51 protein-coding genes and 14 pseudogenes (1 of these 65 running past the window's edge) are annotated in these 55868 nt (G+C 67.3%); 25 read left to right on the top strand and 40 right to left on the bottom strand.

Annotation, left to right across the window (positions count from 1 at the left end; genetic code table 11):
• From ACZ7HQ_RS39380 to ACZ7HQ_RS39360, 5 genes are all read left to right on the top strand, one after another.
• A protein-coding gene (locus ACZ7HQ_RS39380) for an IS6 family transposase (protein WP_471000591.1) crosses the window boundary here: on the top strand, positions 1–212 show its final stretch. The gene continues 508 nt to the left of window position 1, outside the view; only the last 212 of its 720 coding nucleotides appear in the window; its start codon lies beyond the left edge, outside the window; it ends in the stop codon at positions 210–212.
• A gap of 385 nt (positions 213–597) precedes the next feature.
• Entirely contained in the window at positions 598–1245 is a 648-nt protein-coding gene (locus ACZ7HQ_RS39375; RefSeq protein WP_471000587.1) for a response regulator, read from the top strand.
• A gap of 496 nt (positions 1246–1741) precedes the next feature.
• A complete protein-coding gene (locus tag ACZ7HQ_RS39370; RefSeq protein WP_471000584.1) occupies positions 1742–2272 on the top strand; it encodes a hypothetical protein in 531 nt (176 codons plus the stop codon).
• 143 nt (positions 2273–2415) lie between these two features.
• Entirely contained in the window at positions 2416–2664 is a 249-nt protein-coding gene (locus ACZ7HQ_RS39365; protein WP_471000608.1) for a transposase, read from the top strand.
• 777 nt (positions 2665–3441) lie between these two features.
• Complete coding sequence (locus ACZ7HQ_RS39360) at positions 3442–3696, top strand: hypothetical protein (RefSeq protein ID WP_471000581.1); 255 nt, start codon at positions 3442–3444, stop codon at positions 3694–3696.
• Between the two features lie 424 nt (positions 3697–4120).
• On the opposite strand, the gene ACZ7HQ_RS39355 is transcribed toward ACZ7HQ_RS39360, so the two are convergent.
• From ACZ7HQ_RS39355 to ACZ7HQ_RS39335, 5 genes and pseudogenes are all read right to left on the bottom strand, one after another.
• Positions 4121–4603, bottom strand: a complete 483-nt coding sequence (locus ACZ7HQ_RS39355) for a MoaF-related domain-containing protein (protein ID WP_471000578.1) — start codon at positions 4601–4603, stop codon at positions 4121–4123.
• 209 nt (positions 4604–4812) lie between these two features.
• The gene (locus tag ACZ7HQ_RS39350) at positions 4813–5016 is read right to left on the bottom strand and encodes a hypothetical protein (protein WP_471000576.1); all 204 of its coding nucleotides are present in this window, start codon (positions 5014–5016) and stop codon (positions 4813–4815) included.
• A gap of 410 nt (positions 5017–5426) precedes the next feature.
• A complete protein-coding gene (locus ACZ7HQ_RS39345; RefSeq protein ID WP_471000573.1) occupies positions 5427–6233 on the bottom strand; it encodes a transposase in 807 nt (268 codons plus the stop codon).
• Positions 6234–6300: 67 nt separating this feature from the next.
• On the bottom strand, positions 6301–6876 hold the full coding sequence (locus tag ACZ7HQ_RS39340) for an IS110 family transposase (protein ID WP_471000571.1): 576 nt from the start codon (positions 6874–6876) through the stop codon (positions 6301–6303).
• Positions 6877–7208: 332 nt separating this feature from the next.
• Positions 7209–7637, bottom strand: a pseudogene (locus tag ACZ7HQ_RS39335) (transposase); the annotation flags it as partial.
• On the opposite strand from ACZ7HQ_RS39335, the pseudogene ACZ7HQ_RS39330 reads away from it, so the two are divergent.
• From ACZ7HQ_RS39330 to ACZ7HQ_RS39320, 3 genes and pseudogenes are all read left to right on the top strand, one after another.
• A pseudogene (locus tag ACZ7HQ_RS39330) lies at positions 7585–8175 on the top strand (IS6 family transposase); the annotation flags it as partial. The pseudogenes ACZ7HQ_RS39335 and ACZ7HQ_RS39330 sit on opposite strands and share 53 nt — an antisense overlap.
• Before the next feature lie 156 nt (positions 8176–8331).
• Positions 8332–8607: pseudogene (locus ACZ7HQ_RS39325) on the top strand (transposase family protein); the annotation flags it as partial.
• The gene (locus ACZ7HQ_RS39320) at positions 8573–9100 is read left to right on the top strand and encodes an ISAs1 family transposase (RefSeq protein ID WP_471000605.1); all 528 of its coding nucleotides are present in this window, start codon (positions 8573–8575) and stop codon (positions 9098–9100) included. The pseudogene ACZ7HQ_RS39325 and the gene ACZ7HQ_RS39320, both read left to right, overlap by 35 nt.
• Here ACZ7HQ_RS39320 and ACZ7HQ_RS39315 read toward each other — a convergent pair.
• Positions 8997–10133: pseudogene (locus ACZ7HQ_RS39315) on the bottom strand (ISAzo13 family transposase); the annotation flags it as partial. The gene ACZ7HQ_RS39320 and the pseudogene ACZ7HQ_RS39315 overlap by 104 nt on opposite strands.
• Positions 10134–10189: 56 nt before the next feature.
• On the opposite strand from ACZ7HQ_RS39315, the pseudogene ACZ7HQ_RS39310 reads away from it, so the two are divergent.
• Positions 10190–11045: pseudogene (locus ACZ7HQ_RS39310) on the top strand (IS701 family transposase); the annotation flags it as partial.
• Positions 11046–11339: 294 nt separating this feature from the next.
• Here ACZ7HQ_RS39310 and ACZ7HQ_RS39305 read toward each other — a convergent pair.
• The 7 genes and pseudogenes from ACZ7HQ_RS39305 to ACZ7HQ_RS39275 all read right to left on the bottom strand — a co-directional run.
• Positions 11340–12023: pseudogene (locus ACZ7HQ_RS39305) on the bottom strand (ISL3 family transposase); the annotation flags it as partial.
• Between the two features lie 104 nt (positions 12024–12127).
• Positions 12128–12958, bottom strand: a complete 831-nt coding sequence (locus ACZ7HQ_RS39300) for an alpha/beta fold hydrolase (protein WP_471000568.1) — start codon at positions 12956–12958, stop codon at positions 12128–12130.
• Positions 12955–13413, bottom strand: coding sequence for a lipocalin-like domain-containing protein (locus tag ACZ7HQ_RS39295; protein WP_471000602.1), 459 nt, complete (start codon positions 13411–13413; stop codon positions 12955–12957). Before ACZ7HQ_RS39295 ends, ACZ7HQ_RS39300 begins: the two co-directional genes overlap by 4 nt.
• 65 nt (positions 13414–13478) lie before the next feature.
• Positions 13479–16517, bottom strand: a complete 3039-nt coding sequence (locus ACZ7HQ_RS39290) for a type I polyketide synthase (protein ID WP_471000565.1) — start codon at positions 16515–16517, stop codon at positions 13479–13481.
• 63 nt (positions 16518–16580) lie between these two features.
• Positions 16581–16781, bottom strand: coding sequence for a DUF5988 family protein (locus ACZ7HQ_RS39285; RefSeq protein WP_471000562.1), 201 nt, complete (start codon positions 16779–16781; stop codon positions 16581–16583).
• 350 nt (positions 16782–17131) lie between these two features.
• Positions 17132–17434 (bottom strand): annotated as a pseudogene (locus ACZ7HQ_RS39280) (transposase); the annotation flags it as partial.
• Positions 17429–17521 (bottom strand): annotated as a pseudogene (locus ACZ7HQ_RS39275) (IS5 family transposase); the annotation flags it as partial. The pseudogenes ACZ7HQ_RS39275 and ACZ7HQ_RS39280, both read right to left, overlap by 6 nt.
• 100 nt (positions 17522–17621) lie before the next feature.
• On the opposite strand from ACZ7HQ_RS39275, the pseudogene ACZ7HQ_RS39270 reads away from it, so the two are divergent.
• Positions 17622–18811 (top strand): annotated as a pseudogene (locus tag ACZ7HQ_RS39270) (IS701 family transposase).
• Between the two features lie 472 nt (positions 18812–19283).
• On the opposite strand, the gene ACZ7HQ_RS39265 reads toward ACZ7HQ_RS39270, so the two are convergent.
• From ACZ7HQ_RS39265 to ACZ7HQ_RS39255, 3 genes are all read right to left on the bottom strand, one after another.
• Positions 19284–20063 carry a VOC family protein gene (locus ACZ7HQ_RS39265; protein ID WP_471000558.1) on the bottom strand — a complete coding sequence of 260 codons (780 nt, stop codon included), beginning with the start codon at positions 20061–20063 and terminating at the stop codon, positions 19284–19286.
• Between the two features lie 123 nt (positions 20064–20186).
• Positions 20187–20351: a hypothetical protein gene (locus ACZ7HQ_RS39260; protein ID WP_471000555.1), complete on the bottom strand. Its 165-nt coding sequence runs from the start codon at positions 20349–20351 to the stop codon at positions 20187–20189.
• A gap of 54 nt (positions 20352–20405) precedes the next feature.
• On the bottom strand, positions 20406–20726 hold the full coding sequence (locus ACZ7HQ_RS39255) for a hypothetical protein (RefSeq protein ID WP_471000552.1): 321 nt from the start codon (positions 20724–20726) through the stop codon (positions 20406–20408).
• Positions 20727–20821: 95 nt separating this feature from the next.
• Between ACZ7HQ_RS39255 and ACZ7HQ_RS39250 the strand changes: the two genes are divergently transcribed.
• Positions 20822–22402 carry an ISL3 family transposase gene (locus ACZ7HQ_RS39250; RefSeq protein WP_471000549.1) on the top strand — a complete coding sequence of 527 codons (1581 nt, stop codon included), beginning with the start codon at positions 20822–20824 and terminating at the stop codon, positions 22400–22402.
• Positions 22403–22834: 432 nt separating this feature from the next.
• Positions 22835–23038, top strand: coding sequence for a cold-shock protein (locus ACZ7HQ_RS39245; RefSeq protein ID WP_471000546.1), 204 nt, complete (start codon positions 22835–22837; stop codon positions 23036–23038).
• A 1178-nt stretch (positions 23039–24216) separates the two neighbouring features.
• Here ACZ7HQ_RS39245 and ACZ7HQ_RS39240 read toward each other — a convergent pair.
• The gene (locus ACZ7HQ_RS39240; RefSeq protein ID WP_471000543.1) at positions 24217–24546 is read right to left on the bottom strand and encodes a hypothetical protein; all 330 of its coding nucleotides are present in this window, start codon (positions 24544–24546) and stop codon (positions 24217–24219) included.
• Between the two features lie 419 nt (positions 24547–24965).
• On the opposite strand from ACZ7HQ_RS39240, the gene ACZ7HQ_RS39235 reads away from it, so the two are divergent.
• Positions 24966–26207, top strand: a complete 1242-nt coding sequence (locus ACZ7HQ_RS39235) for a tetratricopeptide repeat protein (RefSeq protein ID WP_471000540.1) — start codon at positions 24966–24968, stop codon at positions 26205–26207.
• 1 nt (position 26208) lies between these two features.
• On the opposite strand, the gene cutA is transcribed toward ACZ7HQ_RS39235, so the two are convergent.
• Positions 26209–26535, bottom strand: a complete 327-nt coding sequence (gene cutA, locus ACZ7HQ_RS39230) for a divalent-cation tolerance protein CutA (protein WP_471000537.1) — start codon at positions 26533–26535, stop codon at positions 26209–26211.
• Positions 26536–26986: 451 nt separating this feature from the next.
• Here cutA and ACZ7HQ_RS39225 point away from each other — a divergent pair, with 451 nt between their 5' ends.
• From ACZ7HQ_RS39225 to ACZ7HQ_RS39215, 3 genes are all read left to right on the top strand, one after another.
• On the top strand, positions 26987–27226 hold the full coding sequence (locus tag ACZ7HQ_RS39225) for a hypothetical protein (RefSeq protein WP_471000534.1): 240 nt from the start codon (positions 26987–26989) through the stop codon (positions 27224–27226).
• Positions 27227–28180: 954 nt separating this feature from the next.
• Positions 28181–28489 (top strand): hypothetical protein, encoded by a 309-nt coding sequence (locus ACZ7HQ_RS39220; protein ID WP_471000531.1) that lies wholly within the window; start codon positions 28181–28183, stop codon positions 28487–28489.
• Positions 28486–28653: a hypothetical protein gene (locus ACZ7HQ_RS39215; protein WP_471000614.1), complete on the top strand. Its 168-nt coding sequence runs from the start codon at positions 28486–28488 to the stop codon at positions 28651–28653. The genes ACZ7HQ_RS39220 and ACZ7HQ_RS39215 overlap by 4 nt, the downstream gene beginning before the upstream one ends.
• A 140-nt stretch (positions 28654–28793) precedes the next feature.
• On the opposite strand, the pseudogene ACZ7HQ_RS39210 reads toward ACZ7HQ_RS39215, so the two are convergent.
• The 3 genes and pseudogenes from ACZ7HQ_RS39210 to ACZ7HQ_RS39200 all read right to left on the bottom strand — a co-directional run.
• A pseudogene (locus tag ACZ7HQ_RS39210) lies at positions 28794–29012 on the bottom strand (Tn3 family transposase); the annotation flags it as partial.
• Between the two features lie 55 nt (positions 29013–29067).
• On the bottom strand, positions 29068–29550 hold the full coding sequence (locus ACZ7HQ_RS39205; RefSeq protein ID WP_471000528.1) for a hypothetical protein: 483 nt from the start codon (positions 29548–29550) through the stop codon (positions 29068–29070).
• 321 nt (positions 29551–29871) lie between these two features.
• Positions 29872–30096, bottom strand: coding sequence for a hypothetical protein (locus tag ACZ7HQ_RS39200; RefSeq protein ID WP_471000525.1), 225 nt, complete (start codon positions 30094–30096; stop codon positions 29872–29874).
• A 150-nt stretch (positions 30097–30246) separates the two neighbouring features.
• Here ACZ7HQ_RS39200 and ACZ7HQ_RS39195 point away from each other — a divergent pair.
• Together ACZ7HQ_RS39195 and ACZ7HQ_RS39190 are read left to right on the top strand one after the other, a co-directional pair.
• Positions 30247–31315: pseudogene (locus ACZ7HQ_RS39195) on the top strand (IS1380 family transposase); the annotation flags it as partial.
• A gap of 368 nt (positions 31316–31683) precedes the next feature.
• Positions 31684–33402, top strand: coding sequence for an MSCRAMM family protein (locus ACZ7HQ_RS39190; RefSeq protein WP_471000522.1), 1719 nt, complete (start codon positions 31684–31686; stop codon positions 33400–33402).
• A 398-nt stretch (positions 33403–33800) separates the two neighbouring features.
• Here the strand turns inward: ACZ7HQ_RS39190 and ACZ7HQ_RS39185 are convergent, their stop codons facing one another.
• The 3 genes and pseudogenes from ACZ7HQ_RS39185 to ACZ7HQ_RS39175 all read right to left on the bottom strand — a co-directional run bounded on the left by ACZ7HQ_RS39185 (position 33801) and on the right by ACZ7HQ_RS39175 (position 35015).
• Complete coding sequence (locus ACZ7HQ_RS39185) at positions 33801–34139, bottom strand: hypothetical protein (protein WP_471000519.1); 339 nt, start codon at positions 34137–34139, stop codon at positions 33801–33803.
• A 174-nt stretch (positions 34140–34313) separates the two neighbouring features.
• Positions 34314–34548, bottom strand: a pseudogene (locus tag ACZ7HQ_RS39180) (spermine synthase); the annotation flags it as partial.
• A gap of 77 nt (positions 34549–34625) precedes the next feature.
• On the bottom strand, positions 34626–35015 hold the full coding sequence (locus ACZ7HQ_RS39175; protein ID WP_471000516.1) for a hypothetical protein: 390 nt from the start codon (positions 35013–35015) through the stop codon (positions 34626–34628).
• Positions 35016–35125: 110 nt separating this feature from the next.
• Here ACZ7HQ_RS39175 and ACZ7HQ_RS39170 point away from each other — a divergent pair, with 110 nt between their 5' ends.
• Positions 35126–35368 carry a DUF3761 domain-containing protein gene (locus tag ACZ7HQ_RS39170; RefSeq protein ID WP_471000513.1) on the top strand — a complete coding sequence of 81 codons (243 nt, stop codon included), beginning with the start codon at positions 35126–35128 and terminating at the stop codon, positions 35366–35368.
• Between the two features lie 115 nt (positions 35369–35483).
• On the opposite strand, the gene ACZ7HQ_RS39165 is transcribed toward ACZ7HQ_RS39170, so the two are convergent.
• Positions 35484–35690 carry a lamin tail domain-containing protein gene (locus ACZ7HQ_RS39165; RefSeq protein ID WP_471000508.1) on the bottom strand — a complete coding sequence of 69 codons (207 nt, stop codon included), beginning with the start codon at positions 35688–35690 and terminating at the stop codon, positions 35484–35486.
• A 755-nt stretch (positions 35691–36445) separates the two neighbouring features.
• Here ACZ7HQ_RS39165 and ACZ7HQ_RS39160 point away from each other — a divergent pair.
• Together ACZ7HQ_RS39160 and ACZ7HQ_RS39155 are read left to right on the top strand one after the other, a co-directional pair.
• Positions 36446–36676 (top strand): DUF6207 family protein, encoded by a 231-nt coding sequence (locus tag ACZ7HQ_RS39160; protein ID WP_471000505.1) that lies wholly within the window; start codon positions 36446–36448, stop codon positions 36674–36676.
• A gap of 150 nt (positions 36677–36826) precedes the next feature.
• The gene (locus ACZ7HQ_RS39155; RefSeq protein WP_471000502.1) at positions 36827–37147 is read left to right on the top strand and encodes a hypothetical protein; all 321 of its coding nucleotides are present in this window, start codon (positions 36827–36829) and stop codon (positions 37145–37147) included.
• A gap of 142 nt (positions 37148–37289) precedes the next feature.
• Here the strand turns inward: ACZ7HQ_RS39155 and ACZ7HQ_RS39150 are convergent, their stop codons facing one another.
• From ACZ7HQ_RS39150 to ACZ7HQ_RS39120, 7 genes are all read right to left on the bottom strand, one after another.
• Positions 37290–38771 carry a hydrogenase large subunit gene (locus ACZ7HQ_RS39150; RefSeq protein ID WP_471000499.1) on the bottom strand — a complete coding sequence of 494 codons (1482 nt, stop codon included), beginning with the start codon at positions 38769–38771 and terminating at the stop codon, positions 37290–37292.
• 4 nt (positions 38772–38775) lie between these two features.
• On the bottom strand, positions 38776–40341 hold the full coding sequence (locus ACZ7HQ_RS39145) for a proton-conducting transporter transmembrane domain-containing protein (RefSeq protein WP_471000496.1): 1566 nt from the start codon (positions 40339–40341) through the stop codon (positions 38776–38778).
• 35 nt (positions 40342–40376) lie between these two features.
• On the bottom strand, positions 40377–41069 hold the full coding sequence (locus ACZ7HQ_RS39140; protein WP_471000493.1) for a hypothetical protein: 693 nt from the start codon (positions 41067–41069) through the stop codon (positions 40377–40379).
• Entirely contained in the window at positions 41066–42022 is a 957-nt protein-coding gene (locus ACZ7HQ_RS39135) for a respiratory chain complex I subunit 1 family protein (RefSeq protein WP_471000490.1), read from the bottom strand. Before ACZ7HQ_RS39135 ends, ACZ7HQ_RS39140 begins: the two co-directional genes overlap by 4 nt.
• Entirely contained in the window at positions 42022–44055 is a 2034-nt protein-coding gene (locus ACZ7HQ_RS39130; RefSeq protein WP_471000488.1) for a proton-conducting transporter transmembrane domain-containing protein, read from the bottom strand. Before ACZ7HQ_RS39130 ends, ACZ7HQ_RS39135 begins: the two co-directional genes overlap by 1 nt.
• Entirely contained in the window at positions 44052–44534 is a 483-nt protein-coding gene (locus tag ACZ7HQ_RS39125; RefSeq protein ID WP_471000485.1) for an NADH-quinone oxidoreductase subunit B family protein, read from the bottom strand. The genes ACZ7HQ_RS39130 and ACZ7HQ_RS39125 overlap by 4 nt, the downstream gene beginning before the upstream one ends.
• A 335-nt stretch (positions 44535–44869) precedes the next feature.
• The gene (locus tag ACZ7HQ_RS39120; RefSeq protein ID WP_471000482.1) at positions 44870–45220 is read right to left on the bottom strand and encodes an ArsR/SmtB family transcription factor; all 351 of its coding nucleotides are present in this window, start codon (positions 45218–45220) and stop codon (positions 44870–44872) included.
• 211 nt (positions 45221–45431) lie between these two features.
• Here ACZ7HQ_RS39120 and ACZ7HQ_RS39115 point away from each other — a divergent pair, with 211 nt between their 5' ends.
• Positions 45432–45638 (top strand): hypothetical protein, encoded by a 207-nt coding sequence (locus ACZ7HQ_RS39115; RefSeq protein WP_471000479.1) that lies wholly within the window; start codon positions 45432–45434, stop codon positions 45636–45638.
• Between the two features lie 34 nt (positions 45639–45672).
• Here ACZ7HQ_RS39115 and ACZ7HQ_RS39110 read toward each other — a convergent pair whose 3' ends face one another.
• From ACZ7HQ_RS39110 to ACZ7HQ_RS39085, 6 genes are read right to left on the bottom strand one after another with little or no spacing between them, the layout of a single operon-like run.
• Positions 45673–46026, bottom strand: a complete 354-nt coding sequence (locus tag ACZ7HQ_RS39110; protein ID WP_471000476.1) for a zinc ribbon domain-containing protein YjdM — start codon at positions 46024–46026, stop codon at positions 45673–45675.
• A gap of 49 nt (positions 46027–46075) precedes the next feature.
• Complete coding sequence (locus tag ACZ7HQ_RS39105; RefSeq protein ID WP_471000473.1) at positions 46076–46471, bottom strand: STAS domain-containing protein; 396 nt, start codon at positions 46469–46471, stop codon at positions 46076–46078.
• A gap of 45 nt (positions 46472–46516) precedes the next feature.
• Complete coding sequence (locus ACZ7HQ_RS39100; RefSeq protein WP_471000470.1) at positions 46517–46942, bottom strand: ATP-binding protein; 426 nt, start codon at positions 46940–46942, stop codon at positions 46517–46519.
• On the bottom strand, positions 46939–47352 hold the full coding sequence (locus ACZ7HQ_RS39095; RefSeq protein WP_471000467.1) for a pyridoxamine 5'-phosphate oxidase family protein: 414 nt from the start codon (positions 47350–47352) through the stop codon (positions 46939–46941). The genes ACZ7HQ_RS39100 and ACZ7HQ_RS39095 overlap by 4 nt, the downstream gene beginning before the upstream one ends.
• On the bottom strand, positions 47349–49085 hold the full coding sequence (locus tag ACZ7HQ_RS39090; RefSeq protein ID WP_471000464.1) for a SulP family inorganic anion transporter: 1737 nt from the start codon (positions 49083–49085) through the stop codon (positions 47349–47351). The genes ACZ7HQ_RS39095 and ACZ7HQ_RS39090 overlap by 4 nt, the downstream gene beginning before the upstream one ends.
• The gene (locus ACZ7HQ_RS39085) at positions 49082–49423 is read right to left on the bottom strand and encodes an ArsR/SmtB family transcription factor (protein WP_471000461.1); all 342 of its coding nucleotides are present in this window, start codon (positions 49421–49423) and stop codon (positions 49082–49084) included. Before ACZ7HQ_RS39085 ends, ACZ7HQ_RS39090 begins: the two co-directional genes overlap by 4 nt.
• Before the next feature lie 754 nt (positions 49424–50177).
• On the opposite strand from ACZ7HQ_RS39085, the gene ACZ7HQ_RS39080 reads away from it, so the two are divergent.
• Together ACZ7HQ_RS39080 and ACZ7HQ_RS39075 are read left to right on the top strand one after the other, a co-directional pair.
• Positions 50178–50540: an STAS domain-containing protein gene (locus ACZ7HQ_RS39080; RefSeq protein WP_471000458.1), complete on the top strand. Its 363-nt coding sequence runs from the start codon at positions 50178–50180 to the stop codon at positions 50538–50540.
• Between the two features lie 191 nt (positions 50541–50731).
• Positions 50732–52459, top strand: a complete 1728-nt coding sequence (locus ACZ7HQ_RS39075) for a PP2C family protein-serine/threonine phosphatase (protein WP_471000456.1) — start codon at positions 50732–50734, stop codon at positions 52457–52459.
• Positions 52460–53339: 880 nt separating this feature from the next.
• Here the strand turns inward: ACZ7HQ_RS39075 and ACZ7HQ_RS39070 are convergent.
• A complete protein-coding gene (locus tag ACZ7HQ_RS39070; RefSeq protein ID WP_471000454.1) occupies positions 53340–54128 on the bottom strand; it encodes an IS6 family transposase in 789 nt (262 codons plus the stop codon).
• 680 nt (positions 54129–54808) lie between these two features.
• Here ACZ7HQ_RS39070 and ACZ7HQ_RS39065 point away from each other — a divergent pair.
• Positions 54809–55568, top strand: a pseudogene (locus ACZ7HQ_RS39065) (transposase family protein).
• A gap of 151 nt (positions 55569–55719) precedes the next feature.
• Here ACZ7HQ_RS39065 and ACZ7HQ_RS39060 read toward each other — a convergent pair.
• Positions 55720–55868 (bottom strand): annotated as a pseudogene (locus tag ACZ7HQ_RS39060) (IS30 family transposase); the annotation flags it as partial.

Below are 55868 nucleotides of genomic sequence, written 5' to 3'. Positions count from 1 at the left end.
ATATACCCACAGGCGAGCGCGAACACGGCATGAAGGGCTTCCGCAGTGTCGGCACTGCCCAGAGATTCCTCACCTCCTTCTCCCGGATCTCACCGTACTTCCCTCCCCGCCGACACCTGATGACCGCCCCCGACTACCGCACCGAGATGACCAACCGCTTCACCATCTGGCACCAGATCACCGGCACCACACTCATGGCCACGACCGCCTGAACCAGACACCGCCCGCACACCGGTGTACCCCAAGTGGCCTACACCAACAGCAACTTGACAAGCCCTACCGGCTACTGCTGGCCTGGGCTTCAGCTTGGGGCCCCTGCCAGCCTCGGCCAGCCGGAGCAGCTCGCGGACTTCCGCGATCCCGCTCTCGCTTGCGAGCCTGTGCCTCGTGCAGATGGTGCCGGGCTTGCGGCCGACCGAGCCCGCAACGAGATCCCCGCTACATTTTCCCACGTAATATGCCAACTCCATCGGCCCCTGGCAAACTCCCCTCCACGTCGACGGGCGGATTCTAGCAAGAGCCACCGCCCGGATACGAAGAAAAGCCGGAACACTCCGCGCTCGGAGCCACCTAGCGCCTACTGTGCCTTCGTCTGCCATGGCCACGGACGCGATGGGCAGGACAATGAATGCCCCAGACAAAATCCTTCTTATCGATGACGAACCCGCAAGCCTATGCGCCATACAGCATGCCCTGGCGCCCCTCCAGCGCGACATCATCACCGCAGCCTGCGGAGAACACGCCCTCAAAACCGTGCTACGAGAAGACTTCGCCCTGGTGATCCTCGACATGGTCATACCCGGCGGCATGGACGGCCTGCAGACGATGACCTACCTCAAAGGGCTCCACCGCACACAAGACGTACCGATCATCATGCTCACAGCAGCGCCACGCGACGTCGACTGCGCATACGCAGCATTCAAGAAAGGCGCAGCCGACTACCTGGCCAAACCCATCGACCCCTGGGAACTGAGAGCCAAGGCCCGGCAACTCATCAGCCTCTACAGCGAGAACAAACGGCTACGCAGGGAACTTGAACGGTCGCGAGCGCAGGAAGCCGAACTGCGCCAGGCCCTCGACAAGGCCACAGTCCACCGAACAGAACCTGACCAGCCCCAACACCCCCCTACACACACTTGGTATACGCCGGCCCAGCATCCCGAAGGGACGATTTCGGACCAGGCAGAAACCCAGGAATGCTCACTGCTGCACACCGGCGACCCGTACCCCAGCGGCAAAGCATGAATACGGGCCCCGCCTGGGACAGCGACTGTGACCAGAACGCCCAACTGTGCAGTCACCAGCCGGAAATCCCAACACCCAGGAAGAAGGGGAGAACCTGCGCAGGATCTGAAAGAAGAACGAGGGAAACCATCGTTACGACACCACGGCCGGATCATCCGTTTCGATTCTCCCCGGAACAGGAGACAGAAGAACAGCGCGGACTACACCCGCATCATGATCCACCTCTTAACACCCACTCAATCCGGAACTCCAGTCGCTCCGGTCACTGCCACAGAGCCCGGCTCACGAAGCCCAGGAAAACGGTGAGACGGAACCCACAAAACTTGACATGCTTCATTCCGCCCAGTTCATAGGGCACGAACACCTACTCACACACGCCAACGGCCCGTACGTCAGGCCCGAAAGAAAGCCAAGGCACGGGGCCATCAGCGACACAGACGGCGCCCACAAACGCCCCAAACGTACAGCCGCCGACCGGAGATACCCCACGCAGCGAATGAACCACAGCCACGAGGACATAGCCCTCTACACCGCGCACCTACCCGCCATCAACGCCGCCTGGGCATTCACCCACGCTTACTGGATCGACCACGACATGCGGGCCACCTGGCGAGCCACACACCCCACACTGCGCCACTGCTGGACCCAAGCCTGGCTCACCCCCCGTCACGAACACACGCGCGCCAGCGAGCACAGACCCGACGACATCGTCGAAGCGTTCACCCACGACCACGTCGACCACGAACTGTGGCACCCCTTCGCCCACACCCAGATCAAAAACGCCACACTGCCCGTCACCCCGGACACCTGGGGCCTCGGGATCAACCCGGCCTTCATCGCCCCCAACATGATGCTGGTCCGTCTCATACCGACCCCGCCCCAGGGCGCCGGCAACCCTAGTCAGCCCCACCCCACGGTGCCGCTGCTCATGCAATACGACCACCCCACCGGATGGCGACTGCTGAACTTCTTCAGCGAGCAGATACCCGACCCCGGCTGGCCCCCCCCACACTTCACCAACCCATAGTGCCCAGCTGAGCAACCCACCCCCGCACTGAACCGTTCCGACTTCTCTGCCGCTCCGTTGTGAGCTGTCAGAGAGGATGGGACACGTGCCCAAGAAGATTGACGCAGCCCTTCGTAGCCAGGCCGTGAGGCTGGTGACAGAGCATCGCGCGGAGTACTCCTCCGAGCGCGCACTGCCAGGTCGCTGATTCCCTTGGCGTCTCCCGGGAGTCCGTGCGGCGCTGGGTCACCCAACACGAGATCGACAGCGGCTGGGCAGCGGGCGTGAGCACGGACGAGCGCGAGGAACTGCGCAGGCTGCGGGCGGAGAACAAACGGCTGCGCGAGGTCAACGAGGTACTGAAGTCCGCGACGATTTTCTTCGCCCGGGAGCTCGACCCCCGGAACCGCTGATCGTGGCGATCGCCGATCAGATGCGGGCCACGGGGTATGCCGTCGAGTCGATCCTCACCACCCTGCACCAGGGAGGAAGGAGCACCAGGTAGGAAGCAAGTACACGAAGCGGTAGGCCGAGGAGTTCAAGCGGGACGCGATCGCGCTTGTCGATTCCTCGGGCAAGGGCGCCCTTGCGGGCCGTCGTCTCGCTGACCTGGGCCGCCTGCGTGACCGGATACCACCGTGTCCCAGGATCCGGGCCTCGGCCCCCATCATCAGCGGCCGCTGCCACTCGTCCAAATGTGGAAACAACACCCCGAACTTCACCGCGAGTTGACCACGAATCCGTCGGAGACGCTCCTACCACAACAACGAGCCGCATCAGGGGAAGCAAAACCTTGATTCTCTGCGAGCCCTTACATCGCTCGGCGGGACACGATCGTGACTCGCTCTTGGCCACATGAGTGATGTGAACGCGTCACGATGGTGGCTTTCCGGGGCTCGTGCGGTTGTGCGATGTCAGACTCTGGCTGCCGTGTTCCCGTCCGGGACCGGCGCACGACCGACTTGGTGAAAGGGGCTCCTTCCTTGAGGAAGAGGATCAGTACGCTGCTGGCAGCCGCTGCGCTCGCCACTGTGGCACTTGCTGGCCAGGCTAGTGCCGCCCTGCCCGTACACACCTCAGCGCACGTGCAAGCAACGGCAGGTGTGGTCAGACGTGCCCCCCAGGTGTTGTACGCGCCTGCCTCGCTTGAGCGGGGGTATTCCTGGAGTTCCGGTGCTGCCACGCTGGTGATGCAGACCGACGGCAACCTGGTCATCTACGACGAGTTCGGCCGCGCCCGATGGGCCTCCAATACTGTGGGCAGCGGCTGGCGTGCCGTCCTGCAGACGGACGGCAACTTCGTCGTCTACACCCTCTCCGGACGTGCGGTGTGGGCCTCCAACACCGCTGGGCATCCTGGCTCCCGGCTCGCCGTCCAGGACGACGGCAACGTCGTGATCTACGACGGCAGCCAGGCCGTCTGGGCCTCCGGTACCAACCACTGACCCAGGCCGCTGGTCTGAGCTGCGAGCGCCAGGGCCCGTGATGGCCGTGTGCGGTAAGTGGTGTGCCGGTCTCTTCGGGGCTTCGGCTCCGGCCCGCTGGCGTGGTCAGGCTGGTACGCGCCGTGGTGGATCTGCTGGGGTCGTTGCGGTGCCCACAGGCCCGTGCTGTGGGCACCCGTCCGGCGCAGGAGGGATGCGGTTGCCGACTGCACAGGTCGGTGTCGGTCGGGGGAACCGGCCCGTGCCGCCGCGCCGCGTCCCTTTCCGATCCAAGCTCACGAGATAAGCGCGTTACTGATCCGGCAGAGTGTAGAGCTGCCGTGACACATCGGTCCGGAAGACCAGCGGACGGTGGCGGCCGAATTTTGTACAGAGGAACATCGCCGCCGATACCGGACTCGTTGACAGCCTGTGCGGCTGTGGATCAGGCAAGGCGGTCGAACGAGGCAGTGTGCGGCTCGCCGACCCGGTCGCCATCGGCGGTGACGTACGTCCAGTAGATCGAGACGGTCTTGGTGTTGAGGTCCATGACATGGGAAACCGTCATCCCTGACGACTCAACCCAGTTGATGTGGTAAATGCCGTCCCTGATCCTGCGCACGGACAGTTTCTCGTCGCCGCTGCTGCCCCTGAACGGACCTTCCAGCGCTTCCCAGTGGAGTCTGGTGCCGTCAGCGGAGTAGCTGTTCCGGAACACGACGCCATTGTCGACCTTCAGCTGGTAGGCGTGCCCGGCAAAGGTAGGCACCTTGGCGCTGGCATTCGTGTCACCAGTCGGGGAGACGCCGGCTGCGGAATGGGCGGCGGAATGAGCCGCGGCGGGTGCCGCAGCGGCGGCGGAGGTGGTCACCATGATGGCGGTGACTGTGGTCAGCACGGCCCGGGCTGCCTTGGCTGGGGTTCGCATGAGTGATTAGCTCCTTGTTGAAGGGGGGCTTGGTGAACAGTGATAGCGCGCACACCGCGGCGGAAAGCGCCTGGCGAGGGTGAGATCAGTGAGCCTCTTCAGCGGACACGTCCTGGAGTGAACAGCCGCCAGACGTTGACTTGGGCCCCTACCTGCGGAGGCCAACTTAGCGGAACAGCCGTCACCCGATCGGTGGCCACTGAAGAAACTCAGTAAGCTGCCGTCACCGCGCGCCGGAGGCCGATGAAGCAGTGGTGAAGCCAGAACACTTGCTCGTCCGGCGAGCTGTCCCGTTCATCTGGCTGGGTGCGCCTAGACATGGACACGGTCATGCAGCATCCGCTCCCTGCACTCCGTAGTTCGGGGATCGGCTTCTCCTGAGAAATCACGACGCCACTCTCGAGGTCGTTCATGGGCATTCTTTGGAAAGTAGGTCAGCTGGGGAAAGTCTGACCTGCCCTCGCGGGGTCTCCACGAGGGCAGACGCCACTCTGTCGTGACGAACGTGTGACCAGACAAATCCGATGGGGTGTACGGATTGGCCGCCTCCGCAGCCTCAGGCGGCGCGCAGCAGGAAAAAAGAAATCACGCTGAGAAAGGTCGGGGCAAGATGGTCCAGAAACTGTGTGGTCTCCAAGAAATGCAGGTTCGGTGTGCCGAACAATGACAGGCCCGTCCACGCGTCGTCCGCGCGGTGATCGCAGTCACAGTGATTCCCTATGAAGCTTCTATGTCCCGTCAACCCCCAATTCAGCCGCGGCGGCGTTGTTGAGATGACGGTAGAGGCGTCGGGCGAGGTAGCGCTTGAGTCCGCTGAGTCAAGTCAGGGGGCTGTGAGGCGTTGGGCAGCGGGGTGGCTGTAGGGGTCGTAAGGGGTGGCGTTGTGCCAGCAAGCCCATATGACACGGAGCCATGCGCGGGCGACGATCCGCGTGGCGTGAGGGTTGCGTTTTCCGCGTGCGCGGGCGTTGGCATAGAGGGTGGCGGCCCACGGCGACTGCATGCGGGAGTCGTGAGCGAAGGCAGTGATGGCCTTGCGGGCGCGTGTGTTGGCGGCCCACCGGAAGTAGACGCCGTGTGTCTTCCCGGATGCCTTGGTCACCGGTGCGGCTCCGCACTCGGCGGCGGCTTGTTCGGCGGACTCGACGCGGTCAAGGACTGGGCCAACCTCGGCGAGCAGCTGCGCAAGGTTGATGGTGCCCACGCCCGGCAGCTCGGCGAGGAGGAGGGCCCGAGGGTGCTTGGCAAGACGGTTTTTGATGGTCGTCTCGAGCTGGGCGATGGTGGCCTGCAGACTGCGCAGGAGCTGGACTTGCGCGGTGATGAGCGCGGTGAGGACGTCCGCGGGGAGGCTGACAGGGGCGATGGGAGCGGAGCGGAGTCGGGCCAGCAGTGCGGATGCCGGCTTGCCGCCGCGGTAGGCATGACGCTTGCAGAAGGCGGCCATGCGGGCTTCGCCGAGTCGGGCGGCTGACTGCGGCGTGGGGTAGTCCGTCAGGAAGTCCAGGGCAATGTCGGAGACGAGCGAGCAGAACAGGTTCTTGGGTCCGGGCCAGTGCTGCTCGAGCAGAGCACCGAGCTGGTTGCCGGCGGCCGTGCGTGCACGAACGTGGTCATCGCGCAGGCGCACGAGGGCTTGGAGTTCTCGTAGGCCACTGTCGACAGGCACGAGGCGGCGCAGGCGGTGCCATCGGTGCCTAGATAGTCCGCGAGTTTGTAGCTGTCACCGGGATCGGATTTGGCACCGGAGGCGCCCCATCGAGGTCGGGCGGCGTGAAAGGCAGTTGGGTGGACAGGCACGACCGGGTATCCGGCCTCGAGCAAGCGGTCGACGACCAGCCCACTGGAACGTTCGATAATGACGGGCAGTTCAGCGCTGCCCGAACCTCCTCGTCCATTTGTGGAGTGCGCAGCTGTGGAAGCACGGCAGCGGCTATCCGCCGGGCGTCGATCGGGTCGAATTTGCCGATGCCGCGGCGGCCAGCGCGGCCCATTCTGGCGGCTTCAACCACCTGGTAGCCGGCGCGTGCCGTCTGGCGGGCGATCTGGGCTCCGTAACTGCCCGCCCCCTCGATCACCCACAGAGCAGCGAGGTCTCCACCGGTGCGACATCCAGCCCAGTTGATGGCTCGTGCCCTGCCAGCGTGGGTGTTGGGGAATGCCTCCGTGCCCAGGTGCTCACCACTGGAGGCGAGCACGGCGTAAGTGTGCGTTTTGGCGTGGGTGTCGACGCCGATGACGAATGAATGCGCGTGGGCGACAATGGTGTTCACGCGATCAGGGTTCCTCTCCGTGAGGCGGTGGTCCCGGTCGCTGCGGACCGGCGCCGTGCCCGGGAGAGGTCACTTCGAGGCAGAACTGTGACGGGCCACGGCCCTTTGGGGCCGGGCAGGCTTCTTATCAGGCCACCGAGGTGGGCCGGGTCGGCGCCGACCGCCCGCCATAGTCGGACAGTTCATAGGCAAGGCACCCGTGGGGGCCACTTTTGTCACGAGTCACGACTACGACGAGGCGACCGACGCCAACCCTGCCAGCCGGTCCCGGGCCAGCCAGATGAAGACTCACAGTGGTTTGTCAAGACAGTGCCTGACGCTGTGTGATGGTGTTACGTCGCTGCGTGGTGGCGTTTCGACGGCTCGACGGTGAAGGTCTTTTGGTCGCGGACGAGTGCCCAAAAGACGTCGAGGCGGCGTCGGGCAAGGGCGAGGAAGGCTTGCTTGTGTGTCTTGCCTTCGCTGCGTTTGCGCTGGTAGAAGGCTTGCGAGGTGGGGCAGCAGCGGGCGGCGACCTGGGCGGAGAGGTAGAAGACCCGCAGCAGGCGCCGGTGGTAGCCGTGCGGGCGGCGCATGTTGCCGCTGAACCGGCCCGAGTCCTTGGGCACTGGAGCGAGACCGGCGACACCGGCCAGGCGGCCAGGGCTGCCGAACGCGGCCAGGTCGCCGCCGGTGCAGGCGACGAGTTCGGCGCCGAGCAGGGTGCCGATGCCGGGCATGCTGACGATGGCCTCGGCGTGCTGGTGCTGGCCGAACCGGTCCGCGGTCTGGCTGTACCACCGGTTCCGGCTGTCCTTGCGTGATGTGGAGGAGCTCCTCTTCGAGCGTGGCATCCAGGTGTCGTACGAGGCGGCCCGGCTGTGGTGCGAGCGGTTCGGTCCCGCCTACGCCGCCAGGCTGCGCCGCCGGCAGCCCCGGCCCGGGGACCGGTGGCACCTGGACGAAGTCTTCATCAAGGTCAACGGGCGGAAGCGCTACCTATGGCGCGCGGTGAACCAGGACGGCCACGTCCTCGACATCCTCGTGACCAACCCCCGCGACACCGCCGCGGCCAGGCGGTTCTTCCGCAAGCTCCTCAAAGGCACCGAGATCCTGCCGAGAGTGATCGTCACGGACAGACTCCGCTCCTACGGGGCTGCCCACCGCGACGTGATGCCGTCCGTAGACCACCGCTCCTCAAAATATCTCAACAACCGGGCGGAAAACTCCCATATACCCACACCGGAGCGCGAACGGGCCAGGAAGGGCTTCCGCAGCATCGGATCAGCCCAGAGATTCCTCGCCTCCTTCTCCCGCATCTCACCCCACTTCCCAGGGCGATTGCAAAGTCGCGGTGATGTTGTGAGTGTGCAGGTCACGGCGGTGTGACGATGCCGGGATGGTGTGCGACCGGACGCAAAGAAGCTCCGTTGTGAAGGTGACCTTGCCAAGTCGCCTGCGCCCAACGGAGCTTCTATGTGCCGCCAGTCTGCCACCGTCTGTCTGGTCAAGTCGCCCACCCGTCAGCACCGCGCGACGGGTCCGCTGACCGAACGGCTGGCCACGCTGGCCGATCCGCGGTGCCGGCGCGGGAAGCGTCACCCCTTCGTGGCAGTACTGCTGATCGCCTGCTCCGCCGTGGTGAGCGGGGCGAGGAGTTTCACGGCGATCGACGAGTGGGCGGCTGACGCCCCGCAGGACGTCCTGGCCCGGCTCGGTGCCCGCACCGCAACCGCCCTGGCCGTACGCATCCCGCCCAGCGGCGCGACGATCCGCCGGATCATCAAGGACACCTGCCCCGGCGGCCTGGCCGACCTCCTCGGCCACGACCCGGGCCGGCACCGACACCCTCGCCGTAGACGGCAAGAGCGCCCGCGGCTCGCGCCTCGGCACCACCCCAGCCGCGCACCTGCTGGCCGCGATGACCGGCACCGGCATGACCATCACCCAGCTCAGGGTCCCCGCGAAGACGAACGAGATCACGTGCTTCACAGCCCTCCTAAACCCCTATGACCTGCACGGAGTCACCGTGACCGGCGACGCTCTCCACACCCAGCGCGACCACGCCCGCTTCCTCGCCGAGACGAAGAAGGCCCACTACGCCTTCACCGTGAAGCGGAACCAGAAGAACCTCTACGAACCTCGGCAGCGGTCACCGTTGAGCCCAGGCGGTAGCTGCCGGTGTCCAGCTCGGCGCCGATGGTCAGCCCGGTCTGAGTGGTCGTCGCGGCGATGGTCTCGATGACGACCTCGTAGCTGGTCAGTGGGCGGCCGCGCCAGTTCGCGGTGATGTGGCAGAACATCCGGTGTTCGATCTTGTTCCACTTCGACGTGCCGGGCGGGAAGTGGCAGACCGTGATCTCCAGGCCGCTCTGCAGGGCGAAGGCGGCCAGGTACTTCTTCCAGGTCCAGCGGCGGGGATCGTTGGAGCCGCCAGCGTCGGCGGTGATCAGCAGCCGGGTGGCGTCCGGGTGGTGCAGCCGTCCGCGGCGCTGCCACCAGCGGCGTATGGACTCGACCGCGAACTCGGCGGTGTCGTGGTCGGTCCCGACGTTGACCCAGCCGGTGTTGGTGGCGATGTCGTAGATCCCGTAGGGGATGGCGACGGGCTGGTCGCTGGTGGTGAAGGTGTGGCAGTCAACTTTGATCGGTTCCTTACCCGGCCGCCAGGTGCGGCCGGGCCGGTCGCGGTTGCCGAGCCATTCCTTGGCCTTGGTGTCGACGCTGATCACCGGCTGCCGGGCGTCGAGAAAAGCGGTGGCCGTGGCGTTCAGGTGAGCGAACTGGGCGTCGCGGTCCGGGTGGCTGGCGCCTTCGGTGGTTTTGACGGTTCCCTGCAGGCTGTAGCCCAGGCCGTGTAGCAGGCGCCCGACGGTTGCGGCGCTGACGCGATGGCCCTGCGATGTGAGGGTCGAGGCCAGAGCGCGCAGCGACAGGGTGGTCCATCGCAGTGGGGAAACTGGATCGACCCGGGTGTGCGGCTCGATCAGCGCCTCGAGCGCCGGCACCAGGCCGGGATCAGTGGCCGTCAACGGCTTGCGGCCGGCTCCCGGAGCCCGGACCCTCTGCACGGGCACCGGATCCCCGGCCAGCTCTGTGACACCGCGCGAGACGGTGGAGGCACTGGTCCCGGAGGCTGCAGCCACCAGAGCGATCCCGCCGTGGCCGATTGCTGCGGCCTCGCTGCCCAAGTAGAGCCGCCGACGACGCTCATCAAGATGAGGCAGGATCCGATCGAACTTGGCCCGCAAGGCGGTGACCGGAGGACGCACAGACATGGTCCACCATCCCACCAACTCCACCAGAACAAGCGGTAATTGAAATACAAGCCCCCGGCCGGACCGAGAACTGCCAGATCGGCGTCTTCGCCGCCTACGCCACCACCCGCGGCAGGGCTCTGGTCGACCGCGAGCTCTACCTCCCCGAAGTCCTGGACCGAGGACCGGGAACGCTGCCGCACCGCAAGGGTCCCCGACGAGCGGGAGTTCGCCACCAAGGGCGGACTGGCCCGGCACATGGTGCTGCGGGCCCTCGCCTCGCCGCTGCCCATTACCTGGGTCACCGCGGATTCCGCCTACGGCCAGGACAACCGATTCCGCCGGCTGCTGGAACAGTCGGGTGTCGGCTACGTGCTGGCCGTGCCCAAGTCCCAGTTCAGCGTGGGCTGTTCACGGATCGAGGGCCTGTTCGCTCAAGCCCCGGGCGAGGCACGGGAGAAGATCTCGTGCGGCGACGGCGCGAAGGGGCCCCGCGCCTATCACTGGGCAGCGGTGCGGCTGCCGGCCGTCGCCGAATTCGACTATCAGGGCGAGGCCCCTCACCGGATGCGGTGGGCACTGGCCCGGCGCAGCATCAGCAAGCCCGACGAGATCGCCTACTACCTCGCCTACGCACCCCTGCAGGCCACCGTCCAGGAGCTGGTGCGGGTCGCCGGGACACGCTGGGCGATCGAGGAGTGCTTCCAGGCCGCGAAGAACGAGTGCGGCCTAGATCAGTACGAGGTCCGCCGCTACGTGGGCTGGTATCGACACCTCACCCTGGCCATGCTCGCTCACGCCTTCCTGGCCGCCACGGCACACCAGCGCTGGGAAAAGGGGGCGGAACAGGTGAGACACCCGGGCTCATCGGGCTCACAGTGGCGGAGGTTCGGCGACTCCTGGCAGCTTGTCGTGCCCGGCCCCCGCACCTGAGCGGACACCGCGGACGACACCACGCGCTGAGCTGGTCGAACTGGCGCCGCCAACGCCAAGCAGTCGCCCGCCGCTGTCACTACCTGCGGCGTTGTCGCACGATCGAAGGGCGGTCTCCGTGAGACCGCCCCCGCACGATCGAAGTCCCGCTACACTCCCGCCACCCGGCGAAAACACCAGGTCAGACAGCGAAATCCTGCTGGAGTACTAGCCGTGACGGAGCGTCACCGGCGCACGGTGGCACACTCCGGCTTCACGGAAATCTTGCCAGGGCCAGAGAAGGCCGTACGCCGACACATGCCAGCGGTCTCCGAGCTGGACCGCGTCGGGCAGGGCGCGGCGGATAGCCTCGGCATAGGTCGCCGAGCCGTCGCGGCACACGACCTCGATGTCGGGATGCTCGCGCAGCCACGCTTCCAGGGTGTCGGCGGTGCGGTCGGGCAGCACATCGATCCGCTCATGGGTCTCGGCGTCGATCACGATCGTGGCATAGCGGTGTCGTCGGCGCAAAGCGAAGTCGTCGACACCGATCACGCGGGGTGTCCGCCCTGTGGTCACCGGGATGCGTAACAGAGTGCGCAAGGCCGCGTGGCGCGACAGGCGCACCGCGAGTATCACCAGCAAACGTGCACCCGCCCGACCCGCTAATTCCTTGACCACAGCCTTGATTTGCCTGGTCAGCCGGGCGGTGCGGCGCTGGTATCGCTCCAGGACTCCGGGCACCTGCTCGCGGAAGGTATGGCAGCAACCGCGCGTGGGGCACACCAGACGCCGCACCCGCACAAGGACCACCACCCGCAGTCCGTCGACGGGAACGTCGGCCACCGTCCGCAGCTGATAGCCGTGCACCCGCCCAGACGGCTCCCCGCACACCGAACAGACCGCGGCTTCCCTCGGCGTCCGAGCTTGCACCGCGATCCGCTCACCCTCGTCGGTCACATCCTCTATGACCAGCGGAAACAGCCCCGAAAACACCATCTGCGTAGGCCGTTGACATCCTTCACTCGAATGTCAACGACCCTCACAACTCTCCGTCACCACCGAATGTGAGACAGGGCCGAGTCACTGACCCTCCCCCAGCTTCAGTCGCGGTTTGCCGCGAATCTGCGAATACTGCTGATGAAGAGGGCGAATTGGCTGCGGTGGATCTCGTGGGAGGCGTCGGGGAGCAGCAATGCCGTGCTTTGCGGGGGGAGTTGCCGACGGGCCTGAGTCCAATCTGCGGAGTTCAGGGAGCCGCCGCGTGCCGGGTCTGCTCGGATCAGCAGGGTGGGCGTGGTAAGGCGGGCGAGTAGGGCCAGGAGCGGTCCGGATCGTTCTCCGTCGCTGACCAGGCTCCTTGCGATGTCCGGATCCGCATTGTGGAGTCCGTCGACCAGGGTGTCTATGTCAATGTCCTCCCAGTCGGGGTGGACGACGGTGAGCAGTTCCCGGAGTTCTGTGGCGGGTAGTCTGATGGCTTGGGTCAGGTCGTTCAGCTCTTTGCTTTGTCGTGTGGGTGACATAGCAGGGGGAGGGTCTTCGAGGACGAGGCCTGAAAGGGCGGGGGCAGGCGTGTTCGACTCGGCGCCCGTGGCCAGCACGAGGGCGACGGCCGCGCCCCAGGAGTGTCCGACGAGGAGCGGCGCGGTCAGCTCCAGTGCCTCGAGGAAGTCACGGATGTCATCGGCTGCCCCGCGCAGGCTGTAGGAGCCGATCGGCGGTTTGACGCTGTGCCCATGGCCTCGGAGGTCGGGGGCGAAGACACGGAAGCGGTCGGCAAGCGCGGGACCCACGCGTGACCAGCTTGCGGCCGAGCCCGCGTTTGCATGGAGGAGGACAGCGGGAGGAGCGCCGGGCTGATCCGCTCCCCACGCAAGATAGTGAAACTGACCTATGGGGAGGTCAATGAATCGGGATTGGTCGGTGGTCATGATGGGCGTCCAGGAATGCGGCGCCAGGTGAGGTGCGGCGTTCGCTCGTGCCCAGCGGCATGTGTCGTCGGTGAGCACAATGTCAGCACGTCGCCGTCCAGATGTAGACGGCGCACTTGCTGCGTGGCGATCCATTGCGGGACGGAGGCAATGTGTACGTGATGTGTGACGATGTCTTCCCGGCACTCGTACGTTCCGCCGTATCCGATATACGCATTGGCTTCGGCAACGGATTCCACACTGCTCGGGTCAAGAGTCTGAGTAGCAGAGCATGTGTCAAGTCGGCCACCGCCTCGACCGGGATCCAGGAGATGGGCTGACATGCAGCCATCTGCCGTGTAGACGAGCATGCCGCTGGGCTGTGGCCCCATGGGCTGCAGGAGAGTGTGTCCGTCCACGTCAATGATGGAGAACGAGACCAGACACCAGACACCGACCAGGTCGTCTGGACACATGGCACCGTCATCGGACTGCTCTGGTTGCCTATGGCGAACGGGGCCGCGGGTTGGGGACACGACCGTCATGCCTCCTTCTGTTCGGGGCATACCCCTGGGCCGAGCACGTCCTCCAGGTGCGTGCTGAAGGAGTGGATGGTGGGGTGGGACCAGAGGGCAGCTACGGGGATGGCGATCTGCAGGGCGCTCTGAAGCCGGCCACGGAGTTCGAGGGCCCGCAGGGAGTCCAGGCCCAGGTTGGAGAATTCCGTGTGGGGATCGATGTGCCGGGAGCGAAGCTGTAGCAGAGCCTGCAATTGTGCTGTCACGTGGCGTTCGAGAAGCAGCTGGCGGCCCCGTCCGGGCGCGACGGCCTTCAGCTCAGCCAGTATGTCGTCGAAGGTGACCCGGGACTCGGGGCTGCTGCCCCGGCCCGACTCGAGGCTCCTGTCCCGACCTATGCTTACGGTGGCAGGGGATTCCCCGTGCAGATTGATCATGTGATGGCTCCGATCCCAGGTGGTCACTGGAGCGTCGACAAGTGCTCCGCCGGAATACCAGCGGCTCCACTCCACCGGGTAGCCGGCACAGTGCAGGGCGGCCACACAAGTATGCAGAGCGAGTTGCTGGTCTTGCCCCGAGCGGAGTGTGGCAAGGACGACGGGGTCGGCAACGGCGCTGAGCGTCTGGGTCAGGGGGCGGACGGCCACGGGATGCGGGGAGACCTCCTGGAACAGTCGGTAGCCGTCCTCGGCCAGGGCTATGGCCGCACTCACCGCTCTGACAGGACAGCGCATGTTGGCTGCCCAGTACGCCGCGTCGAATACAGGCTCGGCGCGCGGATCCTCAAGGACGGTGGTATAGAAGGGTACGTCGGGCCGCCCGGGCCGCAGGTCGTGCAGTGAAGCAGCGAGAGCGTCCGCAAGCGGGCGGGTCAGCCCACAGTGCGAGGCGAAGTCCACAGCGATCATGCGTGCGGGTATGCCACGGGCCTCCCACGAGCTGACCAGACGCCGTACCGTGGCTCTGCTTCCGCCAATGACGGTGGATTGCGGGGCGGCGAGTACGGAGACGTCCACGTCGGGGACGTAAGCGATCTCGTCCATGACCTGGGTGTGTTCGAGTTCCACAGCGGCCATCGCCCCAGTGCCCGCCTCGGCGTCGGCGACACACAGCAGTGAGCGGCGGCAGATCACACGGGCGCCGTCCAAGGGGCTGATTGCCCCGGCGACCACGGCAGCGGCCACTTCTCCCATGGAATGGCCCACGACCGCCGCGGGCTCGACTCCGTAGGAGCGCAACGCCTGTGCGAGCCCGACCTGCATAGCGAAGATCATCGGCTGCACTTGGTCAACACGGCTGACCTCAGCGCGTGATCGCATCAGGGACAGCGGAGAGAAGCCGGATTCTGCGGCGATAAGAGGGTCGATCTCGGCAATGGCGCGAGTGAATTCAGGCTCCGTCTCGAGTAGTTCCCGCCCCATGCCGGGCCACTGCGAACCGTGCCCGCTGAACACCCACACTGGTGCCCCGCTGCTAGGCCCACGGGTGAAGTCACTGACCAGGCCGGGGACTGCCTTGCCGTCGGCATACGCGCGCAGTCGGCCCACCAATTCCTCATGGGAATGGGCTATCACGGCCATCCGCTCAATGGCGTGAGAACGCCGTAGCGCCAGCGTGTGCGCGACGTCAGTCAGGGGGGCTGCTGCACCAGCACCTGCCAGCCAGTCGGCCAACCGTGCGGAACCGACCTCCAAAGCGGGGATGGACCTCGCGGAGAGTAGAAAGCTGTGCAGCGGTGAGGCCCGCACACCCGAGGAGGATGCAGTGGACGCGGGAGGCGGCTCCTCGACCAGAACGTGGGCGTTGGTGCCACCCACCCCGTAGGAGCACACTGCCGCAAAACGCGGCCCTGCCACTGGCCAGGGCTCAGCAGCAGCCGGCACGAACAGTCTGGTCCCCGACGCATCGATTTCCGGGTGCCAAGAGCGGAAATGCAAAGACGCGGGGACGGTACCGTGCTTGACGGCCAGGACGGCCTTGAGCAAGCCCACCATGCCCGCTGCCGCCTCGGTGTGGCCGAGATTCGTTTTTACCGATCCCAACGCGCAACGCCCTGACCCGACCCCATACACCGCAGACAGCGAGCTGAACTCGATCGAGTCTCCGGTAGGGGTGCCCGTGCCGTGAGCCTCGACCATACCTACCTGCGCGGCATCAATTCCGGCCCGGGCGAGGGCTAATTGGAACACTTCTTGCTGAGCCTTGACCGAAGGCTTAGTGAAACGGGAAGTCTTTCCATCGTGATTCACCGCCGAGCCGCGCAGCACTGCGAGCACTCGGTCACCGTCACGGTGCGCATCCTCAAGGCGCTTGAGCACCAACACCACACAGCCCTCGGCGCGGACATATCCGTCAGCCGCCTCATCGAAGGTGTGACACCGACCTGTCGACGAGAGCACCCCCAACTCATTATATGCCGCGAAGACCCGCGGGCTGAGAAGCAGATTCACCGCTCCGGCGATGGCAAGGTCGCACTCTCTGGCCTGTAAACTCTGACAAGCAAGATGCCCGACGACCAGACCGGACGAACACGATGTGTCCACCGTCAGGCTGGGCCCCCGCAAGCCCAGCAGGTGGGACAACCTGCCAGAGGCAGGGCCGAACTGGTTTCCGGTCACGAAATATGGTCCACCGCCAGCAGGCAGCCAGTGAGAGTACGCGGAATAGTCTGGATTGCATAATCCGGTGAATACACCCGCAGACGTTCCCGCCATCTCCTCCACAGGTACACCTGCATGCTCACACGCCTCCCAGGCAACTTCCAGTAAAAGGCGATGCTGCGGATCGATCAGATCCGCTTCCGTCGGTGCGATCCCAAATGCCTCCGCATCAAAGGCGCCGACATCACCATCCAGGAAACCGCCGCACCACACCACGCTGCGCTCCGACTCCTCCTGGATCGAAGCCAACTCGGCAGCCTCCCAACGACCGGCCGGCGCAGGCGACACCACGTCCCGACCCCTGCGCAACAGCTCCCAGAAAGCAGCCACGGAATCCACGCCGCCGGGAAGCCGACAGGAGGCACCCACCACCGCCACGGCAACCGAGGGCGTCGGCTGCAAGCCCGCTCCCCTCTTACGGCTGCTCTCCATACCTTCCCTCACTCTGCCTTCCAAATTTCGAGATTACTCCGCGATGGCCGTGTGGTAACTCCACTGATATACACGCGCCAGTCCACCCGTGCCGTCGAGCACCTCGCCTGTCGCCACGAAATGTTCACGGCCGTTGCCGAATACCACAGTGTGCTTCTCGACTGTAGCGTCCAGGTAACCTGTGCGCAGATCCTCCGGGAGATCTGAAGGTCCTCCGCGCAGATAGACCCTCATAGGACATCTCACTTTCTTTGCTGTAAGCAACAACTACAGGTTCATGCCTCAGAAAAGGGGAGCCCACCGGGGTTTCTACAGATGGCCAGGCTGCCCACGCAGGCATCAGTTAACTACTCGCGGCTCTCGATGCGATAGGGGGATGGAGGCATGGTTTCGGGGCGATCGGTGCAACATAGTGCACTCGTGAAACCAGCCGACTACCGTTTTGCCGCAGACAACATGAACGCGAGAAGTTATCGAGGAACGGATGTACGACTTCCCGCTGTGCGGCCTGTTGAACCGCAATGCCTCTCATGTGCAGCCGGAAACCTGTGTCTTCAGGTACCCACTGAGCGGACCAGGGGTAGGATCGGTCTTCCGCCTGACCGGACGCGCTTCTTGCGGTTGGTGATCTGGTCGGCTGGTTGCGGGATGACAGCGCGGATCCCGCGCTGCCGAAGATGGGCCCGGATCTTCCTGGATGAGGCCTTGTCGGCGAGGACCACGTCCGGTGTGGTCCTGGGCCTGCCGGTCGGCCGGGGCACCCGTAACCGGGGCATGACCTCGGTGAACGCGGGTGCGTCACCTGCCTGGCCAGGCGTTATGACGAACGCGAGCGGTCGGCAGCGGCTGTCCGCGGCAAGGTGGATCTTGGTGATCGCGTCGATCACCTGCCGGTGATCACGCCACCGCCCACCCCGCTGCGGAGTCCGGTCCGGCAACAGCGGCTCGATGCGTTCCCATTGGGCGTCAGTCAACGACGCACATCAACCAACGATCGGATGATCTGAAGGAAACGGCCTAGTACTGCAACGGTGCTTGCCGTGACTGATGGCCAGGTCGGTCGTTGATGTGGTCATGGGTGGGGACCTTGCTGATGTGAGGCTGTGGGCGCGTGAACTGACGCGGTGCATGGGTTTGTGCACCGTTTCAGCAGGTCGGAGCCGCGGGAGTCGGCACTGGCTTATATGCGGGGCCTGATCGCTCCGCTGCAGCGTAAGAACGGCTGGACTGTGGCCGAAGCGAAGAGGCTGGCCATGACGGTCCGGACCGTATTCAGCGGATGCTGAACCGGATCGAGTGGGACGCCGATGACGTCCTCGACGATGTCCGTGAGTACGTGGTCGAGAATCTCGGTGAACCCGAGGCGGTCCTGATCGTGGACGACACCGGTTTCCTGAAAAAGGGGACGCGGTCGGCCGGGGTGCAGCGGCAGTACTCCGGCACGGCCGGACGGACGGACGGAAAACTGCCAGGTGGGCGTGTTCCTCGGCTATGCGACTGCTCGCGGCAGGACGTTGATCGACCGCCGCTTGTATCTGCCAACGTCCTGGACTGATGACCGTGAGCGGTGTCGCCGGGCCGGCATCGGTGGTGAGGTCGCGTTCGCGACGAAGGTGGCCATGGCCAAGGCGATGGTCCGCAAAGCCATCGCGGATGGTCTGCCGTTCAGTTGGGTGACCGCGGATGCCGCCTATGGCTTCAGCAAGGGCTGGCGCTCGGAGCTGGAACGAGCGGACGTCTTCCACGTCATGGCGACCACCCGGCACGACACCGTCGTCACCCGTTGGGCGATGGACCACCCCGTCCACGACCTGTTCAACGGCCTGCCCAGGCAGAAGTGGAAGCGTCGTTCCTGCGGAGCGGGGGCTCACGGTCAGCGCGTTTACGACTGGGCTCGCGTCGAGGTGCGGCCTTGGCATCGGCCGGACCGCCGCCACTGGGTGATCGCCCGCCGCAGCGTCAGCCGGCCCGATGAGGTCTCCTACTACATCGCATACTGTCCCGCCGAGACCACACTGGACGAGTTGATCCGCATCGCGGGCAGCCGGTGGGCGATCGAGGAATGCTTCCAGACCGCGAAGCAGGAATGCGGCCTGGACGACTATCAGGTCCGCCGCTACCCCGGCTGGCACCGACACATGACCCTCGCCATGGCCGTCCACGCCTGCCTCACCATCTTGCGAGCCCGCGAGCTGGATGCTGGGAAAGCAGAAACGGATCCCCCCAGCTCGTCCACCTCAGCCTCGCAGAAATCAGACGCCTGATCACCCGCCTGACCAACCGCAGGGCTGTGGCCGTCGATCACATCCTGCACTGGTCGATCTGGCGTCGACGGCGCCAACACCAGGCCCGCATCAGCCACTACAAACGACGCGGACACAGCCCCTGACCTGGCCATCAGTCACGGCAAGCACCGTTGCAGTACTAGGTCACTTTTGGCGGATGCTGTCAGTTAGTCCCCGTCGGTATTGGGGGGCGGCGGGAACGGTGGTTTCTCCGCGCCGCTGACGGCTCAGGCCCGGTTCGGCTGGTCGTTCACGGGCGTGGTCACCGCGGTCACGTTCTCGGCCGGTATCGGCGCGAGGGGTGCCCTGCTTTCGTGGCTGGCGTATCTGCCGCTGCCCCGGCCAGGGGGGGGCGGGGCGCGCCGGGCCTCCGTATGAGCCCGGCATTTTCACGACCGGGCGTCGGGATGCGTCTTGCGGTGGCTTCGCAGAGCCGACGATCGCGGCGGGTTTACATGGGCTTCGGCTTGAGCATGGCGAACGGGGCGCCCTGGGGGTCGGTGACCACGGTCATCCGGCCGGCCATCATGTCGAACGGCGGAGCAAGGACCGTGCCGTTGCGGTTGACCAGGGTGTCCACAGCCGAGTCGACGTCGTCGACCGCGAAGTAGGTCAGCCAGTGTGCTGGGGTGCCCGGCGGGTCGTTGGTGACAAGGGTGGCGCCGCCGACGCCGCGGCCGTCGACAAGGAGCTGCCAGTAGGAGTCCGCGCCTTCCATGGGTTCGATCTCGATGTCGAACGCCGCACGGTAGAAGGCGGTGGCGGCGGGCAGATCGCTGGTGTGCAGTTCGTTCCAGATCAGGGCGCCGGCCTCGTTGACCAGTTGAGCGCCGGAGAATTCGCCGGGCTGCCAGACGCCGAACACCGCGCCCTGGGGGTCGGCGGCGACCAGCATCCGGCCGAGGCTGCCAACGTCCATCACCGGGACGACTAACGTGCCGCCCGCAGCGATGATCTTGTCCTGGGTGGCCTGGGCGTCGCTGCTGGCGAGGTAGCTGGTCCAGAGAGCCGGAGGCTCTGGTGTCCCCTGTGGGGCTGTCGCCGGGCCGATGCCGGCCACGGCCTTGCCGTTCAGCTCGCAGACCGCGTAGCCGCCGAACTCGGCTGGGCCGGGCTTGCCGTGCCAGCCGAGCAGGTCGTGGTAGAAGTCCAGCGCGGCCTGCTGGTCCTTCGCCATCAGATCGACCCAGCAGGGGGTGCCAGTCGCGTACGGGGTAGTGATTTCAGGCATCTGTTGCCCTTTCTCATAAGGTCTGGCCGTCTCTTTGTGTCGCACGGACGGGTAATCTGCCGTCCGTGCGAGTCGTCGCAGGTGAGCGGGGTCAGCAGGTTGGGGTGGGAACGGGACGTCGCGTTATCCGAAGCCGCCCCAGTGCATGGCAGTGAGCAGCAGCACGCTCACAGCCGTGAGTGCGAGGGCCGCAACGCCTATCCAGGCGGTACGGAGCTTGAACTTCGGACTCTGTGCCGCCGTGTTCCAGAGCTCGGTGAGCCCGAGGATCAGCAATCCGAGCTTCACGAGCCGTAAGCCCATTTTGACGGGGCGTCGCGATGTACTTCATGGCCTCTCGGGTCACTGCTGGTCGTCGAGGTCGTCCGGGAGGGTGTCCTCCTGTTGTAAGCCGCGCTGCCGTGGGGCTGGCGGACGCTGTTGCGGGTCCTTCTTCTTGGCCGCTGCCAACTTGATCGATTCCATCAGCTTGTCTATGTAGTCGTCGCTGTCGCGGTGCGGGTCGCGTTCCTTGCCCATGGTCGGTTCACTCCTTGGTGTCAGCCGGTGGGCTTCATCTGCCCAAAACAGCGTCACACGGGCCCATATGGGGCGCATCTGGGCGACAGGTGTCGGCGTACACATGAACGTGGCTCTGGCAAGATTTTCGTAGCCGTAGATCATCTCGGAGAGGCGATCGGCCGGCCCGCAGGATGGGCAGTCTTTGACTGTGCACTGTTGAACTGGCCAGGCTGTTACCGCAGTTGTCTGACGTTCTGGTGGTCTCGATCGAGGTCTCCGATGTGGTGGTGACGGTTCTCGCCCGCACGAGATCCGATGAGCCGGCGGGATGCACGGGCTGCGGCTGGCTCAGCCGGTGGTGCCACAGCCGATATGTACGTCGCCTCGCCGACGTCGCCCTCGGCGGTCGGCCACTGCGCATAGATTTGTCCGTGCGCCGCCTGTACTGCGAAAACCCAGCTTGCGCGAAGAGGACCTTCGCCGAGCAGGTGGCAGGCCTGACCGTGCGTTACCAGCGACGCACTCCACAGCTGCAACGCCTGGTCGAGGACGTCGGTGTGATGCTGGCCGGGCGAGGCGGTTCACGCATGCTGCGGACCTTGAGCATCAGGCTCTCGCGGTGCACAGTCTTGTCCCAGCTGATGCGGGTCCCACTTCCGCCGCTGGTCACACCCCGTGTCCTGGGGGTGGACGACTTCGCGCTCTACGGTGATGCCTACGGCACCCTGCTGGTCGACGCCACCACCCGGCTCCCGCTCACCCTCTGGGAAGGACGCGACGCGGAACGGCTCGGCCGGTGGCTCCGCGAGCACCCAGGTGTTGAGGTCGCCTGCCGGGACGGCTCCCTCGCCTACCGACAAGGCATCGCCGCCGGCGCCCCGGATGCCCTGCAGGTCAGTGACCGATTTCATTTGTGGCAGGGCCTCTCCCGACGAGTTCAGGACATAGCCTGCGCCCACCGCGGATGCCTGCCCGCAGCACTGCCGCCGATCTGCGAGACCGATCCCGCGCCGGCCGAAGAGACCGCCCAGAACACCCTCGCGGATACCCGGGCTGGGCGCCATGCCCAGAGGCTGTTCGAGGCCGTGCAGGCTCTGACCCGTTCTGGTCGGAGCCACAGCTCCGTGGCCCGCGAACTCGGCCTGAACCGCCGCACCGTCAGCAAGTACGCCCGGGCCAGAACCTGGCAGGAGGTGGTGCGTCGTCCGCCGCGCAGGCCCTCCACTCTGGACCCCTACCTCGGCTACCTGCAACAACGCTGGGACGAGGGACAGCACAGCGCGAAGATCCTGCACGAGGAACTCCAGGCCAAGGGCTACCTCGGCCACTACCAGCGCGTGAAGATGGCTGTCGCACCCCTCAGGCGGGGCCTGCCTCTGGACGAGCCACCCGAGCGACCGCCGTCCCCGCGCGAAGCCGCCCGCTGGATCACCACCCACCCGCACCGCCGCACCCCACACATCGACGACCGCCTGCCCCGGCTCCTGGACCACTGCCCTGAACTCAGGACCGCGCACAACCTGGTCCGTCGGTTCGCCACGATGCTGGACAACCGCGACGCGACGTCCTTTCCGGAGTGGCTGGACGACCTCGCGAACACCGGCCTGGTCCCGCTGACCGGCCTTGCCAGAGCCCTGCGCGAAGACCGCCATGCCGTCGTCCAGGGGATCGCCACTACCTACAACTCTGGCGTCAATGAAGGCCGGATAACCGACGTCAAGCTGCAGAAACGGCTCATGGCAGGGCGCGCAAGCGTGCCCCTTCTCCGCCACCGCGTCGTTCTGATTGCCCACCTCCGCCGCCGCTATGCGGGCCGGCCGATCGCCTCTCCGAGATGATCTACGGCTACGAAAATCTTGCCAGAGCCAGCGAAAGCCGTACTCCGACAACAGGTCCCCGCTCTGCGTTGCCCGGAGAACAACGGCTGCCAGGTCTCTCGAGGCCCCCGCACCCACGCACCCACGGACCGACGGGGCGTCGGTCCGTGGGCGCCACTGCTGTCGAACCGGCGAACACAGAAGAAGAGGTGCGAACGGGGTCAGGGGTTGGCGTACCCACTGCTCTGGGCCACGGGCTGCGGTGATCGGGTGGCTGAGCGTCACCGGCCGGTGTAGCGTTCCTGGTCAGCAGTCGTGGTCCCGAAGTCCCCGTTCGCCCGTGATCGCATCGCGGGCGTTTTTGCTGTTCAACGCTCTCCGGACCAAGGCGATCACCTCCGGATCCCGCACAGTGCGGGATCCGATACAAGTCCCTTCGAAGGAGACAGGCACATGGCTACAGGCACGGTGAAGTGGTTCAACGCGGAAAAGGGCTTCGGCTTCATCGAGCAGGAAGGCGGCGGCCCCGACGTCTTCGCCCACTACTCAAACATCACCGGAGGCGGCTACCGGGAGCTCCGTGAGGGCCAGAACGTCGAGTTCGACGTGGCACAGGGTCAGAAGGGCCCGCAGGCGGAGAACATCATCCCGCGGTAACACCTGACGTAGGAGAGCCCCCGGCCGGAGTCGTTTCGGCCGGGGGCTCTGTCCGCTCCCGCCTACCCCGTGGTGGGAAAGAGCAGGCGGGAACGGGTCCAGGGAGTTGCCGCCCGGCGTAGGGGACGGGCTAGGACTCCAGCCGGGCGGCACCGACTCATGGTGCCAGACCGCCGATGGTCGGCTACGCCCGTTACGCGGAAGATCACACGATCGGGTCGCCGGAGCTGTACACCCCTGACGCAGAAGAGCCCCGGGCCGGGAAACCACACGGCCAGGGGCTCTGTGCGCACCCACCCCTCACCGGGGGAGCATTCAGGGCGGGTGCGCGTCCTGGTGCCGCCACCCGATGTGCACAGGTCTTACGTCGGATGGCGGCGATTCACCGTGGCATCTGGTCTAAGCAGAATCGATTCGCCACACCCTTGCGTCACCCAAACGCACCATCGGCCGCGTCGCCAGGGCTGTGTGCTGGCCCCTGCGCGGGGGCCACCCTGGGACAAGGCCCGGCAGGCTCATCTCAGCCGTGCGCTCTTCTCGGCGGCCGGCTGAGACGAGCGTCTTGGGGGCCGCCCCAGCGGCCGGCAGGGCGGGCGCAGGCCGGGCGGGCGGAGACACGTGACGCCTGCCCGTCCGTGGAATGGACGGCTGCCCCGGCGTCCCCGAGTGCGCGTCTTCACACGGGTGTGCGCGGCGCCCACAGGGTGGGAAAGGACCGCCCACGCAGGCTGGTCCTCGCACCCTTTCCCCTGTCTGAACTTTCAGTTGACTGCCAGTCAGTAGACAGAGAACCGCTCCCGCTATCAGGCAGGAAGCGGACGGAGGGAGCGTCCAGCATGCAAGATCCATTAGTGGTTGCTGAGGTCTTATCCCTTTGCCGTGCACCGCACCCTGCGATGAGCGGCCGCCTCCGACGGGGGCGGAGACGGCCGCGTCCCCAGCGTCAAGACCTCGCCCTTGATTCGCCGTCAGGGCGGCGCTGGAGTCTGGCCCGCGCCCGGCACGTCGGCGTGCGCCGGGCGCGGAGTATCAGCGGCGCGTCGGCGCCGTCTGCTGAGGAGCGCGCTGGCACGCATACGCGTGGACGATGACGACGGCACCGCCCGCGGTCGCGCCATCGATGTAGACCTCCCGGCGCGTCTCGTTGGGACGGAAGGGCACGTTGCAGCGTGCGCAGTTCATCGGCGGAGCTCCAAGGCGAGGGTGTGCAAGGCGCGGAGGGTCTCGCAGAGGTCGGTGTCGTCCGTGCACTGCTCGCACCGCCCGGGGGTGGGCAGTGCGGGCGGCGAGGACGGCGCGGCGGGTGCAGGGGCGGCAGGCGCGCGGGAACCAGTGGCCGCCGTCGGTCTCGCGCTCGCCGAGGTCAATGCCGTGGCGGTCGACAGCGGCTCGCCGCCCCACACGCACCCGGCGCCGCGCGCCCTGGCGTCGGGCAGGACGCTGAGGTCGGGCAGCGGGATCAGCGGCAGCAGGCCGGTGGGGATGTCGACGAGGGCCACGTTGCTCATGACCACCGCACCGCCCTCCAGGCGGACAGCAGCGGCTTCCCGGCCGGGCACGGATCAGTGCCGTCCGCGCAGGCCGGGCAGTGGCTGTAGTGCAGGATCAGCGCCCTGTACGCCGCATAGGACGGCTTCGCCTCGAAGGCTTTCATAGCCTCGGATAGCGCGTCAGGCGCTGGGCGCGATCGCCATGTTCTGGCCGGCGTGCAGGCTGTACGGTGCATGGTGTCGGCGCTCCTCGCAGCGTTGGCCACACCCCGGGAGGTTCCACCACCTCGCCGGGGTTCTTGCTGGCCTCAACCTTGCGAATGCTGAGGGCTTCTGACTTCCCGCCGAGGGGTACCCATGATGGGTACCCTCACCGTCAGACCGCTTCATCACCAAGCACGACGGGGCACCTCATGACCGGTCACATGCCGCCAACCGTGCTCCCTCGAGAGCTCCTTGAGCGCTCCGAGGTGCGAGCCGCGCTCGCCACCCACGACTTCGGCACCGTCTTCCACCTCGCCCGGACCGAAGCTGGTATCAGCTACTCGCTGATCGCAGCCGAGTGCGGCATCAAGCCGGAGCGGGTAGGGACGCTCGCCAGGGGCAACGGCAAGGTGACGTCGTCGAGAAAATTGTCCGCATCGCCGACGCGCTCCGGATCCCCGGCCACATGGTCGGCCTCGCCCCACGGCCGTGGGAGACACCACCCGAAGGTGCTGCGCCTCGGCGAGAATTCCTCAAGGCGTCTGCGGCGGCGACCCTCGCCGTGGGCCTTCCGGAACTCTCCCGCACCCCGGCGGGCGGAAAGATCGGCACAGCGCACGGCCCGCCTACGGCGCCTGGACGACGTCCTCGGAGGCGGCGACACCTACCGCACCTATCTCGGCGAGTACCAGACCACCAGGGCACTGCTGCGCCGCCACTCGTACGCGCAGGAGACAGGCCGCGGGCTGCTGTCGGTGCTTGCCGAGCAAGCACAGCAAGCCGGCTGGGCAGCATTCGACGGTGGCCGGCACGCGGAGGCAACCGGCTTGTACGAGGCGAGTCGTAAGGCCGCAGTGGATGCGGGTGATGCCGCGCTTGCCGGCAACGCGCTGGCCTTCCTGGCCTATCAGGGACTGCGGGGAGACCGGGGAGACCGACAGGACGCTGTGCAGACAGCGGCACGCTCGTGCGCTACTGCGGGCCCTGACGCGGCGCAGGGGGTTCGTGCGCTGCTGTACGAACGGCTGGCGTGGGCGCATGCCGTGGCTGGCCACGCGAATGAGACGGAGCGCGCCCTGGAGGCCGCTCACACGGCACTGGGTGAGGCTGCTGGTACACCGCAGCCGGACTGGGCGGCGTGGGTTGACGAGACCGAGTTGCAGATCATGTCCGGCCGTTGCTGGACCGAGTTGCGCCGCCCGCTCCGGGCAGTGCCCGTCCTCGAGAACGCCCTTGCCCGGTACGCCGACTCGCACGCCCGGGACAAGGCGCTGTACCTGTCCTGGCTCGCCGATTCCTACTTGACCGCGGGGGAGGTGGAGCAGGCGGCCACGGTCACGGGCCGCGCTCTCGACCTGTCATCCGGGGTGGCGTCGGTACGGCCACGAGAGCGGCTTGCTCCGGTGCTCCAGCGGCTTGGCGAGCACAAGGCGCTGCCCGCGGTCGCCGAGGTCCTGGAACAGGCCCGCGCCTGAACTACTGGGAGGGTGTGGTGTTCGCGGTGATCCAGGCGAGGCAGCCCTTCGACCCGGCCTCGATCGATACGGCGGGGATCTCCGGGTTCTGCCACGGGTGGTTCTCCAGCAGGTGGGCTTCCAGCTCCGAGTAGCGGGTGCGGGTGGTCTTCAGCAGCAGCTGCCACTCCTCACCGGTGCCGAACTCTCCGTCGTGCCAGAACGCGGAGGTGACGGGGCCGATGATCTGAGCGCCCGCGGCGAGCTGGGCGCCGACCGCTGACCGGGCGAGCGCAACGGCTTGGTCGCGGGTGGGGGTCGCGGTGGATACCTGCAAGAAGTCAGCCATGCGCGGGAGCGTATGCGGCGTCCGAGGTTAGACGGAAGGCTCCCCGCCAGCCGTGGTGACCGTGCAAGGGCTCGGCGGCAGGTCTAACGCTTGGTGGGGCGGGAGCCCGGAGCACCAGTGGTTCGGGCTCCCGCCACTGCCCGCCGGTGTCCAGTTACAGGCGGGCAGGCGCCGCGCGCCCCCAGGAATAATGGCGCAGGCAGCAGCCCGACCATACCGGCGGCCACCCAGCACCCGCAGCGAGCGCGTTCGTTCGGACTGGCACCCGTACGAGGGAGCTCACAGCCCTGATTAAGGCGCTGCCCGGGTGTGGATCCGCGTAATTTCACTACCGGGAATCCCACGCATCAGGCTTGCTCCGCTACCGCCGATGTGCAGGTGAGCAGCCGTGCCGCCACGCTCGGACCATGAGCATCTACACGGGTGACGTTGAGATCTTCGCCGACGACCAGTGGCACACACGGTGCGAGCAACGCTCTGGGGGCGGCAGGACGAGCACGCCGACGAAGCTGACTGGTGGGAATGCTGGGGTGGCTCCCTCCAACTGAAAGACGCGAAGGCCGCCTACGAGGTCTACGCCGATGATGACCGCAAGCTGCGATTACCCAATGGCGAGGAACGGACCTTCTACGTCTACAGCTTCGCGACCCTGATGACCATCGCCGGCGACGGCGCCGTACCGTTCGACTGACCGCGTCTCTCCGGCCGCCACAGACGACCTGCCCCTGTGGGACGATCAGGCCCTCGGGCGGTCGCTTCACACCCATCGCCCTTGCCGGCCGGGCCGTCGTTCCTCACGGCCCGGCCTTCCTGCTGCTCCTGAAGTTCTCCGCGCTCGTCAGGCGTTTCTGCTGCGCGCCAGCTCACGGAGCCTCCGGGCGCGGCGTAGTTGGTTCTGCTCCAGCTTCGTAGCCGCTCTCAGCAGGAGTGCAGGCCACACGATCGTGACCACAATCATCCATTTCCATTCCATATCCGGATGATATGATCGAGATACCCCCCATAGCGGGCGTTGCCCGCCTCCGTGAGCCCCGGCCAGACATGCCCATCCGGCCGCGGTCTCTCCACTCCCGTCCACCCCTACGCGAGTGGGAAGAGTAGGCGGGAGCAGGCCTGCAGGGTGCCGCCCGGCAATGGACCGGAGCGTCTGCCCATTTGGCTACGGTCCCCTGGCGCCGGGCGGCGAGGAGCAACGCGGGCATCCCGCGGACAGCCCAGCGGCACGCCACACCGGGCATCACTCGATCGAGTCGCCCGCAGCGTTGCCGTTGCCGAAATCTCATCCGCCCTGGTGGGAGCGGGTGCGGGGTCTTTTCAGAGGTGCGCCTGCCGAATGCTCATCCGCGCTGGTGAGAGGCGCTTAGCGCAACCGCGAGGTGGCCTGGCGTGTACATGGTGGCACGTGGCCATCATGTCGCCCAAGGCAGCATCATGATGGACCGTGCTGCTTCGACTGGCCTACTTGGGTGTGGCCAACGCCCTCGCCCTGCCGCCTGCTGCCGATGGGCGCCCCTGAACAACGGCTGGCGGCTGATCACTCCAGGGGGTGCCCGCTGAAGAGGCTCATTGATCGGCAGGCCCTTTAGACCTGGTCTAAAGGTGCCCTAGCCCAGCCCTAGCCCGCGTCCACGCGGCCCGCGCGAAGATGGCCGCCGCCCTCGACGAGGACCAGGAGCCCGAGCCCGATGAGCCCCCGGGATGGCAGCCGGTCTGGAAGCGGCCCCGGAAGCTGAAGTCGAAGGCAGCGAAGAAGCCGATACTCGTGATCATCCTCGGTCTGGCGTCCGCCCTGGAGAGCAGCCACGACCACGGCGCCATCGCTACAGGGATCGCCGTGTCCGCCATCGCCCTCGGCATCGCTGTCTTCCTGGTCTTCAGGTTCCCGGCGTTCGGCGACAGCAGCCAAGGCGCCCGAGCGGCGGCACGCACCGCGGGCGGCGCCTCCGCGCGGTGACCGGCACCGTAGGCGCCGTGGTCGGTGTCGAGCAGGGCATCAGCACCCACGCCCCGCGCGCCGGCAGCGCCAACGGCACCTCACGCCCGAAGCCGGCCAACCCCGCCGCGGGTGGTATCGGCGCGCACGGCAACCGCAACCCCAAGCCCAAGAACGACAAGTAGCCGCAAGCACCCCCAGGGCCCCCGCACGCGTAGGGCGGGCCCGGGCAGTTAGCGGCGGTGAGAGAGCGCCGAGCGAGAACCGCCGTGCGGAACCGCGCTCGCGGCCGCCGCGTCGGCCAGCGGCTGACGGCCACGGCCGCGCGGAGGTTGTCGACGGTGATGAAGTGCCGGCGCACGTGCCGCAGGGCGGCCTCGGTCTCGCCGTGCTCGCCGGTCGCCCGGATGCCCATGTTGGTGCCCAGCGCGAACACGGCGAGCAGCAGGCGGCGCTGGAGGACGGCGCGGTCGATGCGCTCGTACGCGGCGATCGAGGAGAACTCGTCGGTGAAGCCGGTGAGGAAGTCGGCGTTCTTCAGCACGTCCAGCAGGTCGAGCACGCCTTCTCTGAACTACCGCCGAGTCAGTTCAGCAGACCTATTCGGCGTCGTCGGGGCCGGGGTTCAGGCGATCCCAGATCTTGCCAGCGAGCCATCCCGCACCGGTTGCATATACCAATGAGTCACCGCCTGTGGTCTCGGTCAGCAAATTCGTGACCTCTGGATAGGTGAGGGACAGATGCACCGAGAGCAGGAAGACGAGCACGCTGACATAGGCGACGACCAGCGCCCGTGCTTTTCGCCGGTCCATGCCCGTGAGCACTGGCTGGATGACCTGGATCGTCTCTTCCACCTGGGCTTCAGTCTCTGCAGTCAACTCATCAGGGACAACGCTCGGATCTTGAGCTGGGGGATACTGGCTCAGCTCTTCGAGGATCGTCTCTGCCTGGTCAAAGGTCTCCGGTGGGAAGTTCAGGTCAGCTGGGGCTTGTCGCCTGAGGAGCTCCAGACCAGCGTGCAGCTGTTCGCTTTGCTTCTTCCAGCCTTCTGCGGTGACGGCGAAGCCTGGACGGGACGGCATGCAGCTGCGATCTGCTGGAATTGTGACCGGTCAAGCGCATCAAGCAGTGGCTTCATGGCCGTTTGAGCGGCCGAGAGCGATGCCGTCAAGCTGGCCAAGCGCTGCTGCTGAAGGAGTAGGGGCGCTAGCTGTTGCCGGAGCGCGCTGGTCGACGCCAGCAGCTTCTGCGTCTTCGCGATCGAGGCCAGCATTGCTCTGAGGCCCGGATTAGGCTCCCATGGCTCGCCCATCACGGCGGTGATCGTCGCCATACCTCCACGTTAGGTGGAGCTTCTCGTGCTGTCGTCTTGAATCCTCTCGTGCCCCGGTCTGGTGGGCTCCTCAATCGATCCAGCGATGTTCAATCGATCCAGCGATGTGCCTGAATGCCGGAATGCCGAGGCCGACGGTTGTAGTTCGGCGGGCTGCTTCGGCGTCGAGATGCACGAGCTTGTCCTGCGCGCCGGCGAGGCTGATTTGCAGGCCCTCGACCTCGCCGAGCCAGCCTTCGCGTTCTGCCTCGGCGATCCGGGCGACGAGGTTGTCGCGGATCTTGGCGGCGTACACCTGAAAACCCCGTACTCCGACAGATCTCGACGAGCCGGGCCCGTTGAGCTGGGTCCGGCCTGAGCATCGAGCACCGGATGCAGGCGTGCTCATGGACGCACTTCGTGCCGAAGGCCCGAGCGCACGTACCGACGGAGAGCTTGCGCTTCTCGAAGTGGGCGTGCCACAGCCCGCGAGGTCGCCTGGCTGCAAGCCGGCGAGAGGCAAGAGGCAATACCGGCCTCCCGTGCAGGCGGAGGCGAACTGCCGGGCCTCCTCCTGGACATCGACGCCACCCTGGTCACCTGCCACTCCGAAAAGGAGAACGCGGCGCCGACCTACAAACACGCCTTCGGCTACCACCCGCTGCTGTGCTTCCTCGACAACACCGGCGAGGCCCTGGCCTCGCCTGCTGCGGCCCGGCAACGCCGCGGCCAACACCGCCGAAGACCACATCACCGTGCTCGACGCCGCAGCCGCCCAGCTCCCCGACGCCCACCGCCACGGCACCGACATCCTCATCCGTGCGGACAGCGCCGGATCCGCCAAAGCGTTCCTGGCCCACATCCGCGGTCTTCGCTCGCGCGGGATCCACTCCTCCTTCTCCGTCGGATGCTCCATCACCGAACCGATCCGCCGAGCGATACGCCAGCTGCCCGACCACCTCTGGCACCCCGCCCTCGAACAGGACGGCACCCTGCGATAAGGCGCCCACGTCGCCGAGCTCACCGGCCTGGTCGACCTGCCGGGCCTGCCCGAGGACACTCGGATTATCGTCCGCCGCGAGCGCCCGCACCCCGGCGCCCAACTGTCCCTGTTCGACCTCGACGAAGGCATGCGCCACCAAGTCTTCCTCACCGACACCCCCTACGGCGACGGCTCCTTGCAGCACCTCGAAGTCCGCCACCGCGCGCACGCCCGCGTCGAGGACCGCATCCGCTGCGGCAAGACCACCGGCTTCGGTCGCTTCCCCTCCCGACACTTCCAGGTCAACCAAGCGTGGCTGGAGCTGTCGCTGACCGCCCTCGACCTGCTCGTCTGGACAGGCATCCTGCTGCTGGAGGGCGAACTGGCGGCCGCCGAACCGAAGATGCCCCGCTACCGACTACTGCACGCCGCTGCCCGTATCAGCCGCAAAGGGCGCCGCATGCACCTGCGGATCGCCGCGACCTGGCCCTGGCGAAACGAGCTGACCAGCGCATTCGCCCGCCTAGCGGCGCTGCCACAGCCAGCCACCTGAAACTCGGCACCGTCCCTGCACACCCACGACCAAGGAACCCTGGAGAACCCGACCCGCGCGTCGGGCCTCGACCACGCCCGCCCGGCAGCCAACAACCACAACCCCCACTCCACGGCCCTCACACCAGCTCAACCGCCCGAAGCGAAACGGGGAGGCTAGGCGATTTCGGCTGTTGCCTCAGGCTCTCACCTCATTGACATGCACATTCCTCGCGGCCGCTGCCCTATCGACTCAGATTTCTGCGGAACTCAGGTTGTAGAGCCACATGTCATCCGGCTGCAGTAATGGATAACACCCGAGCGTCACCGTCGTGTTAGGTCTTGTACACAGGGCTGCCCAGGAGCGCCGTTGAATGGTGCCCGCTGTTCTTGTGGCTCCTGTACACCCAGAACTGCTCGATGTGCGCGCGAGTCGAATCGTGCGTGAATCGGCAGGTCTCATCATGGAGAGGACCCGCGTTGAACCCAACAGCGCAACCGCACTTATCGGCCGGAATCCGCCGCACCAGCCGGAAATCCCGCAGCCTCCGATTAGCCGCGGGCGCGGCCGTGCTGGCCATCGGGTTGGTACCTGCCGTGGCCATGGCACAAGCCCCCCCGCCCAGCCTGACCGGCAGCAATTTCGAGATCGACCAAGACGCCAACCTGGTCGTCGACAACCCCAGCAGCCCGGACGACTGGGCGACCGTCGATGAGGTTCGCAAGGCGGACACGGCGAGCGGGCCGACGGACGAGTCGTTCGGTGAGGGCACCAAGGAGGACACCGTGGTCCCGGCCGTCGTCGATGGTGGTATCCCGCCGAACAAGAGCGATCTGAAATTCTTCGGCCTCTACGAGGAGGGCGTCACCACCGACGGCTTCCTGAACCTGTTCTGGTCGCGTGTCCAGGATCCCTCGGGCACCACCAACATGGACTTCGAGCTCAACCAGAGCAACACCAAGAGCGGCAACGGTGTCACCCCAGTACGTATGGCCGGCGACCTGCTGGTCCAGTACGACCTGTCCCAGGGCGGCACCCACCCGAACATCTCGGTCCGTACCTGGTCAGGCACCAAGTGGGGCAGCGCCACGGCCCTCGATGCGACGAAAGCCGCCGCCTCGATCAATACCAGCCCGATCGCGGCGGCGGCCAGTGACGGTCTCGGTGCCCACGACGCGCGCACGTTCGGCGAGGCCCAGATCCGGCTGTCCGCGCTCTTCGGCACCAGCACCGGCTGCAAGTCGTTCGGCTCGGCCTATCTCAAGAGCCGTTCTTCGGACTCGTTCACCTCGGCGCTGAAGGACTTCGTCCCGCCGATGGACATCAACGTCTCCAACTGCGGCAGCATCCAGATCAAGAAGGTAGACGACACCGGCGCCTCGCTCGACGGGGCGGAGTTCACGCTCTACAACGACAAGGCACCGATCGGAGGCGCGCGCGGCCCGGAGGACACCGTCACCAGCCCTGCCCTCACCTGCGTCACCGGCACCCCCGCCCCTGGCACCTGCACCATCCCCAACGTGCCGCAGGGCCAGTACTGGGTCGTCGAGACCCACACCCCGGACGGCTACGACGCGGCGGCCGACCAGCCGGCCATGGTCGTCGCCAGCGAGACGGTCACGCTGAATTTCACGGATGTGCGCAAGAAGGGCGCGATCCTGATCACCAAGGTCCGCAAGCACAAGGCGGACGGCGACGGAGAGCACCCACACAACGGCGTGCCCTTCACGGTCAAGAACAGCGTCGGAACGGTCGTGAAGGAAGGCTCGACCGACATGGGAGGAACCGGGCGGGTCTGCTTCGACGGCCTTCCGTTCGGTACCTACACCGTGGCAGAGGGGGACCACCCGGGATACGCAGACAATCCCAGCCAGACGGTCACTGTGGACAACGCGGCCACCTGCGCCGAGACTCCGTACACCGGTGAGAGTGTCAAGTTCAGCAACACGCCGCTGACGGATCTCACGATCACCGCGACTCCGCAGGTGCAGGGCGCCACCGAATCCACCATCACCTGCACGACGCCATCAGGCTCCACGACGACCTCAACGACCCTCGAGGACCTGGTGCCCGGCACATACAACTGCAAGGTCCTCATCGACCCGTGACCCAGTGCTCCCGTGAGTGATGGCTCACCAGCAGCACCCGCCGCCTTGGTGTATCACCGCAGCGCAGTTCCGCGAAGAGGAACCTCAAGGGATTCATAGCAAGGCCTCTTTGCGAAAACACGTCGGGGAGGTGGGGAATGCAGCCCGATTGGTCGGCTGGCCCCCTGCAGAAGGCGGGCAAGGGCGGGCCGGATAAGCCATCACGAGCCGCTTCCAGTTCACCGCCCGCATCTGGATAGTCCCCATCGAACTGGTTCCCGGACAGACCGTTGTCCTGCCCGGGAAAGCCTGACAGAGCCTTACTGACTGCCGCCATCCGCACAGCGGTGCAGGCCGGCCCTCGCGGGGCGGCCTGCACCATGGAGCCGGGATTCGGCTCTCGAATCTCAAATCTCAGGTCAGGGAGCGCAGACGACGTAGACCGTGCCGCTGGCCGGGCCGCCGCCGTTGCGCTGGCGCAGGTTTCCCTTCCAGCCGACGGGCTTACCGGAGGAGTTACGGACCGGCTCGGTGCGCGCGACGTACATGCTCGACGGCAGGTCGACGCCGGCGCCGCCGCCCGTGGCCGACCAGCCGGATGGGCAGAAGACCGTGCTCTCGCCGGAGAAGTACGTCGACCTGACGACGGAGGCGGGCGCTGCGGCACCGGCCGTGGACGAGGTGAACGCGACCACGGCGAGAAGGACCGCAGCGACCGCGCTCAGTGCATAGGCGGTCCGTCGGACAGTAGCGCTCATGACTGTTTCCTCCCGTTTTCTCCGGACTACTTCCGAAGTGCTGAGACATCAGATCAACACCGGTTGGAGAACGACACGCTAGCGACCTCTCAATTGGCGCTAATCATTTCTAAGTAGTCTTTCTTTGGCGGATTCCGATCGGAGGGTAATCGCTTTCAGCTTGGGGCGCGGGGCCTAGCGGAACACCGGGGGAGGTGGGGCCGGGGAGGTCGACGCCGTATCGTCCGTCACCGGCGGCGCACTGCCTGTGAAGTCCGGGAAGGCCTGCCGTGTTCGACTCGGGCTGGGTGCGGGTTGCAGGCAGCGCGACGGATGAGTTCGGCGACCGGAAGTGGGATGTCCGAGCCACGCATATCGCGTTGCCGAAGCGCTTTTCGCGCGGTGCGGCCGGGCGGGCGAACAGTGTGAGTCCAGGCGTCCACATAGTCGTGAATCACGTCTGCGCGCGGTGCATGCTCCGGTGTGATCGGGGGTCTGTGTGTTTGGTCAGGATGTGGTGGGCATGGCGCGGGCCAGGGGTGCTAGGTTTCCGTAAAGGGCGGCGTGGAGGGCGGCGGCGAGTTCGCGGGCTCGGTGTTCGGTGGCCACGTCGTACAGCACGAAGTAGACCGGTCCTGCGGAGGAGTCCGAGCGGATCTCGCCGGCGCGGATCAGTTCGATGACCGCGACCCGGATGGCGTCGTACACCGAGTCGGCCACAATGTGCTGCGGAGAGGTGATCATGTCGGCTTTCACCTCCCAGTGCTCACCCAGCGACTCGACGGCGACGAAGATGGCGCGTTGCTGCGTGGCCTGCCGGTACGCCGCTTTGAAGGCGGCCATGCCCGTGGCGTCGAGGATGAGATCGGGTGGGCAGGGGGCCGGCAGCGGCTGCATGAGAAGTATCGTGGCAGGCCGGCCGCGCCGACGCGCACATTGAGTCCCTCTGCACTTGCTCGATCTCAAAAGGGGGGGTTCCTTTGCGCGCTCGTCTTGCTGTCTCAGCGGTGGCTGTCGCCGTGGCCGGTGTCTTCTTCAGTGCACCGGCCGCATCCGCGGCGACCTTGCCGTCGACCAACACCGCTCACCACTGCATCTCCCACACCACGGGCGTGTGCGGCTGGACGCACCACCAAAAGCCCAAGGACAAGTACGAGACCGCGAAGTGCGTGGACGCCTCGCTGTCGTACTCGCGGCACTCGCAGGGCACCTGCTCCCACCACCACGGCGTCCGCTATTGGTTCAAGTAGCCCGCCGCACACCGCAGGTCGCCTCCCCGGTGCCCGGAGAAGGCGACCTGCGCGCTGTCGGGGCGGCTATGAACCGGCGCCACCCACCATCAGGTCAGTGACGGTTCTCGCCGCGCTAGTCGCGGTCACCACCACGGTGGTCGTCGCGGCCCCAAGAGACGGCGTCGACGAAGCGGCCGCGGTCGTTGCGCAGGGTCGCGGTGCCGCCGTGGTCCTCCCACACCTCACGCCGCCGGTCCTGGTACAGGTCGGTGCGGGTGTCCCGGCTGTAACCGATGTGGACGCGGACGGTGGCCCGGCCGTCTAGACTAGAGATGGTCACGAATGTATCCGTCAAGGGCCTCATTCACAGACCTCTCATACGCTGCGGCTAATTCCGCGTCACCACTTTCGCGCGCCTTCTTGAGCAGATACCGTCGAATCCTAATTCGACGTTCCCACGCCTCTTTGTCATGTCGTAAATCATCGAGCGTGCTGAGCTTTTCCATGTAGATCCTCTCTCTTGGAGGGGCTAGCTTGCAGTTCATTCTCTGGGTTATCCAATGCCGTTGGCAAGCATCAACGGAAAATTCCACCTTCCAGGGCATCTCACGGAGGCCCCCACTCGTCTCGGCGGTAGTGAGAACGTGGCCTGGCCGACCTGCCACCCTCTTTTCCCAAGAGCCAGGACAGCCGCACACGAACGGCTCAAGGCCATCTCCGAGAACACCAGATGAGGCGGTCAGTGCCATTATTTCGGGCTTAATATTCCGCCTGGATGGAATCCCGTTGCCGTAATAGTCATCACAACTGTCACCCACCCGACCCCTTTCACAAAGGGGCAAAGTTGCCCTCCGTACCCAGAAGCGCTGGTGTCGGCTGTCTTTACGGCACCGGTAATGGATGGTGCACTCGCCATACACCGCCTATGGCGGTCCCCAGGACGGATCCCGTGAGGGCTCTGACGCTGGCGCATACCTGGACGTGCCGGCTGCCCGGGGTCCTTGGTGGCGGCTGTTGCGGGCGACGACGCGACGGCCGCCACAGCCCTGCTCTTCGTCGCTGGGGTGATGACCTCTTTCAAGGATCCCCACCACCGTGGCGACGGTCGCGGCCGCCGACGACGAGACCGCCATCGCGGTCCAGGAACTGCTCGCCGCTCGGCGTGCCATCGCGCCGACAGACCGGACGACCCGGGAACCTGACGAGCCCGGCACGCGGCTGCGGTTCTCCCTGGACCTGCGCCAGGAAGCCGACGCATCCGAGACACCGCCTCGGACGGCGCGAGCACCTACACGGGCTCAGCTGCTCGTCGCCCAGGCCAGGTGACGGCGACAGACCCATCTGTCCGCTGCACCTCGTTGATCCAAGTGCGGCAGCTTCTGTGCACCGAGGAGGACCGGAGACCGAGGTCAGCGTTGCCGCTGGCCTCGGCTGCGCCTGTCGGGGCGGCGTCCTCGGACTGGGCGAGGCGGCCGCTTGGTAGCCATCGCGTCCGCTGCCCAACGCCAGTACACGACATGGAAGGGCACCGAGACCAGCAAGCAACAGAACCCCAAAACGCCGGATGGCGACGAAAACACACTGGTCATCAACCCCGGAGTCAGCGACGACACCATCGACCGGTACGTCCGCTCGGGCAAGGTCAACATCCGGGTACGGATCGAAGGCCGCACCGCAGGCGAACCCTCGGGCACACAGGCCATGCTCGCTGCAACGCTCAAGCGCCCTCAGCAACTGCAGGACGGCAAAGCCGCCACCGTGACCGCCCCTGACGAACAGGCCGCGGCCCGGCAGTAAGCGATCTGCGTCGCCCTGGGCATGACGACAGACGAACACCCGATCGCAGCAGTGCAGGAAACAGCCTGGGTGTCGTCGGCCGTTTTGAAGAGGCAGATCTCTATGTACGCCATGTCGGTACAGGGAGATGTCATCTGAAGAGTCACAGGTCGTTGCCCGCGTAGGAGAGGTTGAAGCTCTTGTTGGTCAGCGGGAAGTCCGGGACGATCGTGTCCGCCAGCGCGACCGGCAGAGCGGGCCAGTTGAAGAAGGACGGGTCGACCGGCTTGGCCCGGGCGAGGGTGCCGTCGGGTGCGAGTTCGACGCGGGTGGCGATGGTGCCGCGCCAGCCCTCGACCAGGCCCACGCCGGTGCTGCGGCCAACGCCGGGTGGCGGCTGGGCCCCGAGCATCGTCGTGGGGGCAGTCAGTCCGTCGACGAACTGCTCGATCAGGGCGAAGGAGGTCTCGATTTCCTCAGCACGGACGAGGAAGCGGGCCAGGACGTCGCCGCTGGTGTGGACGGGTACGTCGAGCTGCGCACCGTATCCGGTGAAGGGGTGTGCCACGCGGGCGTCGTCGGCGATGCCGCTGGCGCGGGCGACGTAGCCGAGGCAGCCGATTTCCCGGGCGGCGGCGGTGTGCAGGATGGCCGTGCCGGTGAAGCGGTCGTGAACGGTGGAGTGGCCCAGGGCGAGGTCGGCGATCTCCCCGACGTCCTCGTGGATCGCCTTCATCCGGGCCGGATCGGGCAGTGCGCGCAGGGCCGCGCCGCCGGGGACGACGCCGCCGCGCAGCAGCCGGTGCCCGGTGACTTCCTTGTTGAGGCGCAGGAGTTGCTCTCGGAGCCGCTGGGCGTGGGCGTTGAGGATGCCGTGGCCTACGTCGTTGCAGAGCATGCCGAGGTCGGCAACGTGGTTGTGGATCCGTTCCAGTTCCAGGAGAAGAGCGCGGGCGCGCTGGGCCTCGGCCGGGACGTGGGTGCCGGTGGCCTCTTCGACGGCCAGGCAGTAGGCCAGGGCATGGCCGACGGCGGTGTCGCCGCTGATACGTTCGGCGAGTGGGAGCCCGGCGGCCACCGAGCGTCCCTGGAACAGCTTTTCGACACCCTTGTGGACGAACCAGAGGCGGGCCTTGAGTTTGAGGATGGTCTCGCCGACGACGGAGAACCGGAAGTGGCCGGGTTCGATCAGGCCGGCGTGCACGGGCCCGACGGGGATCTCGTACACACCCTCGCCTTCGACCTCCAGGAAGGGGTACGGACCTTCCTGTTCACCGAAGGGCGGCGGAGGTCCGGCATCGGGGTGCATCGGGTACCAGCCGCGGGGCCAGTGGAAGTGGCGTACAAGACGGTGCGGCAGGGGGTGGCCGAGGGGGACGATGCCGAACAGGTCGCGCATCTCGCGCTCGAACCGGCCTGCGGGGAAGGAGAGATGGGCCAGCGTCGGCAGCTGAGGACGGTCGGGGTCCAGGCGTACGGTCAGTTCGGTGCGGGCGTCGGGCGGGCCTGCCACGAACAAGTACACCACGCGCGGTCCGGCCTCGTCGAGGTGTGCGGCGACCAGCGCGAGCCGGTGGCCGTCCGCGAGCAACCGCTCGGCTCGCTGCGGCAATTCGGTGACGTCGATGTCCAGTGTGGTGCGCATCGCTTCAGCCTCCGATCGCCTGGGCGGCGGTGTGCAGCAGATCGGCGAGGGGGCCGAGGGTGATGCCCAGGGCGGCACAGGCGGCCAGGCCCAGCAGCAGCGGCCACACGGCGGAGGGGCTTTCCTCGGCCGGTGTTCCCGGTCCGAGCAGTATGCGGGAGGCGCGGGTGGCGAGTGCGGCGAAGACGACCAGTACGAGCAGTAGCGCGGCTGCGGTGACCCAGCCAAGTCCCCGCCCGGCGGCGAATCCGGCTCGGGCGATGCCCAGTTCGGAGGCGAAGAGGCTGAACGGTGGGAAGGCCATCAGTGCCACCACCGCGAGTCCGAATGCGCCTGCGAGTGGTGGTGTCTGGGCGATCAGGCCGCGGACTCGTCCGATCCGTGTGGTGCCGGTGAGGTGGAGGATGCGACCGGAGGCGCAGAAGGCGACGGATTTGGCGAGTCCGTGGCCGGCGATGTGCAGCAGGGCTGCGGACAGGGCCAGCGGGCTGCCGATCGCTGCGGCGAGGGCGATCAGGCTCATGTGCTCCATCGACGAGTAGGCCAGCATCCGTTTGTAGTCACGTTGGGCGAGCAGCAGCCCGGCCGCGAGGGCGAGGGTGAGCAGGGCGATTCCGGCCAGCAGGACGCGGGTGAAGTCGGCACCGAGGGCCGCGTCCGCGATGACCCGGTAGCGCAGGATCGCGGCGAAGGCGACTGACAGCAGCACTCCGGACATCAGCGCGGAGACCGGTGCCGGGGCCTGGCTGTGTGCGTCCGGTAGCCAGGCGTGCAGCGGGATCAGACCGGCCTTTGCGCCGAAGCCGAGGACGACGAGGGTGATGCCGAGCCGGGTGACCGCCGGGTCGAGGCGGTCGGCGCGGGCGACGAGGGTGGGCCAGTCCAGGGCCCATGCCTCGGCGATGCCCGCCTGCCGGGCTGCGTAGTAGATCAGCACGGTGCCGAGGAAGGCGAGCGCGATGCCGGCGGAGCAGATCACCACGTACTTCCAGGCTGCCTCCACCGAGGTGCGGGTATGGCGGTGGCCGACGAGGAAGGCAGTGACGATCGTGGTGGCCTCCACCGCGACCCACAGCACACCGAGGTTCGCGGTCACCACGGCCAAGCACATCGCGGCCAGGAACGCCTGCACAAGCGTGTGGTAGCGCCAGACCGTACTGTCGCTCGCTCGTCCGGCCGCCCGCTCGCCCGCCAGATACGTCGGAGCCGTCCCGCAGGCGATGAGTGCGACGGCACCGACGACCAGCAGCATCCATGCGGTCAGGGCGTCGGCGCGCAGTAGCCCGGAGTAGGCGGTTCGCGGCCCCTTGCCGAGGACGCCCGCCGCCAGCAGGCTCCCGCAGGCAAGGATCACCAGGGGCGAGACGAGAGCGGCCCAGTCCCTCATATGCCGCTTGGGCACCTCGACAGGCTCCGGCGTCTCCGCCACCATCACATAGCCCTGCGCGGACGAACGCCGCCGGGCCTCGGTGAGAGCTGCGGCGAGCGCCTCGGCGGACGGGCGGTTGCGCCGGGCGGTCAGCGCATACGCGGCGGCGACGACCAGCGGTGCGGCAACGGGAGTGCTCAACGGCAGTGCGGCGGCCCCTCCTGATAGGTACGGCATCAGTCGTGCAGCTCCCGCAGGTCGTCGATGTCGGTCGTGCCGAACGCTTCCCGCATTCGCGTGGTGAGGATCTGCAACACCAGCACCGCCAGCAGCACGTCGAAGGAGACGCCGAGTTCGACGATCAGCGGCACACCGGAGGTGGCCAGGAACGCGGTGGCGGTGATCCCGTTGTCCAGCAGCAGGAAGCCGACGACCTGGGCCAGCGCCCGCCTGCGGGTGGCCAGGACGAAGAACCCGATCAGGACGACCGCCAGGCCGACTGGCAGCGCGCGGGTGGCCGGCGTCGGGTTCAGCTCGGTGAGCGGGCGGGCCACCGCGTAGGCCAGGAGAGTCAGCAGCGCGGTGGTCAACAGGGAAGCGGCGACGTTGACCAGGGGCTGTGTCTCCCGCGTCTCCGCTCTTCCGTCGCCGTAGCGCCGCCGGTCTTCGGTGAGCGAGGCCAGGGCGCGGCGCATCAGATACGGCAGAACGCCCGCCCTGAGCACCCCGACGCCAATACCCACGGCCGTCAGGTCCCACCGCTCCTCGTGTGCGCCGAGCAGGATGACGATCGCGGCCAGGGCAGCGCCCTGGAGGGCGAAGACGCGGACGATCGAGGCCAGCTCGCGCCGCCACAGGACGATCACGGCGGCCAGCAGGAAGGCCCCGCAGGCCAGGTCGAGGAGCTGGGTGTACAGGCCGCCGCTCATGACGCGCCGTTCAGGAAGTAGGAGGAGGTCACCGCGAGCAGCGCCAGCAGGAAGGATCCGGCGAGCAGTTCCGGCACGCGGAACAACCGCACCTTCGCCCAGAACACCTCGGCCGCGGCCAGTACCGCACCCAGCAGCACGAGTTTCGCCACCAGCGCCACCAGCGCGACGACGAGAGCGGCCCAGGTGGCGCTGGTGGCGATGCCCCAGGGCACGAACAGGGAGGACAGCAGGCCGAGCAGGAGCGTGAGCCGCATCTGCGCGCCGAGTTCGACCAGCGCCAGGTCAGGGCCGGCGTATTCCAGCACCATCGCTTCGTGGATCATGGTGAGTTCGAGGTGGGTGGAGGGGTTGTCGACCGGGATGCGGCCGGTCTCGGCGAGCACCGCCACCGCGAGTGCGGCCACGGCCAGCAGCCCGGCCGGGGAGGCGAGGCGGGCTGGTTCATATGCGGCGCCGGACACGATCGCCGGGATGTTGGTCGTCCCGGCCGGTATCGACAGGGCGAACACCGACAACAGGATGGTCGGTTCGACCAGCGCGGCGACCGTCATCTCCCGGGAGGCGCCCATCCCGCCGAACGCGGTGCCGGTGTCGAGTCCGGCCAGGGCGAGCGCGAGGGTGCCGAGCGCGATCAGCGCGACCACCACGATGAGGTCGGCGTGGGAGCTGACCGGGGTGTCGGTGGACAGCAGTGGCACCAGTGCGGCGGTCACGACGGTGGTGGCGACCAGCAGGGCGGGGGCGGCGCGGAACGCGGGCCCGGTTCCGACAGGCGTGATGGGCTCCTTGCGCAGCAGCTTGCGCGTGTCGCGCCAGGGCTGGAGCGCCCCCGCCCCGGCCCGGCCCTCCAGCCGGGCCCGCACCTGCCGCATCCACCCGGTCAGCAGCGGCGCCCCGGCCACCACGACCACGATCTGCCCGGCGACGGCCGCATACCCAATCCCGTTCATCACCAGCCCACCGCCAACGCCAACAGTAGGACGACCAGACCGGCGAAGCCGTAGCCGAGATACAGGTGCACGCTCCCGCCCGCCAGCCGCCGCGCCGCCTGCCCTGTCCCGGCCAGCGCCCGCAGCACGGGCTCGTAGAGCCGGTGTTCGATCCGGTCGGGCACCCGGTGCTGGAAGCGGACCCGTTCCACCAGGTACGCCGACTCCCGCACCGGGGTGACGTCCACATCCTGCTCCGGGGCGAGGACATCGTCGAAGACCCGTTGCAGCGGCTCGGCGAACGAGGTCGCCGTATACGCCATGCGTGCGGTCGGCGCCCCGCCACCACAGTCCCACAGCCGGGCGTTCGTCCGGCGCCGACGGCGTCCGTACAACCGGGGCAGCCCCATGGCCAGCATCAGTGCGGCGGTCAGGGCAGCTACCACCCACACCGGCGACAGCGACGCGGAGATGTCAGTCAGCCGCACCCGCACCCCGCCACCCGACACCGCCCCGGCACCGGGCAGCCCGACCGCGCCAACGGCACGGTCCAGGCCGCCGCCCAGCAGCCCGGGTACCAGTGCGAGCGCCACGCACGCGGCGGCGAGCAACCCCATACCGGCGATCATCAGGGGCGGCGCCTCCCGCGCGCCGTCCGCCCGTGAACTGCGAGGCCGGGCGAAGAAACCCACCCCGAGCGCCTTGACGAACGCGGCAGCGGCGATGCCGGCCGACAGCGCGATCAACGCCACCGACAGAGGCAGGACCACCGCGACCGCGACACCCGGCACCTTCAGACCATGGATGAGGGACTGAAGAAGCAGCCACTCACTGATGAATCCATTGCCCGGCGGCAGCGCCACCGCACCGAGCCCGGCCACCGCGAAGAACCCGGCGGTGGCCGGCATCCGGGCACGTAGCCCGCCCAGACGGTCCAGATCACGCAGACCGGTCGCGCGCAGCACCGACCCGGCCGCACAGAACAACAGGGCCTTGAACGCCGCCTGGTTGACCACGTGCAGCAGCGCCGCCGCCAGCGCCAGCGCGGCCAGTGGCTTGTCGCCGTGGGAGGCGAACAGCCCGGACGCGCCGACGCCGATCAGGACAAGGCCCATGTTCTCGCTGGTCGAGTACGCCAGCAGCCGTTTCAGGTCGGAGGCCATCGCCGCCTGCAGGATGCCGTATACGGCACTTGCCCCGCCCATCGCGAGCAGTCCCAGCCACCACCACGCCGGACCGCCGCCCAGCAGATCGAGCCCGGTGCGGACAAGGCCGTAGATGCCGAGGTTGACCATGGCGGCGCTCATCAAAGCCGAGACAGGACTGGGGGCCTCCGGATGGGCCCTGGGCAGCCAGGCGTGCAGCGGGACGGCGCCCGCCTTCGAGGTGAACGCCAGTGCCACGAGAACGAAGACGAGCCCGCGGACGGTCGGCGAGATGCCGTGTGCGCCCGCTCGCAGCGCGGCGAAGGTCTCCCCGCCCGCCTGCGCGGCGAACAGCGCGAACCCCGCAAGCAGCAACACCAGCCCGAGGTGCGTCATCACCGCGTACCAGGTGCCCGCCTGCCGCACGGACGGGCGGTCCCGGTGCTCGGCCAGCACCAGGAGCAGCGAGGTGAGCGCCATCAGCTCCCACAGCAGCAGGAATGTGGACACCTCCGCCGCCACCGGTACGAGAACCAGGCTGAGCGCGAACAACGGCAGTACTGCCTGGGCTGTGCGCGAGCCGAGCCCGTGTGCGCCGTGCCCGGCGGCGTACCCGATGCTGTACACCGCGACCGCGGCTACGACGGCCCCTGCCACAGCCGTGAACAGCCCTGCCAGCGCATCCACCGCCACATGCGCCCCGGCCAGCGGCACCAGCCCGGCGTAGAAGGCCGCCCACCGGCTTCCGCCCAGTGCAGCCACACCCGCCGTGCCACCCGCAACCCCCACACCGGCTGTCAGAACGCCGACGACAGCGACGCGCAGCCGGTACGGTAGGCCGAGTCCGGACAGCGCCCCGATACCGGCCAGTGTGGTGGCCGTCGCGAGGGCGGCCGGAATCACGCTCACCGACCGGTCACCCTCCTGAGCGCCGCCACGATCGCTTCCGGCTCCGGCGGGCACCCCGGTACCGCCAGATCCACCGGCACGACATCGGAGACCGCGCCCTCGACGCCGTACCCGCCCGCGAACTCCCCACAGTTGATCGCGCAGTCCCCGACGGCCACCACCAGCCGCGGCTCGCCCATCGCGGCGACGGTGCGGCGCAGCGGCTCGGCCATGTTCCGGGTCACCGGGCCGGTCACCAGCGCCACGTCCGCATGCCGGGGCGAGGCCACCAGCCGCGCCCCGTACCGCTCGGCGTCGTACACCGGATTGAACGCGGCGGTGATTTCGATCTCGCAGCCGTTGCAGGAACCCGCATCCACACAGCGCACCTGCACCGAACCACCCAACTGCCGAGCAGCCTGGGGTACTTCACTCTCCGGGCGTGGCGGCGCGGGCTCGGCCACCCGTCCGGTGGTCCGGATCTTGCGCAGCAGGCCCATGAACCTCTCCCGACTGGTGGCGAGGACTTCCGCAGGTGACCAACCAGGTAACCAGCGATTGGAGTTACGGTGCTTTTCCTGCGTTTTGCTTAGTTTTAGGAGACTTTGCGCCTCGGACTGGGACCGAGACGGTTCCATGCGGCAGGGGAGGGGCGATCGCCTCCTGGGACCGCCTCCCGGGGGACGATCGCCGTCCGATGGCCGCCGTGTGCGACGGGCTTCTCCTCCGGCTGTGCTGCCCGCGGGGCGGCGAGCAGCTGCGGGGGGCGACCGCCTCCTGGTATCCGCGAGTGCTGTCCAGCTAGCAGGAGACGGCCGCCGGTCACGGGCCGTGGTTACGACGGCGGTTTCGCCTCCCGTTGGGCTGCACGCAGGTCGGCGAGCAGTTCCGCCTGCCCTGCCAGCACGCCGGACAGGATCGAGCGTGCCACCCGCAGCAGTTCCGCGACCTCGGGGCTGGCCAGGGAGTAGTACACGTTCGACCCTTCCTTGCGGGTCCGTACCAAGTTCGCGCGACGCAGCACGGCCAGCTGCTGGGACAGGTGCGCCGGCTCGATGCCCACCTCGGGCAGCATCTCCGCGACCGCGTGCTCGCGCTCGCTCAGCAGCTCCAGGACACGGATGCGGGCCGGGTGGCCGAGAGTTTTGAAGAACTCGGCCTTCAGCTGGTACAGCGGCGTACTCATCGTGCCACCCTCCCCCCAGCACGGCACGGCCTGACCGGCCGGTCCATTCGGCATCGCATCCACCCACTCGTCAAGAACATGCAGCCCATCCTCGCGTGCGGCAGCGGCAGAACCGAAGCCGCGCCGACGAGTCAGGCCGCCATATTCGGCGGTGATGACCTCAGTAATTGCTAACATTAGCAAGTCCATGGTCCTGGCGAGGGAGGCTTGTATGAGGATCACCCCGTTGCGCGGCAGCGGAATCGTCTGGCTCAAGTGCCCTGCCTGCCGCCTCAAGTGCCGCCCCGCTGCCGTCGCACCGGACGGAAACTGCCCGCGCTGCGGCGACGCCCGCATGCTCCGGCTGTCCATCGGCGGTCGTCATGGGCGGCCCGCTCCGGATGCCGGTCAGCCGGCACAGGGCACCGACTGCGCCTGACCAATGGAGGTACCGGCCCGGCGGGAGAGCCGGTTCAGACCTTCTTGACGACGCTGGACTTCAGCTGCATGGCACCGAAGCCGTCGATCTTGCAGTCGATGTCGTGGCCGTCCACGCTGTCCTCAATGAGCCGGATGTTGCGCACCTTGGTGCCGGCCTTGATGCCGGTCGGGCTGCCCTTGACCTTGAGGCTCTTGACCACGGTCACGGTGTCGCCGTCGGCGAGCACGTTGCCGACCGCATCTTTGATCACTTTGGCCGCGCTCCCGTCGGTCGATTCGTCGGACGGTGACCACTCGTGGCCGCATTCCGGACAGATGAGAAGGACGCCCATCTCGTAGGTGAACGTGCCGGAGCATTCGGGGCAAGGGGGAAGATTTTCACTCATGGGACCAGTGTCTTTCTCTCAGTGAGCTGAAGCGAACGAGGTGGGGGTGTCAGGCGGGCCAGCCGTCGGTGCGCCACTCCTGCTGCCCCTCGCCGGGAGCCGAGGGCTCTCGGCCGTGGACGGCGAGCGCTGAGGCCAGGTCACAGTGGACGGGGATGTCGGGGCAGTCCCCGGCTGGGACCAGCGAGCCGTCGGCAGGGATGGCGGCCAGCTCCAGGCTCCGGCCGGCCTCGGCGAGGCGTCGGGCGGCCTCTGTGATGGCCAGTTGTCCCTCGGCGGACCAGCTGCGCAGCTCGGTCAGGTCGAGGACGACCGGCCCGGTGCCACGGACCAAGACCCAGCCGATCGCGCCGCTGAAGCGGCGGACCGCCTCGGGGCCGAGATAGCCGGCGACGGAGAGGATGCCGAGATCCTGCTCGATGGTGTAGCGCCAGTCGATGGTCATGTCGTCAACTTCCTTGTGCGGTTGCCCGTCCGGGCCTGTGTCCGGTCACAGGGGCAGAGTGACCCAGATGCTCTTGCCTTTGCCGTCGGCGTCGCCGCGGACGACCGCCGTACCGCCCAGTCCGAGCGTGAGCTCCGTGACGGTGGCCAGCCCAGCGGCCCCGGCGGCGGTGAACGCGGCGTACAACGGGGGTTGGTAGGGGTGGCGGTCGTGGACGGCGAAGGCCAGGCAGTCCCGGCCCGCCGCGTAGAACACGGTGAGCTGCGGAGAGAGCACGGCGGCGTGCCGCACACTGTTGGTGACCAGCTCGCTCAGGATCAGCAGCGCGGGATCCACGGCAGGGTGCCGCAGTCCGATGCCCCATTCCATCAGGGTCTGCTCGGCGGTCTCGCGGGCTACGCGGACCGCCGCCGGCACGGTCGGCAGGGTGAGTACGTGGCGGTGCGGCAGCGCCGCCAGTTGTGTGGTCACCGTTTGTCCGTTCCCCGGATGAGGCGGAATGCGGTGACCGTCTGCGGGTGGATACGGGCGACGGTGTCGTGTGGGCCGTGCGTCCAGCCGGGCAGCGTGCGCCGGTAGTGGGCGGCCTCGTCGGGGTCGGTGATCACTTGGGCCGGCCCGTTCGCGGTCACAGTCCAGCCGGTGCCGGTCGCGGTCTGGATGTCGTCGGCGTGGTACGTCGCACTCAGCGGAAGGGCGGCCGGCTGGATCGGGGTGCGCACGATCAGCCGGCCGTACTCCCACACGTGTCTGGCGGGCCGTACGACGGTCGCCTCACGCTGCACGACCACCAACCGCCCCAGCTCCGCCCCTTGCAGCAGCCACAACGCCTCTGCGCCGGAGACCTCGACCATGCGGTGGGTGCTGGAGGGTGTGCTCATCGGGCTGGTTCCTCGCTGGCGTTTGTGTTCTTCGGGTGCGTCTTCTGGGCAGGGATGGCGGGCAGGACTCCCGCCATCTCTAGGTGGTTGCGGGCGGCGCCGATCGCCTCGGGCGTGGTGGCGTACTCCTGGCCCTCGTGCCGCAACAGCTCCAGGGCGCCGACGGAATCGAGAACCTGCCGCTGACCGGGCCGTATCCCGGAGGCAAGGACGACGATGCCACGGCGCCGCAGCTTCTCCACCGCGTCCTTCAGGACCAGGGCGCCGGTGGCGTCCATCGTCGACACCCGCGACATCCGCAGGATGACGACCCGTATGTCGGCGACCTCGGTCAGCTCGAGCAGGAAGCGGTGGGCGGCGGCGAAGAACAGCGGTCCGTCGATTCGGTAGGCGACGATGTGCTCGGTCAGCAGCGTGTGTTCCTCGGCCGTGTGGTCGCCGTGGTCGAGGGGCACCTGGTCGAAGCGGGCCTGCTTGGCCACCGCCCGCAGGGCCAGGGCGCCCGCGACGACCAGACCGATGATGACGGCGTAGACGAGGTCGAGGGCAAGGGTCGCGACCGCGGTGAGGACGAGTATCACGGCATCGGACCGCGTCGCCTTCGCCATGGCCCTGAGCGAGCCGACCTCGACCATGCGGATCGCGGTGGCCAGCAGCACGCCCGCCAGCGCCGCCAGTGGGATCTTCGACACCAGAGGCGCCGCCGCGAACACGATCACCGCGAGGACGGCGGCGTGCGTGAGCGCGGCCAGCCGGGAGCCGGCACCGGTACGGACGTTGACGGCGGTGCGCGCTATCGCTCCGGTTGCCGGGACGCCGCCGAACAGCGGGGCGGCGATGTTGGCCAGACCTTGGCCGAGCAGCTCCCGGTCCGGGTCGTGCTGCTGTCCCACTGTCATCGCATCGGCGGCGGCCGCGGACATCAGCGACTCCAACGCGGCCAGCGCAGCCACCGCCACGGCCGGGGCGAGCAACGAGCCGAGCGAACCGAGATCGAGGAAGGACAGGGAAGGCTCGGGCAGTCCGGACGGCAGGTCGCCGATCGGCTTCACGCCCACGTGGGCGACCTGAGCCATGGCCGTGGCGACGATCACGGCGACGATGGAGAACGGCACCGTCGGCCGCCACCGCGCACCGGCCAGCATGAGCACAACCACGGCGACCGCAAGCCCGACAGCCGTCCAGTTCGGGGACTTCACGAACTCCTCGACCGCGTGCCAGGTGACGACGAGCACCTTGTCGCCCGCAGGCTTGGGCACACCAAGCGCGTTCGGCACCTGCTGGAGCCCGATCACCGCGGCGATGCCGAGCGTGAACCCCTCGATCACAGGCGCCGGCACGTACTGCATGTAGCGCCCCGCCCTGAGCAGAGCGAGACCCGCGAGCATCACGCCGGCCATCAGACCGACCGTGAGCACGGCGGTGGGGCCGTACTGGGCGACGATCGGCACCAAGACGACCGCCATGGCGCCGGTCGGCCCGGACACCTGAAGATTCGACCCACCGAACACGGCGGCCATCGCGCCCGCGACCACCGCGGTCGCCAGACCCGCTTCGGCACCCAGCCCGGACGAGACGCCGAAACCGAGGGCGAGGGGCAGGGCCACGATCGCAACGGTGAGACCGGCGACCAGGTCCCGGCGTGGATCACGCCGTACCTGCGCCAGATCGGAGCGTGAGGGCAGCAGCGAGGTGATCCGGGCCCGAACCGTTCGGGCGAACGTTGCATTCATCGGGTGGCGGCCTCGACTTCCCTCAGCTCGGCCAGCAGCTCGCCCTGACCGGCGAGCATCTCGGTCAGGATCCGGCGCGCGGCCTTCATCAGATCGGCGACATCACCCCCGGCCAGCTCGTAGACCACGGTCGTGCCCTCGCGGACGGAGGTGACGATCCCCGAGCGGCGCAGCACCGCCAGCTGCTGCGACAGGCTGGAAGGCTCCACCTCAATAGCGGCCAGCAGCCCCCGCACCGGCATCGGCCCGTCGTGCAACAGCTCCAGCACCCGGATCCGGACCGGATGCCCCAGCATGCGGAAGAACTCGGCCTTCGCCTGATACAGCGGAACTGACACGACCCCTCGGCTTCCCTCGCAGAGCCCCACCGAGGTGAGACACAGAGAAGCTGTGCTCGCGGCTACCTGCGAGCACAGCGAACATAGCATCTAACCAATTGCAAAATTTCGCAATTCGCCTATCCGTTTAGTGCCGATTTGTGATGCCTACGAGGTGCCTATGAGCCGTTGTCCAGAGGTGGTCGACGCCATGGTCGACAGGTCATCCGGTGACGAGGGCGGGCGGCTGCGCGGGCGAGTAGCACCTGGATCGTCGACGGGCGCGCCTGGGGTCGGCAAGCCGTCCGCAGTGAGAAGTCTGGCCACTGCCTGGCCCCACGGCTCGGTGCGGGCCTCATGTACCAGCTCGATTCCCGCGCGTTGCAGTTCGTTACCGGCCGCTGTGACGACTGGCCGAAAGCACCGGGCCGCTGCGGCGTCAAAGGGTCTGGCGCGCCAGTGTCTCTGACCGGGCCGAGAGCGGGAGAAATGACGAACACCGAGCAAGCTGGGCCGCCGGGCCGGGCCGGGTCTCGGTCTATGGGGGGTGGGCTGGCGGGGGTGGGCTGGTCATCGGCGTACGCCTGTGCAACGCTCCAGGGGCAACCAACCTGGTCTGGTGGGAGGCCCCGCACCGGTCTTGAAGGGCATCTTCTCGGTGACCGGGATGCGGTACGGATTGCCTCGCTCGCTGTATGCGGCCCTATGCCGCGTGCTTGATGCCCTCCTCCTATGGAGGGCGTGACGGGTTTGACCCGGAATCGAGGGGCGAACCATGAACGCTTTGACCGTGGTGACACAGCAGCACGCCGACCGCACTGTGATCACCGTGAGCGGGGAAATGGACCTGCAGACCTGTCCGACACTGGCCGAGGCCACTCCCGTCATCCCACTGGCCGGCAAGGCGCTGTACCTGGACCTGTCGGGCGTGCCCTTCATGGACTCCAGCGGCCTGAACCTGCTGATCCTGCTGCGGCGCCGCCTTCACGCCGAAGGTGGCCGCCTTGCCGTCACCGGCCTGCAGGCCCAGCCCGAACGACTGCTGCACCTGACGCAGGCCAGCGAACTGTTCACGGTGATGCCTTCCGGTACGGCCGGCTCCGACGAAGTGCCGGCCTCCTGGCCGGCCAAGGCATAGCCACGCCGGTCACTGCCCCTTTGCCCTGCCTCAGCAGCAGATGCGGGAATGGTCACTCAGAGGCCGCGGAGGGGCGGCTTACCGCTCCCGCCGGCAGGACATAGGAGTGAAGTAAGAAAGCCGGGCCACCGTACGAATGCGAAAGCGGTGCCTGGTGAGCAAGGTGAACCCCCTTGAGGAGGAGGCGAGGCATGGTGGGACCGCAGAGCACGCGGACCGGGCAGGAACAGTCCGCAGCAGTGCCCTCTGCTCACCTCATACCGGCCCTGGAGGCCATCGGGGCGGGAGCCTACGTCGTGGACGAGCAGGGTCGTATCATCGCCGCCAACCGTCGCGCCGAAGACCTGCTGGGCCGCCCCGCCGGTGAACTCGCGGGTCATGACGCTCACGATCTGCTGCATCGCGGGCCGCAGGGCCGGCAGCTGCCCGCGACGCAGTGCGGCATGCGGCAGGCGTTCCACGCCGGGAGTCCGGCCCAGGGGGGCGACGAGTACATCGAGCGCGCCGACGGCAGCCTGCTCCCCATCTCCTGGACGATCACGCCGTACGACATCGGCGACCGACGCGCCGGCACACTCGTCGTCTTCCACCCGGGGCAGGCACCTGACACCGGACCGCGCCTGGAGCAGGCCGCCGCAACGCTGACCGACCTCGAGCGACTCGCCCTGCTCGCCGAGACCACCACCCAGCTGACGTCCACGTTCGACACTGAGGAGGCGCTGCGCCGACTGATGGGCCTGGTCCTGCCGCGCCTGGCGGACTGGGCCGTCATCGACCTGATCACCGAACGCGACGAGGTGTGGCGCGCGGCCGTGGTCCGGGCCGACGGCGACACGCTGGTCCACGACGAGGACCTCGAAGGGCCCATGCCTCCGGTGCCGGAGGACTCCCCGATGCCCCTGTCCCAGGCCCTGCGGGGCGTCGCCTCCGCCCTGGCCGGCCCGGACACCTACCGGGGTGCCCCGGACTCCGGGATCACAGCCGAGCAGCAACACCTGTTCGAAAGGACCCGCATCCACTCCGCGGCCATCGCCCCCATCCGCAGCACCCGCGACGTCCTGGGAGCTCTCACCCTCGGCCGCACCGCGACGTCGCCCGCCTTCACCGTCGCCGACCTTCCCCTGCTGGAGGACATCGCCCGCCGCGCCGGCCTGGCGCTGGACAACGCCCGCCTCTACCAGCGCCAGCGCAAGGTCGCCGAGACCATGCAGAACCACCTGCTGCCCCAGATGCCGAGCGTGCCCGGACTGCAGATGACCGTCCGCTATCTGCCCGCCCCCGATGCCTCACAGGTCGGCGGTGACTGGTACGACGCCTTCACCCTGCCCGACGGCGCCACCGCGCTCGCCGTGGGCGACGTCGTCGGACACGACCTGGAAGCGGCCGCCGGCATGGCCCAGCTGCGCAACATGCTCCGCGCCTATGCCTGGTCCCAGCAGCAGCCCCCGAGCCGGATCGTCGAATGCCTCGACGAGGCGATCCTGCCCATCACCGACGTCACCATGGCAACTCTCGTCCTCGCCCGGGTGACCCAGACCAGCGAAGGCCACTGGCAGCTGTCCTGGACCAACGCCGGCCACCCCCCGCCCCTCCTCGTCACCCGGGACGGTCTGACCCACTACCTGTCCGACGGCCACGGCCTCCTGCTCGGCACCGGACTCGACACGCCCCGCCCCGACTCCACCGTCCTTCTGCCACCGGGCAGCACCCTCCTGCTGTATACCGACGGCCTCATCGAAAGACCCAGCCACACCCTGGACGAGGGCCTGAACCGCCTGCGCCAGCACGCCGCCGCCCTCGCCCACCGCCCCCTGCCGTCCTTCACCGACCAGCTCCTGCGCCGAGTCCAGCCACCCGGCCTCGACGATGTCGCACTCCTCGTCCTACGCACACCCGCCCGAGAACCCATCAGCCCCTGAGCATCCGATAGACATCTCGGGATCTGAAGACGTCAAGCAGCAGCTGCCACTGTTCTTGGTGGTTGTAAGGGGGTGGTGGGTGAGGGGGTTTCGCTGTGTCCCCCTTTGTGGTGGTGTCATTGGTCGTGGGTGGGCATGGGGTCGCCTGCTTCGTATGCGGTGCATCGTGTGCAGCCTGGGTGCAGGCATGTGTGGCTGCGCCATCCTCGTCGGGTGCTTTCGCATCCTGGTGCTGTCCATGGGTATGGCATGGTGGCGAGAGCGGCTCGTGCGGCGTCGCGTGCGCCGGTGAGGGCTGTCGGGTCTTCGGGTGTTTCCAGTAGCTGTAGGGCGCGTCTGAGGGCGGCGCGGGCGGCTGTGGGGTCGGGGGCGCGGCGGGGCGCTGGCACGATTACGCTCTCGTAGACGCTGGGTGGTGGGGGCTGCTTGGGTGTTCGCTGGCGCAGGAGTCTGGCGGCTGCGGTGATGATCTTAGTTCGCACAATCCACCCAAACGCGCCTCGGAGGGAACATGTTACGGATATGAATGGCTGATCATCCCGACGAGCGAGACCGGGCCCGCCGCAGAGCCCGCCGCCGGGCTCTCAGCATCGGCTGGGGCGCGTTTGGCATGGGGTCCCGGGAATCCCAGACAGGAATTCAGTGGCTTATCCTGTAATCGCAGGAGGATTTAGTGTGGTGTGCGCCCCTCGTGTGAGGGATGGTGGGGACGGGGTGGATGGAGAGACGATTCTGCAGGCGGTTTGAAAGGATCGTTGCGCACACCTCGCGTGTGATGGCTCTGGTTTGTAGTGGCCCTCCAGGGGGGTCGTCAAGTTGTTGGTGAGGCTGGTGGGTTGGGGCTGGTGAGGATGCGGGTGTGCTCGCGGTGGCACCTCGGTCAGCCCGTCGAGGGCACGCCGGTGACGGCTTTCCAGATGCGGAAGCGTTCGGTCATCTCGGTTCGGTAGTCACTCGCTGTGATGAGGTGGCGGCGGGGGCGGAAGTGGGTGGAGATCCGGGAGAAGGCGGCGAGGAATCTCTGAGCCGTGCCGACGCTGCGGAAGCCCTTCATTCTGCGCTCACGCTCTCGTGTAGGGATATGCGAGTTTTCTGCCCTGTTGTTCAGATACTTCGAGCTGCGGTGCTCGACGGAGGGCATGACCTGGCGGTGAGCGGCCCCGTAGGAGCGGAGCTTGTCGGTCACGATCACCCGGGGCACGGTCTCGGTGCCCTTGAGGAGCTCGCGGAAGAACCGCCTGGCCGCGGTCGTGTCCCGGGTGTTGGTCACGAGGATGTCCAGGACGTTGCCGTCCTGGTCGACGGCCCGCCACAGGTACCGCATCCGCCCGTTGACCTTGATGAACACCTCGTCCAGATGCCACTTATCACCCGGCTTCGGCTGCCGGCGGCGCAGCCGCGCTGCGTACTCGGGACCGAACCTCTCGCACCACAGCCGGATCGCCTCGTAGGAGACGGTGATCCCGCGCTCGAAGAGCAGCTCCTCCACATCACGGAAGGAGAGGGAGAAACGGTGGTACAGCCACACCGCGTGGGAGATGACCTCCGGCGGGAACCAAAACCCCTTGTATAACGGCGCTGCAGCGGTGTCCACGACCGGGCCCTCCCATGAAATCCCCCGAAGACCATCACACGCCTCGCGAACTTGAAAACACCCCGGACACGGCATTGACCTCTACCTCCGGATTTAACGAACTACCGGTAGACGAGTCCGAGACGTACCGAGTGCGGTGGAACGCGATGGTGGTAGCAGCACAGGTGTTGGGCTACCAAGACCCAAACTTTGACCCATACGAATTCGCCGAGGCATGCGGAATACACACCCGCACCAGCCACGGGCAGCTCGACGGGCACATCGAGTACGGCCTCCGCAGAAACGCCGATGGCAGGTACGCCAAGCCTGGCACGTGGGAGTACACCGACGAGTAAGCCGCTCAGAGACTTCGCTGTCAGCCCAGCCTCACTACAGTGCCGTCCAGCCCCCAGCGCCCGTGTGACGGCGGCGCTGGGGGCTTCCTCGTGGGCAGCCACGCGGCTATCGCTGGTCCCACAGTTCTCCAGCCAAGTAGGCCGCACTGAAAGCCAACTCCAGCCCGCGGATGAGTATCGCAGCAGCGTCATCGTCGCCGTCCACGTCGTCCAGTGCGCCAGTGCAGGGTGCGAAGAACGCAACCGCTACGAGATCGATGAGCCAGGCGCGGGCCTCGTCCGGTGGCCTGCTGGTGACGACCGGCCCCAGTGAGCCTTTTCCAACCTGCCTGTGCAGTTGGGACGTTGGGCTGACAACGTGGTGAAGCCCCTGGTAGATGGGTTTTCGACCAAGAGAACCGTCTCCACCAGAGGCTTCATGTGCTTGTCTACCCGTCGGGTGTCGACGTGTCCAGCTCTGCCCTCCGCTTCCTCACGCAGTTGAGGCGGCAACGCTGTTCGATCGGCTCCCGGTGGCGGCGCCTGAGCGCCAGCCGTCAGGCTCTGCTCACGCTCGCCCATCTCCGAGTGGGGCACACGTATGCCCAGCTCGCGGCCGGGCTCGTGTCGGCACCACGACGGCCTACCGCTATGTCACCGAGGCTGTCGAGCTCCTGGCCGCCCTCGCTCCGGGACTGGCCGACGCGGTACGGACCGCGTCGGTGAAGGCGTATCTGATCCTGGACGGCACGCTCCTTCCCATCGACCACATCGCCGCGGACCGGCCGTTTCACTCGGGTAAGCACAAGAAGCACGGGAGAACGTACAGGCCCTCGCAGACCCCTTCAGCCAGCTGTTGTGGGCCTCACCGGCCCTCCCCGGCGCCATCCACGACATTCGCGCGGCCCGCGAACATGGCATCGTCGACGCACTCGCCGAAGCCGGCATCCCGTGCTGGGCGGACAACGCCTACCGGGGCGTCGGCGGCACGGTCCACACCCCGTGCTGGAGCCGGTGGGAGACCCTGCCCGCAGGCCAGAAAGCGGTGAACCAGTCGCACACGAAGATCCGAGCGCTCGTCGAGCAGGCCGTCGCCACCCTCAAGTCCTGGAGGCTCCCCCGTAAGCTCCGCTGTTCGACCACCCGGATCACCACACTCGTCCACGCCGTCCTCACCCTTCACCCGACCAGCTCAGAGTGAGGATGGAAAAGGCTCAAGGGCTGGCATGTCACCGTCGCCGACACAGCAGCGTGCGCGGTCTTCGCCACCATGCAGAAGACCGCAGCACCGCCATCCCGACATCACCGCTTCAAGCTCAACAGTGAAAACAGTGTGAAGGAACTGGGCGAGTTCAACCAGTCGTTGCAACACCGGGCTGTTGCAGCGAGCGTAGCTGCTCTTCGAAGACCTCGGCGGGTGTCCGCCAGCCGAGGGTCTTGCGGGGCCGGTTGTTGATCGCCATGGCGACGGCTTCGAGGTCCGTGGACGACCACCGGGACA

It is taken from the genome of Streptomyces sp. NPDC037290 (assembly GCF_055603245.1).
Note: the sequence above shows the minus strand (reverse complement) of the source record. Positions and strands in the feature narration are given on the sequence as shown.

Coding starts and splice junctions, on each gene's coding strand:
- ACZ7HQ_RS39375 (WP_471000587.1), top strand. CDS start 598: ATGGCCACGGACGCGATGGGCAGGACAATGAATGCCCCAGACAAAATC.
- ACZ7HQ_RS39370 (WP_471000584.1), top strand. CDS start 1,742: ATGAACCACAGCCACGAGGACATAGCCCTCTACACCGCGCACCTACCC.
- ACZ7HQ_RS39360 (WP_471000581.1), top strand. CDS start 3,442: ATGCAGACCGACGGCAACCTGGTCATCTACGACGAGTTCGGCCGCGCC.
- ACZ7HQ_RS39355 (WP_471000578.1), bottom strand. CDS start 4,603: ATGCGAACCCCAGCCAAGGCAGCCCGGGCCGTGCTGACCACAGTCACC.
- ACZ7HQ_RS39350 (WP_471000576.1), bottom strand. CDS start 5,016: ATGAACGACCTCGAGAGTGGCGTCGTGATTTCTCAGGAGAAGCCGATC.
- ACZ7HQ_RS39300 (WP_471000568.1), bottom strand. CDS start 12,958: ATGACCACCGACCAATCCCGATTCATTGACCTCCCCATAGGTCAGTTT.
- ACZ7HQ_RS39295 (WP_471000602.1), bottom strand. CDS start 13,413: ATGTGTCCAGACGACCTGGTCGGTGTCTGGTGTCTGGTCTCGTTCTCC.
- ACZ7HQ_RS39285 (WP_471000562.1), bottom strand. CDS start 16,781: ATGAGGGTCTATCTGCGCGGAGGACCTTCAGATCTCCCGGAGGATCTG.
- ACZ7HQ_RS39265 (WP_471000558.1), bottom strand. CDS start 20,063: ATGCCTGAAATCACTACCCCGTACGCGACTGGCACCCCCTGCTGGGTC.
- ACZ7HQ_RS39255 (WP_471000552.1), bottom strand. CDS start 20,726: ATGATCTACGGCTACGAAAATCTTGCCAGAGCCACGTTCATGTGTACG.
- ACZ7HQ_RS39245 (WP_471000546.1), top strand. CDS start 22,835: ATGGCTACAGGCACGGTGAAGTGGTTCAACGCGGAAAAGGGCTTCGGC.
- ACZ7HQ_RS39240 (WP_471000543.1), bottom strand. CDS start 24,546: ATGAGCAACGTGGCCCTCGTCGACATCCCCACCGGCCTGCTGCCGCTG.
- cutA (WP_471000537.1), bottom strand. CDS start 26,535: ATGGCTGACTTCTTGCAGGTATCCACCGCGACCCCCACCCGCGACCAA.
- ACZ7HQ_RS39220 (WP_471000531.1), top strand. CDS start 28,181: ATGGCCGCCGCCCTCGACGAGGACCAGGAGCCCGAGCCCGATGAGCCC.
- ACZ7HQ_RS39205 (WP_471000528.1), bottom strand. CDS start 29,550: ATGCCGTCCCGTCCAGGCTTCGCCGTCACCGCAGAAGGCTGGAAGAAG.
- ACZ7HQ_RS39185 (WP_471000519.1), bottom strand. CDS start 34,139: ATGAGCGCTACTGTCCGACGGACCGCCTATGCACTGAGCGCGGTCGCT.
- ACZ7HQ_RS39175 (WP_471000516.1), bottom strand. CDS start 35,015: ATGCAGCCGCTGCCGGCCCCCTGCCCACCCGATCTCATCCTCGACGCC.
- ACZ7HQ_RS39150 (WP_471000499.1), bottom strand. CDS start 38,771: ATGCGCACCACACTGGACATCGACGTCACCGAATTGCCGCAGCGAGCC.
- ACZ7HQ_RS39140 (WP_471000493.1), bottom strand. CDS start 41,069: ATGAGCGGCGGCCTGTACACCCAGCTCCTCGACCTGGCCTGCGGGGCC.
- ACZ7HQ_RS39135 (WP_471000490.1), bottom strand. CDS start 42,022: ATGAACGGGATTGGGTATGCGGCCGTCGCCGGGCAGATCGTGGTCGTG.
- ACZ7HQ_RS39125 (WP_471000485.1), bottom strand. CDS start 44,534: ATGGGCCTGCTGCGCAAGATCCGGACCACCGGACGGGTGGCCGAGCCC.
- ACZ7HQ_RS39120 (WP_471000482.1), bottom strand. CDS start 45,220: ATGAGTACGCCGCTGTACCAGCTGAAGGCCGAGTTCTTCAAAACTCTC.
- ACZ7HQ_RS39115 (WP_471000479.1), top strand. CDS start 45,432: ATGAGGATCACCCCGTTGCGCGGCAGCGGAATCGTCTGGCTCAAGTGC.
- ACZ7HQ_RS39110 (WP_471000476.1), bottom strand. CDS start 46,026: ATGAGTGAAAATCTTCCCCCTTGCCCCGAATGCTCCGGCACGTTCACC.
- ACZ7HQ_RS39105 (WP_471000473.1), bottom strand. CDS start 46,471: ATGACCATCGACTGGCGCTACACCATCGAGCAGGATCTCGGCATCCTC.
- ACZ7HQ_RS39095 (WP_471000467.1), bottom strand. CDS start 47,352: ATGAGCACACCCTCCAGCACCCACCGCATGGTCGAGGTCTCCGGCGCA.
- ACZ7HQ_RS39090 (WP_471000464.1), bottom strand. CDS start 49,085: ATGAATGCAACGTTCGCCCGAACGGTTCGGGCCCGGATCACCTCGCTG.
- ACZ7HQ_RS39080 (WP_471000458.1), top strand. CDS start 50,178: ATGAACGCTTTGACCGTGGTGACACAGCAGCACGCCGACCGCACTGTG.
- ACZ7HQ_RS39075 (WP_471000456.1), top strand. CDS start 50,732: ATGGTGGGACCGCAGAGCACGCGGACCGGGCAGGAACAGTCCGCAGCA.
- ACZ7HQ_RS39070 (WP_471000454.1), bottom strand. CDS start 54,128: ATGCCGTGTCCGGGGTGTTTTCAAGTTCGCGAGGCGTGTGATGGTCTT.